Consider the following 57,488-nt stretch of genomic DNA (forward strand, 5'->3'; position numbering starts at 1 on the left):
GGTGAACGCGCGCATCTTCGACATCTCCTCGACGAAACGCACACCGGCGTTGACGAAGAAGGAGATCCGCGCGACCACCTTGGCCATGTCGGCCTGCTCGACCTGCCCGGAGTCCCGGACGGCGTCGAGGACCGCGATGGCGGTGCACAACGCGTACGCGACCTCTTGCGTCGGCGTCGCGCCGGCTTCCTGCGAGTGGTAGCTGCAGATGTTGATCGGGTTCCACTTCGGCACGTGGTGCACGGTCCACGCGATCATGTCGGTGATCAGGCGGAGGCTCGGGCCCGGCGGGAAGATGTAGGTGCCGCGGGAGAGATATTCCTTGATGATGTCGTTCTGCGTGGTGCCGGTGAGTTTGGCCAGCACCTCGTCCACGTCGCGACCCTCGGCTTCGGCCTGCTCGCGCGCCACGGAGACGTAGAGCGCCAACAGCCACATGGCGGGCGCGTTGATCGTCATCGACGTGTTGGCCTCGGCGAGCGGGATGCCGTCGAAGAGCCGCCGCATGTCACCAAGGTGCGAAATCGGGACACCGACCTTGCCGACCTCACCCTTGGACAGCTGGTGATCCGGGTCGTAGCCGGTCTGCGTCGGCAGGTCGAAGGCGACGGAAAGGCCCGTCTGGCCTTTGGCGAGGTTGCGCCGGTAGAGCTCGTTGGACGCGGCCGCGGACGAGTGGCCCGCGTAGGTCCGCATCACCCAGGGGCGGTCCCGTTCACGGTCCGTGGGATAGGGCACGGTGCACCTCCGGCGCTGGACGACCGCCTGAGTGTACCGGCCGGTAACATCGCTCGCCGAGTTGAATCGGACACAGTCGGGTCATTTCCCGACGGTCGGCTCCTGGCGCTGTCGTGCCTCGTCAACGGCTTTAGCGAGCTTTTCCCGCACCTTCGCCACCTCGCTGACACCCACAAGGATGACCGGTGGCTTGCGGTCCTTACCGGAGCCCGCGCCGAAGTTCGCCGACGCCCACACCAGCACGCCGAGCCTGCCGAACGTGATCGTCCCGGTCTTGCCGGGCCCCGGCGTGACGACGGGATCCGCCAGTTCGGCCAGTGCCGCGGACTCCTCCCTGCGGCGCATCAGTGAGCTGGTCACGATGACCCGGCCGTCCGTCACGGCGTAGGTGGTCGAGGCGAGCCTGAGGTACCTGATGAGCGGCCTGCCGACGAGATGGAACACGCCGGCGACGGTGAGCGCGACCCACGCGACCGTGTGGAACGCCGTTTCGTGGTTGTAGAAGAAGAACACCGTGACGGCGCCAAGCCAGAGCAGGCCGAAGGGGACGTTGAAGTAGTCACCGGGGTTGAAGAGGGGCCTTCGCACCGGAGTCCCGGCCCAGATGACCCGTTCACCCGGAAGGAGGTCGATCTGCCCCTCATGCATGGCATCGCACACTACCCGTCCGGGAGGCGGGCGACAGTGTCCGTTCGTCGGGTACATCCAGGCCGAACGGGCCTATCGGCCGCCTTGCCGCGCCGTGGCGATCAGGTCGTGGACGCGGCGCGCGTCCTCGATGCCGACCAGCTCCGGCAGCGCCGACCCGGCGTCACGGTTCCTCGCACCGCCCAGGAAACCGGGAGAAAAGCCATCGTCGAAGGTGATGGTGCCGGTTCCTCCCGCGTGCTCCGCCAGTCGCGGCGGTCCCAGGTCACTCAGGGACCGCGACAGGACGTCGGCCCCCTTGCGCCGGACCACGACGCGTCGATCGGTCACGACGAACGAACTCGTCCGCGCCTGGAGGTACCGCTTGATCCCCTGGCCGATCCAAAGCAGCAGGATCACCGCAGGTACCACGTAGACGATCCTCGACACGGGATTCCGCGGCGCCGGGTAGAGCAGGAAGCCGATGAACAACAACCCCGGCACGACGGCCAGATCACTCGTCGCGACGATCGGGACGCGCCGCGGCGCGCCTTCCCAGATCAGGCGTTCGTCGGGCAATAGCCCCGTATCCCCCAGTGACATGAGCGGACGATAAGCCCGCTTCTTCTCGCTGAACAGGGCTTCGCCGGAATCGTGACTGTGACCGAAATCCACGAGACTCGCCGGCGTCCGGCATCTAGCGTGGGCAACCGTGACATGGAGTTCGTACAGCAGCTATCTGCTCATCGTCGTCCTGATCGTGCTCGCACCGGGGCCGGACACGATGGTGATGCTCAAGAACTCGCTGTCCGGCGGCACCCGCGGCGGGCTGCTGGCGACGGCCGGGATCTTCGTGGCCAACTCCGTCCAGGGCTCCGCCGCCGCACTCGGCCTCGGCGTCGTCATCGCGCAGTCGCAGCCGGTGTTCGTGACGCTCAAGTGGGTCGGGGCCGCCTACCTGGTCTTCCTCGGTTTCCAGGCGCTGCGCGGTGCGTGGCGGGGCGACTACTCCGGCGTCGCGGCGGTGAAGCAGCAGCGGGCGAGCGGATTCCGGCGCTTCCGCGAGGGCTTCCTGTCCAACATCACCAACCCGAAGGTCCTGGTGCTGTACCTGTCGGTGCTGCCGCAGTTCCTCGACCCCGTGACGACCTCGGCGTGGGACGCGTTGCTGCTCGCCTACACCGTCGCGGTGCTGGGCGCGATCTGGCTGATGACGCTGCTGTTCTTCGTGCACCGCGTGCGGACCTGGTTGGAACGACGCAAGGTCCGCCGCGCGCTCGACGGCGTCACCGGTACCGCGCTGGTCGGTTTCGGTGCCGCGCTCGTGCTCGAGTAACCCCTTCGACCGTTTACGCGATACTCCATATGTCGCAATGGCGCGACCCAGGGAGGCTTCGATGAACAAGAAGACCTACGGCGTTTTCGCCGGAGCAGCCTTCTCCCTCGTTCTTCTCGGTGCTGGCCCCGCCGACGCCGGCGAACGCGGCAACGGCGGCGCTCCTCCCGGCCATGCCCAGGACACCACCAAACCGCAGCCGCCGTCCAAAGCGGACTTCTCCGGGCGCGGCGCCAACAAGCACGGGCCCTACGACTCCACGCGGGACGGTTCGCCGTCCCGCAATGGCAACGGCGGCGGCGAAGCGGCCGGGAAGCCCTGCGCGGGTTGCGTCGGCAAGGCGGACAACAAGAACCCGCCCGGACAGCTGCCCGGCGGCTCCGACGCCAACGCCGGTTACGAATGCGACCGCAACCACGGCGTCGGGCGCGGCAACCCCGCGCACACGGCTTGCGTGCCGGATCGGACACCGCCCGCCACGAATCCGCCGGTCGAGACTCCCCCGCCCGGGTTACCGCGGGGCGAGGTCATGGCGCCCGCGGTCGTGCCGGTGGCGGCTCACGCCGCGGCCGCCGCACCCCGCGCCGACGTCGCCAACGCGAGCTCCCCTTCGCTGGCCAAGACCGGTTTCGATCTCGAATCCGCGCTGCTGGCCGGGCTGGGTCTGCTGACAGCGGGCGGTGCCGTGGTCTTCGCCGGAACCCGGCGGCGCAGGGATACGTGACCTACCGGTCTGATCAGGCCCGGTCGGGTTCGCCCGAAACGCGGTCGATCCGCGCGCCGAGCCGGTTCAGGTTCTCCACGAAATGCGGATAGCCGCGGTCGATGTGGAAGACGTCCCAGACCTCGGTGACGCCGTCCGCGCACAGCCCGGCCAGCACCAGCCCGGCGCCGGCGCGGATGTCCGCCGCCCACACCGGCGCGCTGGAGAGCTTCTCCACGCCGCGGACGACGGCGTGGTGCCCGTCGGTGCGCGCGTCGCCGGAGAGCCGCATCATCTCTTCGATGAACCGGAACCGGGCCTCGTAGATGTTCTCGGTGATCATCGAGGTGCCTTCGGACACCGCCGACAGCGCCACCGCGAACGGCTGCAGGTCGGTCGCGAAGCCGGGGTACGGCAGCGTCACCCAGTCGACGGCCTTCGGGCGCTCGGTCTGGACGATGCGGAAACCCTTGCCGTCGAACGTCTCGACCTCGGCACCCGCCAGGCGGAGCTTGTCCAGGACCAGGTCGAGGTAGTGCGGGTTGACCCCGCGGACGGTCAGGTCGCCCCGGGTCATCGCGGCGGCGAACGCCCAGGTCGCGCCCACGATCCGGTCGCCGATCACACGATGCTCGGTGGGGTGCAGCTTCTCGACGCCCTCGACGGTGAGGGTCGAGGTGCCGGCACCTTCGACCTTCGCACCCATTTCGATCAGCATCGTGCAGATGTCGACGATCTCGGGCTCGCGCGCGGCGTTGTCGATGACCGTGGTGCCCTCGGCGAGCACGGCGGCCATCAGGATGTTCTCGGTGGCGCCGACGCTCGGGAAGTCCAGCCAGATCTGCGCGCCGCGCAGGCCGTCGGCCTTCGCCACGACGCAGCCGTGCTCGATGGTGCTGGTGGCGCCCAGCTTGCGCAGGCCGTTCTGGTGCATGTCCAGCGGCCGGGAGCCGATCGCGTCGCCGCCCGGCAGCGCCACGACGGCCTGCTTGAGCCGTCCGACCAGCGGGCCCAGCACGCACACCGACGCGCGCAGCTTGCCCATCGCGGCCGAATCGGCCCGATGCGACAACTCGGCCGGAGTGGTGATCTTGGCCGTGTCGCCGTCGATGACGACGTCGCAGCCGACACTGCGCAGGACGTCTCCCATCAGCGGGACGTCCAGGATCTGGGGGCAGTTCGTGATGGTCGTCGTACCCTCGGCCAGCAGGGCCGCGGCCATCAGTTTCAGGACGCTGTTCTTCGCCCCGACCACGTCGACCTCGCCGACCAGCCGTGCTCCGCCGTGCACGTCGAAGTGCTCACTCATGGGCGCCAATCATGCCCTCTCGCCCGGATTTGCCTTACGCCGGGCCGGGTAGAGTCGGCTTCATGGTCGTTCGCATCAACCGCGTCTACACGAAGGTCGGCGACAACGGCACCACGGCACTCGGCGACGGCTCGCGCGTGCCGAAGACGTCGCCGCGGCTGGCCGCGTACGCCGACGTCGACGAAGCCAACTCCGTCATCGGGCTCGCGCTCGCGATGGGCGGTCTCTCCGGGGAAATCACCGATGTCCTGCGTGGGATACAGAACGATCTCTTCGACGTCGGCGCGGATCTGTGCGCGCCGATCGTGGAAAACCCGCCGTACGAGCCGCTGCGCATCACCGAGCGGTACATCGAGCGGCTGGAAGGCTGGTGCGACGAGTTCAACGAGCGCGTGCCGAAGCTGACGTCGTTCATCCTGCCGGGTGGTACCCCGGGGGCAGCGTTCCTGCACCAGGCCCGCACGGTCGCGCGCCGGGCCGAGCGCTCCGGCTGGGCGCTGTACGAGGCCGAACAGGCCACGACCAATCAGCTGGCGATCAAGTACCTGAACCGGCTTTCGGATCTGCTGTTCATCCTGTCGCGGCTGGCGAATCCGGACGGCGACATCCTTTGGCAGCCCGGCGGCGCCTCCTGACGACGCAATTCGGCACCTGATTGCGATCGTTGCGTGTGCAAGTACCGCAAGCAGGTGCCGAATCGTGTGACGGGGTGGAGTTCAGCCCTGTTCCCGTGTCGCCCAATAGCGCTCGAGGTCGACGTCGGGCGTACCGTCTTTGCCCGGGTCGATCGCCTTCATCGTGATCGTGTCCTCCATGGACACGGACTCGGGAAGGTGGCTCCAGCGGTTCGCGTCCTCGCTCTGAGTCATACGCCGAGAATAGACGGGGATCACGTCCGGAGCCCGGTAGAAATGCCGGTCGGTGACGATCTCATGTTCGCTTCGCTTCCCCAACCGCAACTAGAGGACTAATTGCGGCGGAGAGGTCACAGTGCCCAGGAAGCCCGAAGCGCGGCAAGAGCGTCGTGGAAGCCCGGGAAGGTCTTCTTCACGCACCCCGGGTCGTCCAACGTGATCCCCGGCGTACGCAGCCCCGTGACGCTGAACGCCATCGCGATCCGATGATCCCGACGGCACTTCACGAGCGCTCCCGAAGGCGAAGCGGGCTGGATCTCGATCCAGTCCCGCCCGGTCTCCACCGGAACACCCATCGCGCGCAGGTTCTCCTCGCACGCCGCGAGCCGGTCGCATTCCTTGATCCGCGTGTTGTAGACGTCCTCGATCCGCACCGGCCCGTCCGCGAACGGCGCGATGGCCGCGAGTGTCGGCACGGTGTCGGAGATGTCGCGCATGTTCACCGTGACGCCGCGCAGCCCGCCGGTCCCGGTCACGGTCACCGCGTCCGCGCCCACCTCGACGTCCGCGCCCATCTGCCGCAGGACCTCGACGAACCCCAAATCGCCTTGCAGGGCCCCGGTGCCGAGACCCGGGATCGTCACCGAACGCCCGGTCAACGCCGCCGCGGCGAAGAAGTAGCTCGACGTCGAAGCGTCGGGCTCGATCTCGTAGTGGCAAGCCCGGTACGGCGTGGGCGGCACGATGAACGTGTCACCCTCCCGGACGACCTCGACGCCGAAGCGCCGCATCATCGCGATGGTGATCTCGACGTAGGGCACCGAGACGAGGTCGGTGACGGTGATCCGCAGTCCCTCCGTGGTCAGCGGGCCGACCAGCAGCAACGCGGTCAGGAACTGCGACGACAGGCCGGCGTCCAGCGTCAGGTCCCCGCCCTTGATCCCGGCGGCCCGCACCACCAGCGGGTGGTGGCCCGGCGTGCCTTCGAAGGTGAGGTCGACGCCCAGTTCCAGCAGCGCGTCGGTGAGCGGCCCCAGCGGACGGGCGCGCATCTGCTCGGAAGCGTCGAACCGGAAGGTGCCGTGACCGGCGGCGGCCAGTGCCGGGAGAAAACGGGCGGTGGTGGCGCCGTCGCGGCAGAAGACGTCGGCGCTGTCGACGGCGGGGCCCTCAGGCCTGCCGTCGATCGTCCACTCGTCGGAGGAACGGGAAACCTCATAGCCGAGCTTGAGCAGGCCCTCGGCGAAGCCCTCGGAGTCATCCGAACGCAGCGGCCTGCTCAACACGGTCGTGCCGTGGGCGGCGGCCGCGAGGAACAGGCCTCGGGCGGTGATCGACTTCGAACCGGGGATGTCGACGATGGTCACGGCGCGAGCATACGACGTGCCCGAATGGCGAACTCACGTGATCAGACGGAGAAGACCCGTGATCAGACGGAGAACACGCGTGATCAGGAGGCGCGCGGGAGGCGGCGGCCGGGTGGGGCCGACTCGAGCCAGGAGAGGAAGCCGGTGAGGGCACCGGGGCCCATCGCGATCTCGATCGCCTCCTGCGTGGCGGACTCACACCGCAGGACGATCGAGCCGTCGGGGACGGCGTACGCCTCCGTGCCGGAGGGATCGCGCCGGTCCGCGATCTCCATACTCGCCCGTTGGAACACCCGGTCCGGGCCGGTCCGCAGGCTCCACACCCGGAACCAGACGAACTCGTCACCTTCGTAGCGGCCCAGCCCCAGATGCCAGCTGGACCGCGCCTCGTCCGGACGCCACCGCAGCGCGACGCTCACGCCACCACCGCGGCGCATCCGGACCCACCGCAACGAATACCAGGCCGCGACGACGGCCAGGATGGTCAGGGCCCCGAGAACACCCACGGCGATTTCCACGGCCCGGCCCCTGTCCTTCGCCCGGTCAGACTGACTGACCGGCCGCGCGAAGCTGGGCGGTCGCCCTAGCCCGCTCTTGCTCGTCTTCGCCGCTCAACGCCTTCTTGGCCGCATCGACGTCGATCTCGTGCGAAAGTTCCGCGCTCTCGGCGAGGATGCTCACGCCGGTCGCGGTGACCGACAGGAACCCGCCGTGCACCGCGGCGGTCACGGTCTCGCCGTCCGTCGTCGTCACCTTCACGACGCCACCCTCGACGAGCTGGCCCAAAACCGGCTCGTGACCGGCCATGATGCCGATCTCGCCCTCGGTGGTCTGGGCCACCACGAACGTGGCGGTACCGGACCAGAGACGGCGCTCGACGGCTACCAGCTCGACAGAAATCTCAGCCACGTAGCTTCCCTTCACCTCAGGTGCTGGCACCGAGTGTAATGGTCGAAGTTCCCTGTATGCGAACGACGGGACCAGCGTCCACAGTAGACACTGATCCCGCCGCTCATCGGAACATCACTTCTTGGTGATTTCCTTGTACTTCTTCTCGAGGTCTTCGAGGCCACCGATACCCAGGAACGCCTGCTCCGGGTAGTGGTCGAAGTCGCCCTTGGTGATGCGGTCGAAGGACTCGATGGTCTCCGACAGCGGCACGGTCGAACCCGGGATCTGCGTGAACGCCTCGGCGACCAGCATGTTCTGCGACAGGAACCGCTCGATGCGGCGCGCGCGCTGAACGGTGAGCTTGTCCTCTTCCGAGAGCTCGTCCATACCGAGGATCGCGATGATGTCCTGCAGTTCCTTGTACTTCTGCAGGATCCGGATGACCTCGGAGGCGACGCGGTAGTGGTCCTCACCGACGATGGCCGGGTCGAGGATCGTCGACGTCGACGCCAGCGGGTCCACCGCCGGGAAGATGCCCTTCTGGAAGACACCACGCGAAAGCTCGGTGGTGGCGTCCAGGTGGGCGAACGTCGCGGCCGGGGCCGGGTCGGTGTAGTCGTCCGCGGGGACGTAGATCGCCTGCATCGAGGTGATCGAACGACCACGGGTCGAGGTGATCCGCTCCTGGAGCTGACCCATCTCGTCGGCCAGCGTCGGCTGGTAACCCACGGCCGAAGGCATCCGGCCCAGCAGGGTCGACACCTCGGAACCGGCCTGGGTGAACCGGAAGATGTTGTCGATGAAGAGCAGCACGTCCTGGTTCTGCACATCGCGGAAGTACTCCGCCATGGTCAGCGCGGACAGCGCGACCCGCATACGGGTGCCCGGCGGCTCGTCCATCTGACCGAAGACGAGGGCGGTGTCGTTGATGACGCCGTCCTCGGACATCTCCAGGAAGAGGTCGTTGCCCTCACGGGTGCGCTCGCCGACACCGGCGAACACCGAGGTACCACCGAAGTTCCGGGCGACACGGGTGATCATCTCCTTGATGAGCACCGTCTTGCCGACGCCGGCACCGCCGAACAGGCCGATCTTGCCGCCCTCGACGTACGGGGTCAGCAGGTCAACGACCTTGAGGCCGGTCTCCAGCATCTTCGTCTTGCCTTCGAGCTGGTCGAAGGAAGGCGGGTTGCGGTGGATGCCCCAGCGCTCGAGGTCGTCGCCGTAGCCTGGCTCGTCGAGGCACTCGCCGAGCGCGTTGTAGACGTGGCCCTTGACCTTGTCGCCGACCGGGACCGTGATGGGGCCGCCGGTGTCGGTGACCTCGGCACCACGCACCAGGCCGTCCTGCGGCTGGAGCGAAATGGTGCGGACGAGGTTGTCACCGAGGTGGCTGGCGACCTCGAGGGTCACCGTCTTGCGCAGCTGCTCGAACTCGATCTCGACCTTGAGCGCGTTGAACTGGTCTGGCACGGAACCGCGCGGGAACTCGACGTCGACGACCGGCCCGGTCACCGACACGATGCGCCCCTTGGCACGCGGGGTTTCAGTACTGGTCATCAATCATCACTTCCTGCTGCGGTGAGCGCGTTCGCGCCACCGACGATTTCGGAGATCTCCTGGGTGATCTGCGCCTGACGGGCCTGGTTCATCTCCCGCGTGAGCGTGCCCACCAGATCGTTCGCGTTGTCCGACGCCGCCTTCATCGCGGTACGGCGGGCCGCGAGTTCGGATGCCGCCGACTCGAGCATCGCCGCGAAGATCCGCGTGTTGATGTACTTCGGCAGCAACGCGGAGAGCAGCTTTTCGGCGTTGGGCTCGAACTCGTAGCTCGGGAGCAGGCCTTCGGGCTTCTCCTCTTCGTCTTCGGTGTACTCGACCTCGAGCGGCGCGACGCGCTTGGCGACCGGACGCTGGGTGAGCATCGAGACGAACTCGGTGTAGACGACGTGGATCTCGTCGACACCGAGGATGCCGTCGGCGTTGCCTGCCTCGTCGTCGGCGCCGTTCAGGAACGACTCGACGATGAGCTCACCGGCACCCGAGGCGTTGACGTAACCGGGCTGGTCGGAGAACCCCGTCCAGCTTTCGGTCACCTCGCGGCCACGGAACCGGTAGTAGCTCAGGCCTTTGTTGCCGGTCACGTAAAGCACCGGCTCCTTGCCCTGCTTGCGCAGCAGCGTGAGGAGTTCCTCGGTCGCCTTCAGCACGTTGGAGTTGTACCCACCGCACTGACCCTTGTCGCTGGTGATCACGAGGACCGCCGCGCGCTTCGGGTCGGCGCGCTCGACCAGCAAGGGGTGGTCGAGGTTGGACGAGGCGCTGGCCAACGCGGAGAGCACGTTCGTGATCTCGTCCGCGTAGGGCCGCGACGCCGCGACCTTCGCCCGCGCCTTGGTGATGCGCGCGGTGGCGATGAGCTCCATCGCCTTGGTGATCTTGCCGATCGACTTGGTCGCCTTGATACGCGACCGGAGTTCTCGGAGTTGTGCGGCCATGAGCTATCAGCTCACTTCTTCGGTGCGGGCTTGTTGACCTTGACGGTCTCCTGCCCGACCTTCTCGGCGTCCATCGCGTCGGAGACCTCGGTCAGGCTCTTGCCCTCGGCGGTGGTGAACTCCTTCTTGAACTCGTTCACCGCGTCGACCAGACCGGAAGCGGTCTCGTCGGAGAACTTGCCCGACTCGCGGATGTCCTTGAGGAGCTCTCCGTGCTTACGACGCGCGGAGTCGACGAACTCGTCACGGAAGCGGCGCACGTCCTCGGTCGGGACCGAGTCGAAGTGCCCGTTGGTACCGAGGTACACCGTGACGACCTGCTCCTCGACCGGGATCGGCGAGTACTGCGGCTGCTTGAGCACCTCGTACAGGCGGACGCCACGCTCGAGCTGCGCCTTCGACGCGTCGTCGAGGTCCGAGGCGAAGGCCGCGAAGGCCTCCAGCTCGCGGTACTGCGACAGGTCGATACGGAGCGAACCCGAAACCTGCTTCATCGCCTTCACCTGCGCGGCACCACCCACGCGGGAAACCGAGATACCCACGTCGATGGCCGGGCGCTGACCGGCGTTGAAGAGGTCCGACTGGAAGAAGCACTGACCGTCGGTGATCGAAATGACGTTCGTCGGGATGTAAGCCGACACGTCGTTCGCCTTGGTCTCGATGATCGGGAGACCGGTCAGCGAGCCCGCGCCCAGCTCGTCCGAGAGCTTGGCGCACCGCTCGAGGAGACGGGAGTGCAAGTAGAAGACGTCGCCGGGGAAGGCTTCACGGCCCGGCGGGCGACGCAGCAGCAGCGAGATCGCGCGGTAGGCGTCGGCCTGCTTGGTCAGGTCGTCGAACACGATGAGGACGTGCTTGCCCTCGTACATCCAGTGCTGGCCGATGGCCGAGCCGGTGTACGGCGCGATCCACTTGAAACCGGCGGAGTCCGACGCGGGGGCCGCGACGATGGTGGTGTACTCCATCGCACCGGCGTCCTCGAGGGACTTCTTCACGGCGGCGATCGTGGAGCCCTTCTGGCCGACCGCGACGTAGATGCAGCGAACCTGCTTCTTCGGGTCGCCGGTCTCCCAGTTGGCCTTCTGGTTGATGATCGTGTCCACCGCGACGGCCGTCTTACCGGTCTTGCGGTCACCGATGATCAGCTGACGCTGGCCACGGCCGATCGGGGTCATCGCGTCGATCGCGGTGATACCGGTCTGCAGCGGCTCGGCCACCGGCTGGCGCTCGACCACCGAAGCGGCCTTGACCTCCAGCGGACGACGCTCGGTGGTCTCGATTTCGCCGAGGCCGTCGATCGGGGCACCCAGCGGGTTCACCACGCGGCCGAGGTAGCCCTCGCCGACCGGGACCGAGAGGACCTGGCCGGTGCGCTTGACCTGCTGGCCTTCGACGACGGTCTCGAAGTCACCGAGGATCGCGGCACCGATGGAGCGCGCGTCAAGGTTCAGCGCGACACCGAGGACCCCGCCGGGGAACTCGAGCAGCTCGTTGGCCATGGCCGAGGGAAGGCCCTCTACGTGGGCGATACCGTCACCGGCGTCGATGACGACGCCAACCTCTTCCCGGCTCACGTCCGGGGCGTAACTCGAGACGTAGTTCTCGATCGCGCTACGGATCTCATCCGAGGAGATCGTCAGCTCCGCCATTTCAATCCCGCTCTCGCTTCGTTCGTGCCAGTGTGCAAAGTCGTTGATGTGGGTCAGCCAGCCAACCGGCGACGCAGGGCGTCGATGCGCCCCGCGGTGCTGCCGTCGATGACCTCGTCGCCGACGCGGACGACGAGTCCGCCGCCCAGTGACGGGTCGACCTCGACGTGCAGCGCGAGCTGCCGCCCGTAAAGGGCGTTGAGCTTCTCGCTCAGCCGAGCCTGCTGCTCGTCGGACAGCGCGCTCGCGCTGGTCACCTGGGCGACCGAGCGTTCACGGCGTTCCGCGGCCAGCTGGACCAGCCGCTCGAGGGCGTTGGCGACCCCGCGGCCCTTGGCGCGCAGGACGACCTGCTCGACGAGGGTCTCGGTGACCACGTCCACCTTGTCGGCGAACAGATTGCGGACGAGGGTCCGCTTCGCCTCGGCGGGGGCGGCCAGGTCGGACAGTGCCCGTTCGAGCTCCGGGGCGCCCGCAACGATACGGGTGACCCGGAACAGCTGGTCTTCGACAGCGTCGATGTTCCCGGACTTCTCCGCACTGGTGAGCAGCGCCGAGCGGCCGAGGGCCTCGAGCCCGTCGGTCAGTTCGCGCGGGCTCGACCAGCGGCTGCCCGCCACGGAGTCGAGCACCTGCAGGGCCGGTTCGGAAACCTTGCCCGCGAGGATCCCGCGGGCGAGGCCGATCCGGGCTTCGGACGTGGACGAACCGTCGGCGACGGCCCGGCGCAGGCCGATCTCCCGGTCCAGCAGGGCGACGACCGAAAGCAACTCGTCGCCGACCGTCGCCGGGTCCGTACCCGCGGCGGCCAGAACCTCGCCGAGACGATTCTCGGCGAGGTCGAGCGCTTCACGGCTCGCAGCATGCAGCGTCATTCTGGTCTACTTCCCCGCTCCGTTGGAGGCACCCGCGGTCTCCAGCTCGGCAAGGAACCGGTCCACGGTGCCGTGGCGGCGCGCGTCGTCCGCGAGCGACTCGCCGACGATGCGGCTGGCCAGCTCGATGGAGTTACGGCCGAGTTCGGCGCGCAGCTCGGCGATGATCTGCGCCTTCTGGGCCTGCAGCTGAGCCTGGCCCTGGGCGACGATGCGCTGGGACTCGGACTCCGCCTCGGTACGAAGCTCCGCCTTGATCTGCTCGGCTTCGAGCCGGGCGTCGTCGCGGATCTTCGCGGCCTCGGAACGGGCTTCCGCCAGCTGCGCCTTGTACTGCGCAAGGTTTTCTTCGGCTTCGGCCTGCGCCTTCTCGGCCCGCTCGATGCCACCCTCGATCAGCTTGGTGCGCTCCTCGTATGCCGTCTCGAAACGAGGGACGACGTACTTCTTCAGAACGAACAGCAGCAGAAGGAAGGCGATGAAACCGAGGATGAGCTCGGGAACGTGCGGCACGATCGGGTTGGGCACCTCTTCGGCGGCCAACACCAATTCGGTCTTCAGCACAACGTCTCCTTAAGCGATGAGCGGAACTCAGCCCTAGGCGGAGGCGAGGAAGTAGATGACGATACCGATCAGCGCCAGCACCTCGGTCAGAACGAAGGTCGAGAAGGCGATGCTCTGCAGCTTGCCCTGGGCCTCCGGCTGACGGGCGGTGCCGTTGATGACGGCGGCGAAGATGAGACCCACACCGATACCGGGGCCGATCGCGCCGAGGCCGTAACCGATGGCGGCGAGACCCTTGTTGATGCTGACGGCCTCGGCAGCCTGCTGCGCAAGAACGATGTTGCTCACGTGCGTTTCCCTTCAAACTCGGTCCGCGCGACTCACGCGGATCGGGGGCTTTTGGTGTTCTCTCAGTGCTCCGACGCCAGTGCGGCGCCGATGTACCCTGCGGACAGCAGTGCGAAAATGAATGCCTGCAGGACCTGGATGAATGCCTCCAGGAAGGTCATCGCGATGGCGAACAGGAACGCCACCGGCGACGCGATTTTCACGAGGCCTTCGCCTTCGGTCAGCAGGAAGCTCCCACCGAGCGTGAAGACCATGATGATCAGGTGCCCGGCGAACATCGCCGCGAAGACTCGGATCGCCAGCGTGGCCGGCGCGATGAAGAACTTCTGCGCGAACTCGATGGTCGAGTACAGCGGCAGAACGAATCCGGGAATACCCGCCGGGGCCAGTTCCTTCTTCAGGTAGCCCTTGAAACCGTGGCGCTTGAATCCGACGTAGTGATACACCGGGTAAACGACAAGGAACGCGAGTGCGACCGGGAAGCCGATTCGCGCCATGGTGGGGAACTGGAAGAACGGGATGATCCCGAAGAGGTTGTTCACCAGCACGAAGCTGAAGAGACCGAGCACGAGCGGGATGAACGGCTTGAAGTCGGCAGAGCCGATCTGCTCCCGCGCGATGTTGTTGCGGCCGAAGTTGTAAATCGATTCGGCGATGAACTGTCCCTTACCCGGGACGACCTTCAACCGGCGCGACGACACCATGAAGTAGGTGACGAGGATGATCAGGGAGATGACCACCAGCAGCATCGGCTTGGTGAAGCTCAACCAATAGCCGGAACCGAACAACGGCGGTAGGTTGAAGTCTTTGACGCCAGGCGGCGCGAACTCCGCACCCTCGGCTAGTACCAGCGCGCCCACTGGGCTCCTTCCGGTTCTCCCGGCCGGCGTTCACTCCGCCGGGGGAATCGTCACGATCTGGACTTAACGTACCCGACACGTATCGGGCCGTCGGAGGCGGCCACCCCACGATGTGCTGAACACGGCTTCACGTTCCGCACACGAGGATTCTCGATGCAGTGCTCCCGGGAGACAGACGCCTACCAGCGGGTACGAAGGGACGATTCAACACCGTCGCCACACTGCTGTTCGGGGTTCGTCATCGGGAGCCGGCAGCCGAGGCCGCCGCCCATATGCGGACCATATCAGCAGGTTCGGACGCGCCGTACAGGCGTACTACATTGCCCCTGATCGGCCGAGGACCTAGGTCCCGCCCCAGGTCAGGACCTGAGTCCCGAAATCAGTGGGAGGCGGGGATGATCGTCGGGATCTTGGTCTTGCGGAACGCCGCGAACTCCACCGCGGCGGCCACGAGAATCGCGACGATCATGGTGACGCCGAGCGCCATCGGGTGGATCGAGTCCACTCCACGAAGCACGCTCAGCGCCGCGAAGAGAAGGATGAGCTTGAGCACGTAGCCACCGAGAGCGATCACCATCACGAACATCGGGTCCATGCCCGCGCTGAAGCGCATGAGGCCCAGCGTCGCGACGGCGGACACGAGGGCGAGCACGCCACCGATGGCCGAGCCGAGCAGACCCGGCTGCCCTTTGAGGATGGTGAACACCACTATGCAGATCAGCACCGCCGGCGGGACAAGCTTCAGGGAAGCCTTCATCATCGCGTTGGCCGCTTGCAGAACCACCTTGGCGTGGGGGTTCTCCTCCGCCTCGACGGTCTTCTCGGTCTCGCTCACAGAAAACTCCCTGGTCGTCTCAGCCGTCCAGTGTAGGGCCGCGTCTTTCCCCTCGTTCAAGCAGTCCGGTTCCGCGACCGCAGCCGCGGGATGACCGACACCAGGGTCGCCAGCAGGAACCCGAATCCGACAATCCAGAAAACCGCGGCATCGTCGAACAAGGTCACCGAAACGGCGCCGAACGCGAGCAGGCCCGCCCACAAGTAGATGAGCAGCACCGCGCGACGCTGTGAGTGGCCGATCTCCAGCAGGCGGTGGTGCAGGTGCATCTTGTCCGCGGCGAACGGGCTCTCGCCTCGCCGGGTGCGGCGGATGACCGCCATGATCAGGTCGAGCAGCGGCACGAACAGCACCGCGGCGACCACGACGAGCGGCGACAGCAGCGCGAGCGCGTCCTTACCGCTGAACTGCGGGTACGGCACGCGGCCCGACGCGGACGTCGTCGCGCCGGCCAGCATGAGCCCGATCATCATCGAACCCGAGTCGCCCATGAAGATCTTCGCGGGCTGGAAGTTGTACGGCAGGAAACCCAGACAGGCCCCGGCGAGCGTGGCCGCGATGAGCGCGGGCGGGTACGCGCCGACGTCACCGCCCGAGGAGTCGAGCAAGCCGAGGGAGAACGAGCAGGTCGCCGCGGCGGCGATGAAACCGAGGCCGCCGGCGAGCCCGTCGAGGCCGTCGACGAAGTTCATCGCGTTGACCATGACGACCACCAGCACGACGGTCAGCAGCGCGCCCTGGTTCTTGTCCAGCACGAGCACCTGGCCGAAGGATCCGTCGCCGCCTCCCCACGGCACCCAGAACGACACCCACTGCACGCCGAAGATCACCAGGATCCCGGCGCACATGACCTGGCCCGCCAGCTTCGTCCAGGCGTCCAGCTCGAACCGGTCGTCGAGCGCGCCGATCAGGGAGATCACACCCGCGGCGAGCAGGACGCCCAGCGAGTCGAAGGAGAAGTCGAAGCCGCGGCTCAGCGCGGGCAGCTGGTGCGCGAGCCCCATCGCGGCGGCGACGCCGAGGAAGATGCCGATGCCGCCCATCCGCGGGATCGGGGTGACGTGGACGTCGCGGGCCCGCGGGTTCGCGATCGCGCCGATCCGGATGGCGAACCGCCGCACGACTCCGGTGAGCAGGAAGGTAACGGCCGCCGCGGTGAGGGCGACGAGGATGTACTCCCGGATCGGGAGGCCTTGCGTAGGAGGCATGATGCGTTACGCCGCCGAGGTCCAAGTCACTCGAACACGCTACCGCGCCAGAGGGATACGGCGGCGCACGGTCCTAGGCGAGTGACTCCGCGGGCACTCCCAGTACTTCCGCGATCGCGGCGCGGCTGACCGCGCCCTCCCGCAGGACGACCGGGTCGTCGCCGGTGAGATCGACCATCGAGGACGGCACGGGGTCGCCCGTGGACCCGCCGTCGAGGTAGACCGCGACGCTGTCGCCCAGTTGGTCGACGGCCTCCTGTGCGGTGGAGGCGGGCGGCTGACCGGAGACGTTGGCGCTGGAGACCGCCATCGGGCCGACATCACGCAGCAGTTCCAGCGCGACCGGGTGCAGCGGCATCCGGAGCATCACCGTTCCGCGTGACTGGCCCAGGTCCCATTGCAGGCTCGGCGCGTGCGGCAGGACGATGGAGAGATCGCCGGGCCAGAAGGCCTCGATGAGCGCGCGGGCCGCCGGCGGCGTGCCGAGCACCAGCCCGTCCACAGTGGACCAGGAGCCGACGAGGACACCGACCGGCATGTCCGGGCCGCGGTTCTTGGCCCGCAGAAGGGACTGGACGGCGCCGCTGTCGAAGGCGTCCGCGCCGATGCCGTAGACCGTGTCGGTCGGAAGGACGACGAGACGGCTGGAGCGGACCGCGCTCGCCGCCGCGGCGAGCCCGTCGGCCCGGGATTCACGCTTGCTGCAGTCGTACACCGCGCTCATGGCAGATGAGCGTAGTCCTGTAGCTGAAGGGAGCTTTCCCCGCATGGCATGCGGGGAAAGCTCCCTTCAGCGCGTGAGATGCGGGGAAAGTCCCCTTCAGCCCCGCTAGAAGGCGAACGCGGTGCAGAACGACGTCGCCGTCTTGGCCGGATCGGCGATCGACGTCGCGGTCAGCTTGATCTGCGCGACGTGGTCACCGCCCCCGGCCCGTTTGGCGTGCGCCGTCGCCGACGACCGTCCGCCGAACGGGACGGTGGACAGCTCGTTCGGCAGCCGGACCTCCCAGCCCTTCGCGGTGGTGGACGCGCTCAGGCGGTAGGTGTCGGTGTCGTACGGCGCGGCCGCACCCTTCGCGTTGCCCGTGTTGAGAACCGGGAACGAGCAGCTCGCGAGCCCCTGCTTGGCGAACGCCGGGATCGACGGCCACAGCGAGACGCCCCTGGCCTGCGAGCCCGCGCCGTCGAGCGAGGCCACCGTGACGACGTAGGACAGCACGCCCTTGCGGTCGCGCTCGACGTCCGAGACCAGGAACTTCAGCCGGTTCGCCTCGTCGGTGTACTCGTACTTGCTCGCCGAACCGGTGCCCGCCTTGAAGGCGGCGTCGTTGAGCTGGCGGTAGTCGCCGATGGGGATCGGGACTCCGGTGCCGTCCGGCTTCTTGTAGTCGGTCATGCCGATATCGGCCGGATGCGCGTCGACGATCCATTCGAACGGCGCGTTGTCCTGGTTCTTCGTCTTCGCGATGAGGACGCCGGAATCGGGGGCGAAGGAATCGCTGCCCATCCGGTCTACGACCTCGACGGTGTAATTGTTGTAGCCGCCGCCGTCGCAGAACGGATCCTTCGAACGATCACATTTCGGCGAAAGGTCCCCGCCGGTGAGCGCGATGTTGATCCCGCTGTAGGCGCCCTGTCCTGGCAGGACCGAACGCGCCGTGATCCGCGTCGAAACCGGACCGTTCTTGGCGAGGGAGTTCCGGTCGAGTTTCAGCACGTCTTCGGGGTCGATGATGTCGAGCTTCATCTTGGTGCGCAGCATGTGATGTGACCCCATCGAGCCGCCCTGCGTCGCCGGGATCTGCCAGCGGGTGTGCGGTCCGCCGGGGCCGTTGAAGCTGCCGCGCGACATCATCTCCCACGGGCCGGTGTAGGTCCTGGACGGCGGAGTGCCGAACGGGTTGTTGTAGTTGTCGCCGATACCGAGAATGTGGCTCAATTCGTGCGCGTAAACCGCTTGGCCCGAGCTTTCGGCCTGGGTCGAGGAACCGGTGACCGCGTTCGGCCAGATGCTCGCCGCGGATTTCCACGACGTCCACGGAACATAGCGGGTGGACGCGGCGTTCGGCATTCCCGCGACACCGGGGCCGAATTCGTCGGGCACGTTCTCGCGCTCGCCGAATTTCATCACGCCGAATTCCTGCCAGGTCGCGCTCTCGTCCTGGCCTGCGGAAAGATAGAAGATGAAGTCGAACTGCTTGGCGACGTCACCCACGTCCGCCCGCCAGGCCGCGCCCGCGTCGGCACGCAGGTCACGCTTGCAGTTCGCGCCCGGCGGACACGCGTCGGGCTGGAACTCCATGCCGTATTCGAAGGACTTGCCTGGCAGCCGGTACGGCCCGAAGGCGGTCAGGTCGACGCCCATCCTGCCGCCGGAGTCCTCCATCCAGTACTCGTTGATGGTGTGCCCCTGGTTGAGCGCCTGGGGCTTGTTGAGGAAGTCCTGGTAGAATTTCGCCACGTTCGCGCGGGGGATGTTGCTTGCGGCGGGCCCGGGGTTGCCGAACACCGTCGAATGCGTCGGCTGCGTGACGGCGAACTCCTGGTCCGGGTAGTCCGCGAGCACCACGGCGCCCTTGAATGTCCGTTTGGTCGGCTTCAGTGCGGGATCGGCCCAGTTGGTGCCGGGCGGTTTGCGGTAGTCGTCCCACGTCATGTGGTCCTGGTTCTCCCAGGTCGACCCGTCGATGGGGGCGGGCCAGCCCTTCACCGGCACCGCGGCGGACGCGGGCTGGGCGACCAAACCGGGCAACAAAGCGACGGTGGCGAGGACAGCGAGTGTTCTGAGTGGGGCTCGTCGGAGAGACGATCGCATCGGGGTACACCTCCCAGTCGGACCGCCGATGAGGCGGCCGTGATCGACGGTAGGAGGTGGGCTTTGCCCTGGGCACCGCCGGAAGTCGTGAGTCCTGCTAACTATCCGGCCGTACCCGCCGCAATTCGGCACCTGGTTGCGGTCGTTGCACGCGCAAGTACCGCAACCAGGTGCCGAATCGCGGCGGAAACCTCAGGAGACGCGCAGGGCGGTGACGAAGCGGGGGCGGCCGGCGAGGTCGAGGTGACCCCGGACGTCGGTCAGCACCCGGCGCGCCCGGACCAGCGCCGGGACGGCGGAGCCGTGCGTGTCGTCGTGCTCGATCGCCATCCCGCCGGTGGGCCGCAGCAGCCGCGCGGCGGCGGCGATCGCGTGCCGGATCACCGCCAGCCCGCTCTCCTCCGCGAACACCGCCCGCGCCGGGTCGTGCTCGGCGACCTCGGCCGGCACCGGCGTGCCTTCCGGCACGTACGGCGGGTTGCACAGGACCAGGTCGACGAGCCCGTCGAGTTCGGCGAACATCGTGCTGTCGGCGACGTCGCCGGAGTACAGCCGGATGGGGGTGTCCCCCGCGTCGGCATGGACGTCGGCGTTGTGCCGGGCCCAGGCGAGCGCCTGCGCGTCGATGTCGACGGCGTAGACGACGGCGTCCGGCCGCGCGTGCTGCACGGCCAGCGCCAGCGCGGCGGAGCCGGTGCAGAGGTCGACCACCACCGGGTACTCGCGCCCGTGCAGCAGTTTGAGGCCCCATTCCAGGAGCAGTTCGGTCTCCGGGCGCGGGACGAACACCCCGGCGCCGACGTTGACCGTGATGTCGCCGAGCGCGGCCCAGCCGGTGAGGTACTGCAACGGGATCCGTTTGGCCCGCTGGCTCACGAGCTGGCCGATCGCGTCGATGACGGGCGGGTCCACCAGTGGCACCATCGGCAGGCGGCCGCGTTCGACGCCGAGGACATGGGAGGCGATGATCTCCGCGTCCGAGCGCGGGGACGCCACCCCGGCCTCGGTGAGGATGCGGGTCGCTTCCATGATGGCGAGGCGCAACGGCTGCCGGTTCACTGGTGTTCCTTCACAGAGTCAAGCCTGACACACGAGGCACGCGTGCCGGGGTCGATACACGCGGGCCCAGGGTATCGATTCCTTTCAGCGCACCCGCCACGAGAGTGACGACAACGTCAGCGCCGCTTCGGCCACTCGCCGCGCGAGGTCGGTCTGAAGGCTCCTCGTCGCCGAAGCGATCCACTCGTCGACGTTCTGTACGCCGATATCGCGATATTCGACGGCCTGGAGCAGCATCTCGAGCTTGTCCGCGTCGCGTGCGTAGAGCGCCTCCGGGCTCTCCGCGGTTTCGTACTCGTCGACGGCGTCGCGCACCGAGTCACGCGCGGCGCCGGGAAGGGCCGACGTCTGTGCGGAGGTGATCGCCCGAGGGTCCGGTTTCTCGACGAAACCCTTGATCGTGTGCGGCAGGTCCCCGGTCCGCGTCTCCTGCGTGTCGTGCCAGAGCGCGAGGTACGCCGCCCGCGCCGGGTCGGCGCCGCCCTCGGCCGCCAGCAGGCCCGCCAGCTGCGCGACCCGCGTGGTGTGCTCGGCGACCGATTCGGGATCACGGACCCCGGCCTGCCACCATCCGGCTCGCCGGATCCGTTTGAGCACACCCAGTTCGAATCCGAACCTGGCCAGGGCTTCCACGCTGCTCCCCCTACGCGTCGACGACGAGATATCCGGCCAGTGTCCCGCGACGCTGCCTGAGCGTGTTAGAGAGGGCATGACCTGATCACCCTCCGGAATCTTCTAAGGTGACGCGGGTGAAGATCCGGGAAATCCGAGTGACCTTGGGCGTCTTTTTCGCCGCGCTCGGGGTACTACTCGTCCGTTTCCTGGTGCCGCGTCCGATCGGCATGGCGGACAACGGCGACGGCTGGCGCATTCTGTGCCAGCTCGGCGCCCGCGAGCTGAACCGGCCTTCGGAGTACTTCGTCCGCTTTTCCTATGGCCCGGCCCCTGCCTGCAACAGCGAATACATCTCCAGCCAGAGCTGGATCGACAAGATCGCCAGCGAGATCGGGCAGCTGCTCGGCTCGTCCGCGATCCTGAACCTGCTGGTACTGGGCGTGCTGGGCTGTCTGCTGGTCGCGGGCGGGATCGCCGCGATCGTGGCGGGCCTGCGTCTCTCGGTCCGCGACAGCTGCATCGCCACGGCCGCCCTGCTGCTGGTCGCCGCGGACTCGGCCTTCTTCGGATACTTCGCCTCCGTGCTGAGCGAGGGCGCCGCGTTCGTCGGGATGCTCCTGCTCGCCGGCGGGCTCCTGCTGATGCACCGCACCGGGCCGTGGCGCTACACCGGCGCCGCGGTCACCGTGCTCGGCGCGATGGTCGGGATCAACGCGAAGTCGCAGACGCTGCTGCTGGTCCCGCTGTTCGCGCTCGCACTGCTGTTCGTCCGCCCGGCGGGCACCCGCGGCCTCGCCCGGTGGGCGCTGCCGCTGGCCGTGCTCGCCGTCGTCGGCACCGGTACCGCCCTGGTGCAGGGCGCGGGCGACTCGGCCAACGCGGAGTACCGCGAGGCCAACATGTACCACGTCGTGTTCAACGGGATCGTCGACGGGAAACACGACACCACCGGAGACCTCGCCGCACTGGGCCTCCCGCCCGAGTTCGCCAAGTACATCGGCACGGGCTGGTGGAGCGCGAACGCGGCCTGGCGCGATCCCGAGTACGCCCAGTACCGCGACAAGATCAGCCGCCGCAACGTCGCCCAGTACTACCTCGACCACCCGGGGCGCGTGGTCCAGATGCTGCACCGGTCCGCGCAGGAGACGCTGACCGCGCGGGTTCCGAACCTCGGCAGCTTCGGCGAACACGCCGGGCAGCCGCCGCTCGCCAAGGAGTACCGCGTCCCGGTGCTGTCCGGGATCACCGGCTGGATCGCGCCGCTGGGGCTGTTCGCCCTGCTGCCGATCTGGCTGCTCATCGGCTGGGCCGGGCTCCGCGCCTTCCGGAACCGCACCGGACGCCGCGACGTCGGCATCGTGGTGCTCATGTTCCTGCTCTTCGCGATGGGCCAGCTCCTGGTCTCCGGCCTCGCGGAAGGCATCGAGAACGTCAAGCACCAGCAGCTGACGATCTACCCGACCCTGCTCGCCGCCGCCTTCGCCGCGCTCTCGTTCCTGCCGCGGCGTAAGGAAGAACTCGCGGCGGCCGAAGAACTCGAGCCGGAGAAGGCGTCCATCTCCGGCTGATTTTTCATCCGCAGGTTTGTGCCTTCTCTGGGTTGCGGTCGTAGCGCAGTCCGCTTCGGCCGACCGAGTGGATCAGGTTCTCCCAGAATCGTTCGAAGGTCAGCGGCGCGCGGACGGAGTCGAGCATCTCCCTGTTGTTCGGGCAGCCCAGTGTTTTCCGGATCGCGTCGAGGTCGTCCTGCTGGTGCTGCCCTCGCGCCGCCAAGGCTTCCGTCGTCCCTTCGGCGAGGCCGGCGACCTCCCAGTTGGAACCGGCGAACTTGCTGTGCCCGATCCGCCGCCCCGGGATGGTGGTGCTGTGTGCCGCGACAGGATTAGCGAGTCCGATCGGGTCGTGAACCCACACATCGAGCGGAAGCAACATGCCAGGACCACCGATGTTGAAGTAGGTGAGCACGTCGCGGCCGTTCGCCGAGGGATACGCGACCCAACCCGTCGCCGGCTCATACACATGGATGGACGGGGACTGCTGTGCGGTCAACTGCTTACGCGCGTCGTCGGTCATCTCCACGAACAACCGGAAATCCCGCGCCAAGATCGGATGCTCGGTCCCGCTGGCCGCCACATAGGCGGCTCGCTCGTCGGCGATGACCTCTTGCTCGTCGATCGGTTCCTCGAGTCCGGCATACGGAGTCCGCAACCAGCCGCCCGCGACCACGGCCCAGACCACGACCGCGACGACGGGACCAAGGGTCAGCTTGGTGACCCGGATCGCCATCACCGGAAGCAATAGGCAGAACGTCGCGGGAAGCAACATCCTCCCGTGCATGAAGTCGCCGCCAACGCGGATGACGTATGCCGCCAACATGACGGCACCAGCCAGCGGCACAGCCACCAGCACCACGACCCGGCGATTCATGGACTTCCGCCAGAGCAGAGCGAACCCGGCGAGCAGGCACGCGGCGACCGGAATCCACAGAAGGTAGGGATCGGTGAAATCGCCGAAATATGCCCATCCGCTGTCCCACAGTGCCTCAGAAGCTTCCTTCACCAGCGCCGTGTTCGGAGTGATCAGGCCGTAGTAGCCCATCCGGAACACCTGATACAGCACCGGAAGGGCGGCCGCAGCGGCGAGAAGACCCAGCGTGGGCCGCCAACCTCGCCAGGTGAGCACCAGCAACCCGACCATCGCCGCCAAGCTGAACAAAGCGAGGTCCGGGCGAACGAGCGGACCCAGTCCGATGACCACCGCGGTCGACCACAGAGGACCGAACGGCTGCTCGGTACCACGTCGCACGAGGAGCCACCAGGTCCCGCCGAGCCACAGGCTGATCAGCCCGGTCTCCAGGCCGGAGGTGGCGAAGTCACGAAAGGGCGGCAGTGCCAGGACGACGAGCGCACCCGCCGGAAGCACGAAAGTGGACGCGGCAGGCCCGGCCAGCCGCCGGGCGCCGTCGAGCGCCAGCAGCAAGCCACCCGCCGAGAACACCAACCCGACGATCACCGCGATCCACTCGAGGCTGGCTCCGGGGATCCAGCCGACCAGCACGAGCACCGCCGTCCACAGCGTGCTGGTGTTCGCCTCAACCCGCTCACCGACGTTGAAGACCGGACCATTGCCCGCCAGGATCTGCCGGACCGTCCGCAGCACGATCAGCCCGTCATCGCTCATCCAGCGCCGCTGCCAGGCAAGGAGCACAAACCCCAGGACAGTGGCCGCGATGGCGACCCAATTCCACGCGCGGACGCGGCCGCGAACGCCAACTCCGCCGGGTCTGTCCGACACGGCCTCGGATTCCGCAGTAATCGTGGTCAACTCATTCTCCAGGCAAGTGAAAAGACGATCAATCACCCAGAGTCTGCGACGCGACAACACTGTCCGTGACTGGGCAAGACCCGTAAACGATCTTGCTTCACTCTATCGTGTACCCGAAAAAGGACCGGCGCCGGGCAGGGGCAATGGATGCCCCGTCCGGCGCCGGCCGGATGATCAGAACCCGAGAGCAAAGGCCCTTGGCACGGTCACCTCTTCACCGAAGGCGAAATCGCCATGCCACAGAGCGGAAGCACCCACGAACTTCGCTCCATCGGACGCCCCGACATACACGTCCGCTCTCGTGCCGCGCGTGTAAGTGACAATGTCTGCCTTGCCGTCACCGGTGAAGTCACCGATCGCGGGCAACTCGGTCCCATAGGCGAAGTTGTCGTGCCACTTCACGGCATTTCCGACAAACTTCACACCGTTCGAAATCGCCACATAGACGTCGGCCGCCGTCCCACGCGTGAAGACCGCGATGTCGTCCTTGCCATCGCCGTCGAAATCGCCCGACGCTGGGATCTCGTCACCGAACGCGAAATCGGCGTGCCACTGCAGGGAGTCACCGACGAACTTGCCACCGTCCGAGAACGCCACGAAGACGTCGCCCGTCGTACCACGAGTGAAGGTGGCGATGTCGTCCTTGCCGTCACCGTCGAAATCACCCACCACGGGAACCTCGGCGCCACCAGCGAACCGGCCATGCCACTTAACACCATTGCCCACGAACTTCTTGCCGTCCGACAAGGCCACATAGACCGAAGCCGACGTCCCACGCGTGAAGACCGCGATGTCATCCTTGCCGTCACCGTCGAAGTCACCGACCGCGGGAATCTCCTCGCCGAACGCGAAATCGCCGTGCCACTGCTGGGAGTCACCGACGAACTTGCCACCGTCGGACAGCGCCACATACACATCGCCCAGCGTTCCGCGGGTGAAGGTTGCGATGTCCGTCTTGCCGTCCCCGTCGAAGTCACCGGCCAGCGGCACCTCGTTGTTCATCGCGAACCTGTCGTGCCACTTGACCGAATTGCCCACGAACTTGGCGCCATCGGACACGGCCGCGAAGACGTCCGCCGTGCTGGTACGGGTGAAGACCGCGACGTCGTCCTTCCCGTCACCGGAAAAATCACTCACCGTCGGAACCGGCGTGGTCGCCGACACCACACTGGACACCAGCTCCGTATTGTTAGGCAGCGTCGTGACGACCCGGTAGTACCAGGTCTTCTTGGCGGGCAGCGACTTGTGCGTAAAGCTGGTCCCCGTCGTCGAGCCGATGCGACGAGCTTCAGCCACCGGAACCGTGGAGTCCTCCCCCGCATAGACCCGGTACGTCAACTGCCCCTGCCCCGAAACCGGAGCCCACTTGACCGTGATCGCGTGGTCGACCGCCTTGGCCGTCGCGACAAATGTCTGCTGCCGAATCCACTCAGCGAGATCGTCGGTGCGTGTAGCCGTCGTGCCCTGCTGCGTCTCGGACACGGCGAGACACCCGTGTTGCCACGAAGTGCTCACCACACCGGCCAGCTCCGCGCGGCCGGAAACCTCCCGGAACACCGCTCCCCCGGCGTCTCCCTTGCAGGCGTCCGCGCCGTTGTCACCGGTGAGCGGGAACTCTGCCGCGGTCGGAGTACCGACGGCGAACAACGCCGAGTGCAGCTTGTCGGGCACCCACTCGGTCGCCGTGCGGCCATAGCCCGCCAGCCGCAGCTTTTCGCCACTAGCGGCGGTGGCGCCCACGGAAACCGGCGTGATGTCGGTGATCGTCATGTCGAGCCTCGCGAGCATCACGGCCCGACTGGGGTGGACCACCAGGTTCGTCACCTTGGCTACCCGGCCGGCAGTACCAGCGAGATTGGTCCGGCCCACAGTGACCGTGGTCGGCTTGACCGGTACACCGCCCTGCGGATTGCCGGCGAAACAAGACGCCGATGTGATGATCCATTCGGACGCCACCAAGGCCCCGCTACAGGCCGCACCCTCCGCGTTGATCTTGGCGACGAAGGCGTAGCTCCCGTCCGCGGCCGGAGTTCCACCGGTGACGGCGTTCGCGGTCGCAGCGGTCAGCAGACCCCCTACGAGCAAAGTAACGGTGAGCGCGCCGAACCCCGCGACTCTCGAGCGATACATCAAGACTTTCCCCTCAGATCATGATAACGAGCGAGTCAGCCGACTACGTCGAGCTGCAGAAGCGTGGTGGGCTGGTTTCCAGGACCCGCGCCGACACCGACGGGAGTGTTGCCGCTCGGATTGACATCGACGACCGTGCGCAGGCCCGCGTCCGTCGTAAGCTCAGCCTTCGCCTTGTGTCCCGCGCCGGACACCAGGCCGTCACCCCGGATCTCGAACACGGCGGGGATCTTCAACTTCAGCTGTCCGGTGACCCCGAGGACCTTGAAGCAGATCAGGCCGTTCTGGCCTACGGATTCCGTCGTGCGAACGCGCATCAGGCCGATATTTCCTTCGGCCGGAGTCGCGCAATCGGCGAACACGATGTGTCCGTCGCCGGAAATCAGTACTACCCCATATGTCGTAAAAATTTCGTCCGCGCCAGGATAGGCGAAATTCTCGACCAACGAAGTTTGCGCGTCAGTCACCCCTTGCGCCTCGGAACGACTCGACTGCCCGGCAGTGACACCGCCAATCAGAGCAATCGTCACAGCCCCCAGGGCCAACAACACGTTCCTGAAATTCATAAGACATTCCCCCATCTCCACAGGTTGTCACGCTCTACGACCGCCAGGTCTATCGACTAGAGGACTGAACCATTACCGAACGGCAATGTGACTCTAATCACATTTTACTGGAATCTCGCTCTGTGTAGCGTTGGAGATACTCGCTCAAATTCAGTGCGACACAAATATTCCCATGGCGCGGAAACGCGTTCAGCGAGTCACGCCGCAAGTCAACCTGGGGAGAGCTCACGGTGCGGATTTCAGCAAAACGTCACAGCAGACCAAAATTCTTATTCTCGACACTTGTCAGCGCAATACTTGTCGGTTCTCTGACCATTGTTCCGCCCGCGACGGCGACCCCTGAACCGGCAGCCGAAGAAAACGTGGGCGAGCGTGCTCAGGTCGTGGCCCTGTGGCGTGCCGCCGGGCCGACGGTCCAAGCAGCCGCCGCACGAGTCCTTGCCGGAACCGACTCGGAGATCCACGCGTTTCTGACCACCGAGTTATCACGGGCAATGAAGCTCGATGAGCGCATCAGCGTCAATCGTATGCTCGCCGCGGGCGGAACCACCACCAAAGCCGCAGCCCAGCTGGCCTTGGATTCGACCAGCGCGGAAGCGCTGACGACATTCCTGAAAACCGGCTGGCAGACGCCGTCGGCCGTGGACCTGCGCATACGCGTGAACCAGATGTTCGCCGCAGGCGGCCCTGAGGTGCGCAAGGCTGCGCAGGCCGCATTGGACGCCGACACCACCGAGGCGTTGCGGAAGTTCGTGGAAGAAGGCTGGAAGCGGCCGCACGAGAACGACCTCCGGATCCGAGTGAACCAATTCCTCACCGGCGGCGGCACGGAAGTGAAGAAGATCGCTCAACGTTCCTTGGATGTCGGAACGGTCGATGCCTACAACCAATTCCTCGATCATGATCGAGCCATAGCCGAATCACGCGACGAAGAAGCGGCCAGCATCGAGCAACTAGCCAATGCCGCCAAAGACGCGGGCGAACTGGCGACAAGAGAGACTCAAGCCGCGAAAGACGCCTCCGCTCGCGCAGTAAAGGAGGCCGAGCTCGCGAAGGCCGCCGCTCAGGCAGCGGCGGTGGCCAGCGCGAACGCCCAAGGCAATGCCGAGCTGGCCGCCTCTGCTGCGACGCAGGCCGCCGAGGCCGCCAACAACGCCGCGATCGCGGCGAAGGAAGCCATCCGGGCCGCGAACACCGCGAGCTCCGCCGCTCGGATAGCGGCAGGGGCCGCTTCTCGCGCGGCTGCGGCTGCGCTCAAGGCCGGCGACGCTGCCTCGAAGGCATACTCCGCGGCGGCGTCGGCAATCACCGGTGCGGTCGACGCCGGGGATGCCAGCCGCGCAGCACAAACGGCACGTGGAGCAGCGGTCGGCGCCGAGAAAGCGGCCGAAGCGGCTGGACACGCGGGTATCGCCGCCAACAACGCGAAGGTGGCGGCGGATTCCGCCAGCGCGGCAGGCAGTAATGCCGCAGACGCGGCACGGGCGGCGGTAGACGCGGGCAACAATGCCGCCAAGGCCGGCGCGAACGCGGCGAAAGCGCGAAAGGCGGCCGCTGACGCCCAGGCCGCCGCCGCTCGTGCCGACCGTGCGGCGCGTGCGTCCAGTGCCTTCGCGGCAGCCGCCGCAGCAGCGGCGTTCACGGCTCGCGACGCGGCCAACCGGGCCGCATCGGACGCCAGGGCGGCGGCTGACGCGGCGGACGACGCGGCCGCTCACGCGGGTAATGCCACTGACGCGGCCCGGCAGGCCACCAACCATGCGAACGCGGCTACGCAAGCGGCACAAGCCTCCGTCGCGGCGGCCAACCGGGCGAAGGATGTTTACGAAGCCGCACGAACCGCCGATGCGGAACGTCTGGCCGTCGAGACGGACCAGAATGTCACTACAGCTCTGTCGGTGAGCACGGCGATCGACCGGCTCAACGTGATCAACCGCTGGAATGCCACTCAGGCGGAGCTGCGCACCGCGGAGACGAACCGGCTGATCGCCGAGGCGACAGCGGAAAACGCCGATCCCGTGGTCGCTGTTCCCAAAGCTCGCAAGGTCGCCATGGCCTTGGTGTCCACCGGTGGTGGCTCATGGACGAAGACGGCGGCGGGCGACGCCTTGGCCGGTGATGACGCCATCGCGATGGAGTTCGTTCGGGCAGGTATCGCCGTCGCTGCGGGACAAGATGACAGGACGACACTCCGAAACTTGATCCTCACCGGGACCGAGGGGTTCAAGACCGCCGCGGAAGCGGCGCTCGCGGGCAGCGATTCGGCTGTACAGGCGTTCTTGCGCAGCCAGGACTACCCCGGTCGCGACAACGACGACCGGATCGCGGTGAACCGTGTCCTCGCCACCGCTCGGCAAAGTGGCAGTGCCACGCTCCAGGCCGCGGCGCAAAAGGCTCTCGACACCGGCACCGGCCAGGCGTTGCGCGGGTTCCTGAAAACAGGTCAATTCAGTGCTTCGAGCAGTGACGAACGGATCAAGGCGAACCAGATCCTGGCTTCACCTGGCAGCGGCCCGGAGTTGAAGGCGGCCGCGCAGGTAGCGCTGGACGGTTCCGCGGGCATGCTGCAACAGTTCCTGGCGGTCGGTCAGTACACCGCGGCGCAACGGGACCAGGACAGCGCCACCCACAACGCCGCGATGGCGGGTCACCTGGCTCGGGCGGCACAGTTCGCGACAACCGCGACACAGAGTGCGAACGAGGCGCAAGCGACCGCCGCGACAGCACGCGGAGCTGCCGCCGAGGCGGCAGGCTATGCGCAGCAGGCGAAGACCGATGCGGCTCAAGCTTCGGTCTACGCTCAAAACGCCGCGAAGTCGGCTCGTGATGCCGAAGCATCCGCTACGCAGGCCGCCCAGTCGGCCGCGGCCGCTCGCAATGCGGCGACCTCGGCCAAGGAATCAGCACAAGACGCCTCGCGCTCCGCGGCCTGGGCAACAGCCTCCGAGCGTCAAGCGGCCAGTTTCGCCGCTGAGGCGTTCAGGTTCGCGTATGTCGCGTTCAACGCCGCCTTGGACGCAGGGAAGAGTGCCCGCGACGCGGCGACAGCGGCCAGCGACGCCGTTGACAGCGCCATCAAGAAGGTGAACGAAGCCAGGGGAAAGGCAGCCTTCGAGCAGGGCATGAACTGCCAGCAGTACAAGGCGATGTCGCAGAAGTTGTACGACGACTGCATAAATCTGATCACGGCGTCCGATTTCGACAAGCGGACGCTGATGCTCGCAAACGGCGCCGAATGCGAGCGTCTCTACAAGAAGGGGACCGAGAAGCACCAGGGGTGCCTGCTCAATGTCCTCAGCCCCAGCTTCGCCGCGGATCAAGCTCTCGCGATCCTGCAGCCCGTTCTCGACGAATCGGCGAAGTTCCTCTTCATGGTCGCGAGCATCGAAGCCGCAGGACTTTGCGCGCTCATGGAACCATGCGGGCTTTTGGCGTTGTCCATTGTTCCCGAAGGAACAGCGTTCACGTCGTGGTTGACCGCCGCCGGGGCCGGGGCCCTCACCGCTTCGCGCGTCGGGGCCATGCTTGAGAGGTCGAGTGTGGAGACGCAGGCAACGCAAGCGCGTCTCGCCGAGGCACTGGCCGGCCTCTTGAAGATCTGCAAGAAGAACAGTTTCACTGCTGACACCCCGATCCTCCTCTCCGGCATGTCCAGAAAGCCGATCAAGGACATCCGCGTCGGCGACAGGGTACTGGCCACCGATCCGACCTCCGGCAGATCGGCGATCAAGCCGGTCACTCAGTTGATCAATGGCCAGGGCTTGAAACACCTGGTCGAAATCCGACTCGCCGGCTCCGCGGACGGAGCGGTGCTCCGAGCCACCGATGAGCATCCGTTCTGGAACGAGGACACCCGCTCGTGGGTTGTCGCGAAAGACCTTCGCCCCGGCACGCACCTGCGGAACTCGTCAGGGGATTCGGAGCGGGTGGCTTCGGTCCGAAACTACGACGAAACGATTCAGGTCTTCAATTTCACCGTCGCCGACCTGCACACCTACTACGTGGCAGCCGGGGCAAAATCCGTACTGGCCCACAACACCGGCTGCACGGACATCGCCCTGGGGCGCGACCACACGGTCGATGGGATTTCGTCACTGGAACTTTTCGGTTGGGAAATAGGCGCGACCACCTACAAGCACTGGCCAAGGTCGAAAATGTGGTTCGAACACATCAAAGACGCCATCGCAGATGGCATAACCAGAATCCACTTCAATCTCGACGGCATTCCAGATCCCGTCAAATTCGCAAACGGAGGCATCGGCCGAGACCCGCTCACCGACTATGGACATCTCACCGCCTGGGAGCTCAACGAGATCAGGAATGCGACACAAGCCTGGAACAGAGTAATTTTCTACTGCAAGGGAAAGGTAGTGGTCAATCCGTTCAACACCGGAGGCCAGCCGACAAAGACATGCTCTTGAACCGCGGGTAGACTGCTCACCACACGCAACCGGGAGGCGGTGTCCAATCTCTTCAGACAAGCAACCAGTCGACCTGAACTGGTCCAGCGATCGCGCGTTCAGCCTGTGGCAGTACACGCTCAGTCACTCGCAATTGTTCTTCCACGGTTACAGTGACAGTGGCGACGACGTCATTCAGGTCTTGTTCGACGGTGTCGAGAGAATTGAATCGGATCGTCACTACATGTCACCGTTCGGGTTTACTTTCGTCGAAGAGCACGGAAGATACCCTGAGGTTCTTCACTTCCCTCGCCTCCTGGTCAAGTTGATCGGCGCTAATTCCGAAGGATTCGTGGCAGCATCCGGAATTCGCGTCACCAGGAATTCACGAGAAGGCGAAGAACTCGAGTTATTGTACTTCACATCGAAAGCCGAGGAAGATCAACGTTCTTCCTGAATAGGCGCCACGTGCGCGTGGTGGATCACTGCGATCCACCACGCGCACGGCGAACGTGAACACGCCCGGCCCGATCGGCCAACCGCTCCTGGCGCCCGTAAGCTGGGCGCATCCGTCGTCGCCGAAGGGCTCGCGAAACAGCCATGGATCTCCGAGAAACGGAAGCCGTCACGCGGATATCCGCGAATATCGAGACGGACGATTTCGCGGCGGCCATCGAGCTGGGCGAGCGGCTGATCGGCGAGTTCGAGGCCACCGAGCTGGAGATCTGCCGGGCAGACCCGGAGGGTGGCTGGAAGGGTTACTCGGTCTCCGTCGGCTATCGCACACCACCGGCGGACGACGAGGAGCCTGCCGAAACCCTGCAGCGTGCCGCAGTACCGGCGCTTTTCCACTTCGGGCTGAACGCGGAGTTCTTCGTGATTCGCGGCACGCCGGAGACCTGCCAGTACGGTAGCTACGACGCCAACGACACCCAGGCTGACGGCTACACGCTCTATTCGCTCATGACGACCTTCGGCGGCACCGACCCGCGCGAGCCGGCGCACGTTCCCCGGCATGATTTCACACCGCGGGCGGAAACCGACGTCATCTCGCGGGTGCACCTTTACGTTCCCACCGGCGACCTGCAGACCGCCGTACGTCTGTGCGGGGCGACCGCGACGGACCTTTCGGCGTCGCTGATCAGGATCAGCACGGACGCGGGGCCCTGCGAAGCGGTGCTGCTGTCGGCATTCCCGGCAGGCGCCGGAGAGACCGGCCAGGAAGCGCTCAGCCGGGTCGAGAACGAGGTGACCGGCCGGCTTTCCGACGTGGGCATGTCAGTCCGGGCCATCCACACCGGACTGGAAGACGACCCGTTCACCACGGAACCCGGTTAGCGGGCCTTCCCTTTGCCAGCGAGATACGCCAACCGGTTCCGCGTCGGTGCGCCGCTGAGCGGTGAACGGCTGCTGGTCCACGAACTGACCGAGTCTCGTCTGAGGCCGGGCGAAGAAGCGTTCTCCAGCAAGACATCCAGCACCCACGGGTCCAGTTCCGGGGCACGCCCTCGAACGCGCGGTCCCGAGCAGCGTGAGATCGCGGTACTCGAAACGTTCCACCAGAACTACGGATACGACGGATCGGTGGCATCGAGGATGATGTCGTCCGGCATCGGCCGTCAGCCGGCGTGGGCGGAGAGACGCTCTTCGCGGTCCGCGGTGATGAGCGCGTCCAGCACGCCGTCGAGGTCGCCGTCGAGGACCTGGTCCAGGTTGTACGCCTTGTAGTTCACCCGGTGGTCGGCGATGCGGTTCTCGGCGAAGTTGTAGGTGCGGACACGCTCGGAGCGGTCGACTGTCCGGACCTGCGAACGACGCGCGTCCGACGCCTTCGCGGCGGCCTCTTCCTCGGCGATCGCCTGAAGGCGGGCCTGAAGCACCTGCAAGGCGCGGGCTCGGTTCTGGATCTGCGACTTCTCGTTCTGGCACGAGACGACCACACCGGTCGGAAGGTGCGTGATGCGCACGGCCGAGTCGGTCGTGTTCACGCTCTGGCCGCCGGGGCCGGACGAACGATAGACGTCGATCCGCAGGTCGTTCGGGTCGATCTCGACCTCGACGTCCTCCGGTTCGGGGTAGATGAGCACGCCGGACGCGGAGGTGTGGATGCGGCCCTGCGATTCGGTGGCGGGCACGCGCTGCACGCGGTGCACCCCGCCCTCGAACTTCAACCGCGCCCAGACGCCGTCGACAGCGGCCGAACGGCTCTTGATGGACACGGTGACGTCCTTGAATCCGCCGAGGTCCGAGTCGACCGAGTCGAGCACCTCGGCCTTCCAGCCGTGACGTTCGGCGTAGCGCAGGTACATCCGCAGCAGGTCGCCGGCGAACAGCGCCGACTCCTCGCCGCCTTCACCCGACTTGATCTCCATGACCACGTCGGAACCGTCGTACGGGTCGCGCGGCAGGAGCAGCTCGGTGAGTTTGGCCTCGAGCACGGGGATCTTGGCGGAGATCTCCTCGGCCTCGGCCGCGAAGGTCGCGTCCTCCGATACCAATTCCTTCGCCGTTTCAAGGTCGTCGCGGGCGGTGTCGAGCTCTCGGACGGTCTTGACGACCGGGCTCAGCTCCGCATAACGGCGGCCGAGCTTGCGCGCGCGCGTCTGATCGGCGTGCACGGACGGGTCGGCCAGCTGCTCTTCCAGCTGGGCGTGCTCTTCGAGCAGACCCTTCAGCGAACTCGAATCCACCACTCCACCTCTCAACGGCCCGGGCAAAAACCATGAAAAACGGCGCCTACCCGGACATGCGGGTAGGCGCCGTTGATCAAGCTACTTGGCGTCTTCGGCCTTCTTGCGCTTGCCGTAGCGAGCCTCGAAGCGCGCGACGCGGCCGCCGGTGTCCATGAGCTTCTGCTTGCCGGTGTAGAACGGGTGGCAGTTGGAGCAGATCTCGACGTGGAGGTTGCCGGAGGTCTTGGTGCTGCGCGTGGTGAATTCGTTGCCACAGTCACAGTTCACGTGCGTGACGACGTACTCGGGGTGAATACCGCTTTTCATGGTGTCCTCTCTCGTTGGCCCCGGGTCCCCGAGCGGGGTGAACCGGTGCCGGACTTCAGCGGATGATTTTGCCAGATGCGCTGGCAGTGGGGTTAACGCACCCCTCCCCCGGCGTATTCCAACACGTTGAGTAATCAACTATCGACGCCGAGTTGTACGAAATTTGTACTCGATCACGAGATCGTCCTGCTGTTGGATATTACTCAACAGGAGGTTTGCATCATGCGCACCATCCTCGCCAAGGTGGCGAAGCCCGCGTCCGTCGCGGCGCTGGCCATCGCGGCCTTCGCCATGGCTCCGGTCGCCGGAGCCGCTCCGGCCGCCCCCGAAGCGGGCGCCACCATCACCGCCGCCGACATCAATCCCGCGGCGGGCACGTTCACCACGGTGCCCGAGGGTGACCTCGCGATCCAGGGCGCCGGTGACGGCACGCCCGCCGGTGCCGTCCAGTGGTTCAAGAACAAAGCCGGCTCGACCGCGTACCAGGGCCTCTGCGAGAAGGCCGTCGAGAACGCGTACGGGACCACTGGCGTCTGGGCCTCGGCCAACGCGCACTGGAACGGCGCGAGCCCGAAGCACACGACCGGGACGCCGCCGAAGGGCTCCTTCGTGTACTGGAACATCAGCCAGTGGGGCCACGTCGGCATCGCCGACGGCTCCGGCGGGATCTACGCCTCCAGCATCGGCGGCAAGATCGGCCACGCGTCGAGCGTGCACTACTTCAACAACTACCGCGGCTGGACTCCTGCCGCCGTTCCGCACCGCTGAGCACCTGGTCTCGTGAATGGTGAGGACCGGTTCTAACCCGGCCGAAGCGGGACTCAGGCGTTGAGCGCGGCCGCCATCCAGGGGGTGTCGCGAAAGCCACTTTCGGGACGTCAGATGTCCCGAAAGTGGCTTTCGCGACACGGCGCCACCGGGCAGTCGCGAGAAGACCTTCACGGATCGAACCCGCGATTACACGCATCCGGAGGTTCTTGTTCCGGGCTGGTCGTGTCCCGTGACTGGACGGACGACACGCGTGATCCGATGGACGACACGGCGAGGCAGGGGTTCCGCCGCGTGTTGTCCGTCCAGGCACGTGCGTTGTCCCTCTGGACACGCGAAACCGCCATCCGCGCACCGGCGGCACTAACCGTCCTCACCACTCACGAGGTTCAGCCAACGCCTTGTCGCGCGCGGCGAGGTCAGCCGCACCACCGGCACTCCGGGATCCGCGTCCCAGCCGCGGAGGATCCGCCGTTTGCGGGCGAAGGACCGGAAGTGCCACACGATGATCGAGTCGCCAGAGAGCAGTCCCCGCAGCGTTTCGACGTTGCCGTTACAGATTGGGCGACGGGTGACACAACGCACCACCGTCCGGCGCACCAGACGGCTCAGCGAAACCCAGCACGGATAGTCCAGCGCCACGATCAGCTCGGCCCTCGGCAGTGCGATGTCACGCCATTTGGCGAACATGCCGTCGATGATCCATCGGTCTTCGGCGACCAGTCGCGCGATCCGGCGCCGCTGCTCCTCATCGGCCACGGCGATCCAGCCCGGTTCCCAGGCGAGGTCGTCGTCCACCGAATGCCACGGCAGCCCCGTGCGCTCGGCGAGGCGCCTTGCCAGGGTCGTCTTTCCCGAACCGGTGACGCCGTAGACGACGATCCGCCCTGGTAGCGAGCCCATAACGTCCCTTCCCGGGCTGCGATGAAGTCTCCGCCGCATGAAGTACGGGAAGGCCCCCTTCCTTGCGCCTGGCGCAAGGAAGGGGGCCTTCCCGTACTTCGAGACCGAGAGATCAGTCGTCGTCGTTCGAGCCGAGGGCCGTCTTCGAGACCTGCATGAGGAACTCGAGGTTGGTCTTCGTCTTGCGCAGACGCGAGATCAGCAGGTCGATGGCCTGCTGCGAGTCCAGCGCGTGCAGCACCCGGTGCAGCTTGTGGATGACCGCGAGCTCGTCCGGCGAAAGCAGCAGATCTTCCTTGCGGGTACCGGACGGAGCGATGTCCACCGCGGGGAACACGCGCCGCTCGGCGATCTTCCGGTCGAGCTTGAGGTCCGCGTTCGCGGTGCCCTTGAACTCCTCGAAGATGACGGTGTCACCGGTGGATCCGGTCTCGACCATCGTCGTGGCGAAGATCGTCAGCGAGCCGCCGTTCTCGATGTTGCGCGCCGCGCCGAGGAAACGCTTCGGCGGGAACAGCGCGGTCGAGTCGACACCACCCGAGAGGATCCGGCCGGAAGCCGGGGCCGCCAGGTTGTACGCACGACCCAGACGAGTGATCGAGTCGAGCAGCACGACGACGTCGTGGCCCATCTCGACCAGGCGCTTCGCCCGCTCGATGGCCAGTTCCGCGACCGAGGTGTGGTCGGACGGCGGCCGGTCGAAGGTCGAGGCGATGACCTCACCCTTCACCGAACGCTGCATGTCGGTGACCTCTTCCGGACGCTCGTCGACGAGGACGACCATCAGGTGACACTCGGGGTTGTTCGTGGAGATCGCGTTCGCGATGTCCTGCATGATCGTGGTCTTACCCGCCTTCGGCGGAGACACGATCAGGGCACGCTGCCCCTTGCCGACCGGCATCACCAGGTCGATGACGCGGGTGGTGAGCTTGTGCGACTCGGTCTCGAGGCGCAGCCGCTCGTTCGGGTACAGCGGGGTCAGCTTGGTGAACTCGGGACGACGCTTCGCCTCGTCCGGCTCCAGGCCGTTGATCGAGTCGACGCGCACCAGCGGGTTGAACTTCTGCCGCTGCTGCTCGCCGTCGCGCGGCTGGCGCACGACACCGGTGATGGCGTCACCGCGGCGCAGGCCGTACCTGCGGACCAGCGAAAGCGAGACGTACACGTCGTTCGGTCCGGCGAGGTAGCCCGAGGTACGCACGAACGCGTAGTTGTCGAGCACGTCCAGGATGCCCGCGACGGGCAGCAGGACGTCGTCCTCGCGGATCTCGGTGTCGGGCGAACCGGCCTGTTCACGGCCACCGCCGGCACCCCGGCGACGACGGTCGCGGAAACGACGGCCGCGACGGCCGCCTTCCTCGTCGTCGTCACCCTGCGGGCCCTGGCCCTGACGCTGGCTGTTGTCCTGGCCACCGCCCTGCTGGTTGCGCTGGCGGTTGTCCTGGCCGCGGTTGTCGCGGTTGCCATCACGGTTGCCGTCGCGGTTGCCCTGGCGGTTGCCGCCCTGCTCACCACGATCGCCGCGCTCACCACGATCGCCGCGCTCGTTGCGGTCGCCACGTTCGTTGCGGTCGCCGCGCTCACGCTGCTCACCGCGGTCACGCTGCTGGCCACCCTGCTCGGGCGAACCCGCGGCGCGGTTGGAGCCGCGGCGACGACGGCCGCGGCCGCCCTCTTCCTGCTGCGACTGGCCGTCCTGCTGGTTCTCCTGCTGCGCGGGCCGCTCGGCGGCGGGCGCGGAGCCGTTCTCCGAGACCTTTTCGGCCTTCTCGGCGCGCGGGGCTTCGGCCGGGGCGGCTTCCGCCTTCGGCGCTTCGGTCTTCGGGGCCTCCTGCTTCGGGGCCGCCGTCTTGGGCACGTCGGCCTTGGGAGCCTTCCGTGGCGCATCGATCCCCTCGAGCGGAAGCGTTTCGCTCGCCGCGGCGGGGGACTTGCGCTTGGTCTTGCCCTGACGCTCGCGGATGGCCGCGATCAGGTCGCCCTTACGCATACCGGTGGTCTCGCCGATGCCAAGGTCCCCAGCGATCGAGCGCAGTTCGGCGACGGTCTTGCCGGTCAATCCGCCGACCGTGCGCTTGGGAGCGACGACGCCGTTCGACTCGGCGGCGCCACCTTCGACGTCGCTCAAAAGATCGGTGTTGCTCACAAATGTCCTTCCTGACCGATCCACGCCTCCAGGTGGATCAGCGGACCGCCGTTCGCGTCCGATTGCGAAACGGCGTATCTGTCCCCCGATACGGGCGATCAGCTCCTCGGCCGTGTTGAACACAGCTAGAAGGCCTCCAGCACAGGGGTTTGCCTCCTCCAAACGGAGGAAGCGGAATTCGGCACCGCCGGAACCGGGAACCCGCCTGCGTCCCTCCGCCACTCCCGCTTGCCAGGCGGTGTGCGGAACTGGCGGATCAACGAAGGATGCGGGCCAAGGATGACACTGGTCACCTGGACCGGCACCGGGTGCGGAAACGCACGGTGATCGAACGCCCCCGAGCGTAGACCGCGCCACCGCCGGGTGCAACAACCACCCCCCGCGTGGCGGGGCGTGGGGCGTCGCATGTGACCGAGGCTTTACTGAGCCGCAACCTGAACGCCGCCCGGATCGATCGGCAGCTCGGTGACGTCGAAGGATGTAACGTCGACACCCGTCGGGAGTATTCCGTCGGTGGTCAGCGCCAGCACGGTCGGACCGGCCCCGGAAATGGCCGCGGCCACCCCTTCGGCCCTCAGCGCGCGCACCAGTTCGCTGCTCGCCGGATACCCGAGCGCCCGGTAATGCTGATGGAGCCGATCTTCGGTAGCGGAGAGCAACAGGTCGGGGCGCGCGGTGAGCGCGTGCACCGCGAGCGCCGCACGGCCAGCTGTGAACGCCGCGTCGACGTGCGGGACCTGGGCGGGGAGCAGGCCGCGGGTCGCGTCGGTCGAGGACCGCTGCGCCGAGATCGCGACCACGGGCCGGATGTCGTGATGCGGCTGGAGACGTTCGGCGCGGAACCGCATCCCCTCGTTCCAAGCGACCACGAAGCCGCCCAGCAGGCTCGCCGCCGCGTTGTCGGCGTGCCCTTCGAACTCGGCCGCCAGTTGCAGCGCGTCGTCGTCCAGGGCCTTCTCAGCCAGCGCGTACGCCGCTGCGACGCCGGTCACGACGGCCGCCGCGGACGAGCCGAGGCCGCGGGCGTGCGGGATGGCGTTGAAGCAACGCAGGTGCAGACCGGGCGGCCGGAGGCCGAGGTGCTCGCAGCCGCGCCGGAAAGCCCGCACGACCAGGTGCGATTCGTCGACGGGGACGTCGTCCACGCCGCCCGCGCCGGCGTCGATCACCTCGATCTTGAGTCCCGCGTCGGTGATCTGGAGTTCGACCCGGTCGTAGAGCGCCAGCGCCAGTCCCAACGTGTCGAACCCCGGTCCGAGGTTCGCCGAAGACGCCGGGACCTTGACCTTGAGCAGCGTCATCGCAGGTCCAGCGCGGCGGCGACGGCGGTCGGGTCGACGGCGAGCGGCTCGACCTCGACGTTGCCCTCCAGCGCCGTGGCCGGGTCCTTCAGGCCGTGTCCGGTGACGGTGCACACAACGGTCGAGCCCTTCGGCAGGCGTCCGTCGGCGGCCGTGGCGAGCAGGCCGGCGACGCTGGTCGCCGAAGCGGGCTCGACGAACACGCCTTCCTTGCGGGCGAGCAGCCGGTACGCCTCGAGGATCTTCGCGTCGGTGATGGCCTCGAACAGCCCGGCGGAGGCGTTCTTCGCCTTCATCGCGCCGTCCCAGGACGCGGGGCTGCCGATGCGGATCGCGGTCGCGATGGTGTCCGGATCGGCCACCGGCTCGCCGTGCACGAGCGGCGCGGCACCGGCCGCCTGGAAACCGAACATCCGCGGGGTGTTCTTCACCACACCGTCACCGGCGTACTCGGAATATCCCGCCCAGTAAGCGGTGATGTTGCCCGCGTTGCCGACCGGCAGGCAGTGGATGTCCGGTGCCTTGCCGAGTACGTCGCAGATCTCGAACGCGGCCGACTTCTGGCCGGCGATGCGCACCGGGTTGACCGAGTTGACCAAGGTCACCGGGTAGTCGATCGCGGTCTTCTGCGCCAGTTCGAGGCAGTCGTCGAAGTTGCCGTCCACCTGGAGGATCCGCGCGCCGTGCTGCACGGCCTGGGCGAGTTTGCCCATCGCGATCTTGCCCTGGGGCACCAGCACCGCGCAGGTGAGCCCGGCACGGGCCGCGTAGGCGGCGGCCGACGCCGACGTGTTGCCGGTGGACGCGCAGATGACCGCCTTGAGCCCGCTGGCGAGCGCGTGCGTGATGGCGACGGTCATCCCGCGGTCCTTGAACGACCCGGTCGGGTTCACGCCTTCGACCTTGAGGTAGACCTCGCAGCCGGTGAGTTCCGACAGGTGCGCCGCGGGCAACAACGGGGTGTTGCCCTCGCCGAGGGTGATCACCTTCGCGCCGGAAGGGACCGGGATCCGGTCGGGGTAGGCCTGGATGATTCCTGGCCATGGTTGGGGAATCACTGGTCTTCGCCTTCCACACGCATCACACTGACGACCTGGTTCACCACGTCGAGTTTCGCAATGTCGTCCACAGTGGACCGCAAAGCGGCGTCCGGCGCCAGGTGGGTGACCACGACCAGGCTGGCCGTGTCGTTGGCGTCGCGCTGCCGCACCGCGGCGATGCTGACACCGTGCCCGGCGAACGCCTGGGCCACCTGGGCGAGCACGCCCGCTCGATCGGCCACGTCGAGACTGACGTGGTATCGCGTCGGCGTCTGGCCCATCGGCCTGACCGGGAGCGCGGCGTGCGCGGATTCGCGCGGGCCACGGCCGCCGACGACCCGGTTTCGAGCCACCGCGACGAGGTCGCCGAGCACGGCACTCGCGGTCGGCGCGCCACCGGCGCCCTGACCGTAGAACATCAGCTCACCGGCGGCGTCGGCCTCGACGTAGACGGCGTTGTACGCACCGCTGACCCCGGCGAGCTGGTGCCCGCGCGGGATCATCACCGGATGCACGCGCGCCGAAACGGATTCGGCGCCGTCGTCGGAGGTGACGCGTTCGCAGATGGCGAGCAGTTTCACCGTGCGGCCCAGCACTTTCGCCGCGGCGAGGTCCGACGCGGTGACGTCGGCGATGCCCTCACGGTGCACGTCGGAGGCCGTGACCCGGGTGTGGAACGCGAGCGAGGCGAGGATCGCGGCCTTGGACGCGGCGTCGTAGCCGTCGACGTCGGCCGTCGGATCCGCCTCGGCGTATCCGAGCCTGCTGGCCTCTTCGAGCGTTTCCGCGTAGCCCGCACCGGTCTGGTCCATCGCGGAGAGGATGAAGTTGGTGGTGCCGTTGACGATGCCCATCACGCGGGTGATGCGGTCGCCTGCCATCGATTCGCGCAGCGGGCGCAGCAACGGGATCGCCCCGGCGACGGCCGCCTCGAAGTACAGGTCCACGCCGGACGCGTCCGCGGCCTCGAACAGCTCCGCGGAATGCTCCGCCATCAGCGCCTTATTGGCCGTGACAACGGATTTCCCGGCCTTCAGCGCGTCGAGCAGCCACTGCCGCACCGGCTCGATCCCGCCGACGAGTTCGACGACCACGTCGACGTCGTCGGAGGTGACGAGCTTCGTCACGTCGGAGGTCACCAGTTCCGGCGGCAGCTCGGGGTGTTTGTCGGGGCGCCGCACCGCGATGCCCGCCAGCTCCACCCTGGCGCCGGCCCTGGCGGCGAACTCCTCGGCCTGCTCGGTGAGCAGCCGGACGACCTCACCGCCGACCGTCCCGCAGCCGAGCAGAGCGACCCTGATCACGCGTCCGTCCACAGTAGACACTTGCTAGACCTCCAGGCGCAGCATGTCGTCCGTCGTCTCCCGCCGCAGCAGCACGCGGGCGCTGCCGTTGCGCACGGCCACCACCGCGGGCCGCGGCTGCCGGTTGTACCCGCTGGCCATCGAGTAGCAATACGCCCCGGTGGCCGCCACGGCGAGCAGGTCGCCGGGAGCAAGAGTGTCGGGGAGCCAGCAGTCCCGGACGACGATGTCGCCGGACTCACAGTGTTTTCCCACGACCCGGGACAGCGCGGCGGTGGCCTGGCCGTCCCCGTCGTCGTCGGCGGAGCGGGAAACGAGACGGCAGTCGTACACCGCGTCGTAGAGCGCGGTGCGGATGTTGTCGCTCATCCCGCCGTCGACGCTGACGTAACGCCGGGCGGCCTTGTCACCGAGCGAGACGTCCTTGATGGTGCCGACCTCGTACAACGTGATCGTGCCGGGGCCCGCGATGGCGCGGCCGGGCTCACCGGCGATCTTCGGCACCGGAAGGCCCGCGTACTCGCATTCCTTGCGGACCATTTCGCGGATCTGCGTGATCATCTGCGCAGGCGGCGGCGGGTTGTCCTTGTCGGTGTAAGCGATACCGAAACCGCCGCCCAGGTCGACGATGGACATCTGATCGAGCAGGTCGGTGCCATGCTCCTTGGCCAGTTCGGCCAACAGGCCGACCACACGGCGGGCGGCGACCTCGAAGCCGTCGGCGTCGAAGATCTGCGAACCGATGTGGCTGTGCAGACCGACCAGCTTGAGCGACGGCGCGTTGAGCACGCGGCGCACGGCCTCCGCCGCGTCACCGGAAGCCAGCGAGAAACCGAACTTCTGGTCCTCGTGCGCGGTCGCGATGAATTCGTGGGTATGCGCCTCGACGCCGACGGTGACCCGGATCAGCACGTTCTGCGTGACGTCGTGCCGGGCGGCGACGTCGGCCAGCCGCGCGATCTCGTAATAGGAGTCGACCACCACGGTGCCGACACCGGCCTCCACGGCCGCTTCGAGTTCGGCGAGCGATTTGTTGTTGCCGTGGAAGGTGATCCGCTCGGCCGGGAAGTTCGCGCGCTGCGCGACGGCGAGTTCGCCACCGCTGCACACGTCCAGGCTCAGCCCCTGCTCGGCCACCCAGCGGGCGATCTCGATGGACAGGAACGCCTTGGACGCGTAGTGCACGAGCGCCGGGTCGTCGAACGCCTCGGCGTAATCGGCACAGCGCGACTTGAAGTCGGCCTCGTCGACGACGAACAGCGGCGTGCCGTACTGCTCGGCGAGTTCGCGGACGTCGACGCCCGCGATGCGCACGACGCCGTCCCCGCCGCGGAAGGTGTTGCGGGGCCAGACTTTCGGGTACAGCCGGTCGAGTTCCGCGGGACTCGACGGCGGGAAACCGGAGGCGTCGGCGTGGGGGTAGACGTCGGCGTGGCGGGGGCCCGCGGGGTGAGCCATCGATTACATCCGTTCCGGAGCAGAGACACCGAGCACGGTGAGGCCGTTCGCCAGCACCTGGCGAGTGGCCTCACAGAGCGCGAGCCGGGAAAACGTGAGCGGGGTGGTCTCCTCGTCGCCCTTCGGCAGAACCCGGCCGACGGCGTTCCACTTGTGGTAGGCGCCGGCGAGTTCTTCGAGGTACCTGGCGACGCGGTGCGGTTCGCGCAGCTGCGCCGCCCGGCGGAGGACGGTGGGGAATTCGCCGAGTGTGCGGATCAGGTCACCCTCGGCGGGCAGCGTAAGCAAACCGAAGTCGACATCGCCATCGGTTTTGAGGCCGAGGTCGGAAGCGTTGCGCTGCAACGAGGCCAGCCGCGCGTGGGCGTACTGGACGTAGTAGACCGGGTTGTCGTTGGAGTGCTTGCGCAGCAGGTCGAGGTCGATGTCCAGGGTGGAATCGACCGAGTAGCGGATCAGCTCGTAGCGGGCCGCGTCGACACCGACGGTGCCGACGAGGTCCTCCATTGTGATCACGGTGCCCGCGCGTTTGCTCATCCGGACCGGTTTGCCGTCGGCGACCAGGTTGACCATCTGGCCGATCAGCACCTCGACCACGGCCGGGTCGTCACCGAACGCGGCCGCGGCGGCCTTCAGCCGGGCGATGTAGCCGTGGTGGTCCGCGCCGAGCATGTAGATGCAGAGGTCGAAACCACGCTTGCGCTTGTCCTGGAAGTACGCGAGGTCACCGGCGATGTAGGCCGGGTTGCCGTCCTTCTTGATGACGACGCGGTCCTTGTCGTCGCCGTGCTCCTTGGACTTCAACCACCAGGCGCCGTCCTCGAAGTACAGGTTCCCGGAGTCCTTCAACCGCTGGACCGACGACGCGACGGCGCCGGACTCGTGCAGCGAGTTCTCGTGGAAGTAGACGTCGAAATCGGTGCCGAAATCGTGCAGGCTCTGCTTGATCTCGGTGAACATCAGCTGGATGCCGACCCGGCGGAAGGTCTCGGCACGCTCGTCGTCCGGCAGCGACAACGCGCTCGGCTCCTGGCGGATGACCTCGGCGGCGATGTCGTTGATGTAGCCGCCCGCGTAGCCGTCCTCGGGGGCGGGCTCGCCCTTGGCGGCCGCGATCAGGGACCGGACGAAGCGGTCGATCTGCGCGCCATGGTCGTTGAAGTAGTACTCGCGGGTGACCAGGCCGCCCTGCGCGGACAGCACCCGGCCCAGCGCGTCGCCGACCGCGGCCCAGCGGGTGCCGCCGAGGTGGATCGGGCCGGTCGGGTTCGCCGAGACGAACTCGAGATTGATCTTGACCCCGGCCAGCTCGTCGCCGAGGCCGTACTTCTCGCCGGCGTCGAGGACCTGCTGGACGATCTGGCCCTGCGCGTCGGCGGCGAGCCGCAGGTTGAGAAAGCCCGGCCCGGCGACCTCGGCCGAATCGATGCCGTCGGCAGCGGCGAGGGCCTCGGCCAGCGCGTCGGCGAAGTCGCGGGGCTTCATCCCCGCCTTCTTGGCCACCTGCAACGCCAGGTTGGTCGCGTAATCGCCGTGCTCGGGGTTGCGGGGACGTTCGATCGTCACCTTCTCCGGCAGCACGGAATCGTCGAGACCGCGCGCGGTGAGAACCTGCACGGCTGAGTTACGGACCAGGTCGGCGAGAGCTGCGGGAGTCACTCGCGGAATTCTAGGTGTCAGCTGGTCCGGGCTTCGCAGCGACCGCCGGAAGGTGTGAGCCAAGCCGGTGATCATCCGATGCGTTCACGGTGATCAGACGCGCGGTCTCTACACTGGCCCGCGCAGGGACCACCCCCCTTCGGAGAACGCAGGAGCCATGGCTAACGGGACAACCAGAAAAAAGGGCGCGTCGTCGAAGAACGCCATGAAGGCGGCCCGCAGTTCCGTCGTGTCCAAGAAGGGCACGCCCTGGGGCACGATCATCGCGGTCGTCGCGATCGTCGTCCTGGCTGCCTCGGTGGTCACCTACTACATGGTCGCCTCGGCGCCGAAGCGCGAGCAGAAGACCCGTGAAGAGGCCGCGGCCGCCTTCGCGCCTTCGCAGCAGGACCCGGATCCCTCCAAGCGGATCCCCGGGGTCGTCACCGCGACCTATTCCGCGGGCGCGCACGTCAGGGCGACCGAGCGGGTGGCCTACGACAAGACCCCGCCCTACGGCGGCCCGCACGACGACAGCTGGGCCTCCTGCAGCGGCGTCGTATATCCGAACGCGATCCGCACCGAGAAGCTCGTCCACGGCCTCGAGCACGGCGCCGTCTGGATCGCCTACAATCCGGAGCAGGTGAGCGGGACCGCGCTGGACCTGCTCAAGGTCCGCGTCGAAGGCAAGCCGTACACCGTGATGTCGCCCTACCCCGGGCTCGACAAGCCGATCTCGCTCCAGTCGTGGGGCCACCAGCTGAAGCTGGACAACGCCGACGACACGCGGATCGACCAGTTCATCGCGGCGCTGCGCAGCAACCCGAACGGCGTCTACCCGGAAATCGGTGCCTCCTGCGACTCCTCGATCGCCCCGGAGGACGAGCCGCCGTTCGACCCGACTCCGCCCGGACCTGACGCCAAGCCCATGGACTACAAGGGCACCGCGGGCACCGCGCAGGACCAGCTCGGTTCGCAGTCCCAGGTCCCGCCGTCGCCGTCCGCGCCCGCCTCGAAGTGAGCCAGGTGGACTCCGACCTCGACCATGTCGGGGAGGCCGGGACGGAAACCCCGTCCTCCCCGACCCGTCGGTGGCTGGTGGTGGGGGCCGCGCTCGTCGTCGTCCTCATCCTCGGCGTCGGGCTGGGCGCGTTCCTGTCCCGGCTGATCGACAACGAACCGCCAGCCGTCACGCCTGCCCGCGATTCGGTCGAGGTCGGGTTCGCCCAGGACATGTCGGTGCATCACCTCCAAGCGGTCACCATGGCGAACTGGGCCCGCGACCACTCGACCGACGCACAGGTCGAGCAGCTCGCGTTCGACATCCAGAGCACGCAGACCGAGCAGATCGGCAGGATGAAGGGCTGGCTCATGCTCTGGGACCAGCCGGAGCAGGCGACCGGCGCCTCCATGGCCTGGATGACCGAACCGATGTCCGGCCATTCCGGGCACGGGCAGACGGCGCGGACACCGTCCGACGGCGCCCTCATGCCCGGTATGGCCACCACCGCCGAACTGACCAAACTGCGCTCGCTGCAAGGCAAGGAACTGGATGTCTTCTTCCTGCAGCTGATGCTCCGGCACCACCAGGGTGGGACAGCGATGGCGGAGTACGCGCAGCAGCATTCCGGCCTGCCCGCGTTGAAAGCCTTGGTCACGAGCATCCTGGCCTCACAGGGCCCGGAAGCGGACCTGATGCAGCGCATGCTTTCGTCCCGCGGCGCCCAGCCGCTGCCGCCCCCCTGACCTTCTCCGCGAGCGGTAGGCACGGTTACGCGCCTGGTCGCCAGAGGTACATGAAGGCCCCCTTCCTTGCGCTAGGCGCAAGGAAGGGGGCCTTCATGTACTTGGGTAGGTGTGAAGGTCGAGTTTCTTCGGCTGAGCCGGGGGAAGGGGGCCTTCACGCGCCCTCGTTGTGGCTGGTGGGGCTAGGCGGCATTGGGGGCACTGACCGCGGGCGTTCTCGTGTCCTGAAGCGGCGATAGCTGGACGTGGATCGTGAGTGGCAAGTCGGACTATCTGGCCGGAAGCCAACGATGTTGCGCCGGTTGGCGGGTAGTGAAGGACTCTTTCCCTACCTTCAGGGCAGGGTCCCGGCAAAGTCGCAGAGCTGCTGATCAGTGCTGCTCTTGGTGATCCGGGCTTGGCATCGCTGGTGCTCGCAAGGGTCGAGCGGGGAGGATTCCGGACGTTGAACGTCCGGATTCTTCCCCGCTCAGGGGGCTCCGCAACCGGTGTGCCCGCTGACGGTGAAGGAATGGGGACACTCAACGTCCCCATTCCTTCACCGTCAGCCTCACGCAGGCGGCGAATAGCCGCCTGAACTGCAAGATCTCGACTTTGCCGGGACCTTGACCTTCAGGGTAGGCAAGGAGGCCTTCACCTCATCGGCCGATACGGCCGGTAATAAACACCAGTAGCGTCGAACTGCACCGCTTGGGGGCAGCGCACAGGGGCTCAGCATTCCGGGAAACACATTCACGCATACGGCGAAATGTTTCCACTCGTCACTGAAATCATGCTGGGTCACTTTATGGCGCCCTGTTCCAGGAAACCAAGAAGCGCGCGAAGCAGGCGATCGTCGGGGTCGCGCTGGCCCTGGCCGCGCCGGACACCGTGCTCACCGACTGCTTCGTCACCACCGCGTACGACTATCCGAACCGCAATATCGTGGTGTGGGTCGGCCAGGGACAGGGCCTTTTCCTGACCCAGTCCTCCGACTACTGGCGCAAGGGCAACGGCGCGCCCTCCTGACCCGGTCTCACGACGCGGGACCTACCAGGAGAGTTCCTGGCAGCGTCGCGCGCACTGGGGCACTTCTATCTGCAATGTCGCGTGTTCGATGGAGTAGCGGTCCGCCAGAAGGTTCTGCGCCTCGGTCAGCACCGCGGCCTGCTCGACGCTCGGCGCGATGGTGAGGTGCGCCGAAGCGACCTCCATACCCGAAGTCAGCGTCCAGACGTGCAGGTCGTGGACGTCCTCGACGCCCTTCAGCGCACCCAGTTCGGTCTGGATCCCGGCGACGTCGACCCCCTTCGGCGCGTGCTGGAACAGGATCCGCAGCGCGCGGCGGGCGAGGGCGTAAGTGCGAGGCAGGACGAACAGTCCGATCGCGACACCGATGATCGGGTCGGCGTAGCGCCAGCCGAACAGAAGTGTGATCGCGCCGCTCAGCAACACGCCGACGGAGCCGATCAGGTCGGCGAGGACTTCGAGGTACGCGCCCCGGACGTTGATGCTCTCCTCGGCGCCCTTGCGCAGGACGAGGAAGGAGACGATGTTCGCGACCAGGCCCGCGGCCGCCGCCAGCAGCACGGGCAGGCCGGGCACCGCGGGCGGGTCGCTGATCCGCCCGATGGCCTCGACCAGGACGTAACCAGCGACGCCGAACAGCAGGATGGCGTTGCCCAGCGCCGCGAGCACCTCGGCCCGGTAGAACCCGAACGTGCGGGTAAGCGTCGGGCCGCTGCGCCTGGCCAGCATGATCGCCGCCAGCGCCATCCCGACACCTAGGACGTCGGTGAACATGTGCGCGGCGTCGGAGATCAGCGCGAGCGAACCCGTGGCGAACCCGACGATGAACTCCATGACCATGAAGCCGGCGCCGATGACCAGGGCGATCGTCAGGCTCTTGAGGTAGCGGCCTGACGCGCTCGACGGCGACGCCGTCCCATGCCCGTGCCCGTGACCCATTGCTCCGCCTCTCGTGAAGTCGACAGGCCGAATATATTGTCACATGCGCATATGTGCAATACAGGTGAGCCTAAGTTCACCATGTCTTAAGCCACACAAGGAAGCCATCCCCCAGGAGGGCCTTCCCGAAACCTGAAACCGACACGCACCGCTACCGAAGCGACCGGAAGAACCCCCGCAACTGGCCGACGAAGACCTCGGGCTGCTCGAACGCGGCGAAGTGACCGCCCTTGGCCAACACCTCGTACCAGCGAAGATCGGTGTAGCGCAGCTCCGCCCAGCGCCGGGACGGCCGGACGATCTCGTGCGGGAAGATCGAGATACCCGAAGGAACCTCAATCGCGGAGCCGTCCCGCTCCTTGTTCTCCCAGTAGATCCGCGCCGACGAGGCCGCCGTCTCGGTGAACCAGTAGACAGAGATCGCGTCGAGCATCTGCCGCCAGGACAGCGCGCTCTCGGGCGAGCCGTCGTTGTCGGTCCACTCCCGGAACTTCTCGGCGATCCACGTCGCCTGCGCCACCGGCGAATCGGTGAGCCCGTAGCCGACCGTCTGCGGGCGGGTGCCCTGCTGCCGCGAGTACGCGGACCCGACCGTGTGGAACCGGGTCAGATCGCCGAGAGCCGCCTTCTCCTCCGCCGTCGGCTCACCCAGCTTCGCCTCGTCGTACGGGACGCTCGCCATGTTCACGTGGACGGCGATCAACCGCTCCGGTGCGACCTTGGCGAGCGCGTTCGTCACCCCGGCACCCCAGTCGCCACCCTGCGCGGCGTAGCGCTCGTAGCCGAGCAGGCCCATCAGCTCGTCCCAAGCCCGCGCGATGCGCTCGACGTTCCATCCCGTCGACGACGGCTTGTCGCTCCAGCCGAATCCCGGCAGCGACGGCGCGACGACGTGGAACGCGTCTGCGGGGTCACCCCCGTGCGCGGCGGGATCGGCCAGCGGGCCGAGCACGTCGAGGAACTCGGCGACCGACCCCGGCCAGCCGTGCGTGAGCACGAGCGGGGTCGCGTCCGGCTCCGGCGAACGGACGTGCAGGAAGTGGATGCCAAGACCGTCCACAATGGTCTTGAATCCCGGGAAAGCGTTGACCCGTGCGGCCAAACCGAAGTCGTAGTCCTCGGCCCAGTACCGGCACAGCTCCCGCGCGAACTCCAGCGGGACACCCTGCGTCCAATCGTCCACAGTGGCCGGTTCGGGCCAGCGGGTGGCGCGCAGCCGGGCTCGCAGGTCGGCGATGGCGGACTCGGGGATCCGCACCTCGAACGGCTCGATCACGACGTCCTCCCCATTTCGTTGGTGTCACCAACGCTACGCTGTCCCGATGAGTACCGCACCCGTCCGGCTTCGCAGCAAGGCCAGCTGGCTGGTCAACCAGGCCGCCACCGTGGCCCACCGGCTCGCGATGGACGAGTTCGCCCGCAGCGGCGCCCGCCGGTACCACTACGGGATCCTGGCGGCCATCGACGAGAACGGCCCGTCGAGCCAGGCGACCTTGAGCCGATCCACCGGTATCGACCGCAGCGACGTCGTCGCCGTCATCAACGAACTCGCCGACGCGGGCCACGTCGAGCGCGCCCCCGACCCCGCCGACGGCAGGCGCAACCTGATCACCCTCACCAGCACCGGCGTCCAGCGGCTCCAGCACCTCGAAGACCAGGTCAGGGCGACCCAAGACGTCTTCCTCGCACCACTGGAACCCGCCGAACGAGAGCAGCTGACCCGGCTCCTCGCCCGCCTCGTGGACCATCACCACGGTTAACGACCACCGCCCGCGAGGACGCCGGACGGGATGCGCTAAACTTTCCGAAGTCGCTCAGGCGGCTACGCCCTCGTAGCTCAGGGGATAGAGCACTGCCCTCCGGAGGCAGGTGTCGCAGGTTCGAATCCTGCCGAGGGCACCACAAGGATGGGAACGGGAGAGTTGTCAGACATGACAGTCTCCTCGTTCTTATTTTCTCGTTTGTGCTGGTCGAGTCGTGTCTCACGGTCAAACGGCAAGATGACGGCCTCATGAGCAGCCTGCCGTGCGGCCGGGACTGTTGGTCCTAGCAGCGTGACCGTGCACTTGATCTGGTTAACGTCCTTGCAGTAGCGCAACTCAAGCCGTAAGGCTTCGAAGAGTCGTCGCGCGACATCCTCGGGTAGCTCTTCGATCCGAGCTTCGCCCACAGGCAGGGCGTCAAGCAGATCGGGGTTGGGCGCCTGCCGGTTCTCCTCTTCGACCTCGGCAAGCTGCGCTTCGAGTTGAGATTTGCGTTCATGAAGCCCGTTGCGCTCGTCGTTGATCTCGCTGACAAAGTCCTTGGTCGGGTTGTCGACCAACGCGAAGCTGCGGACGAGGTTCTTGATCATACGAGTGGTGTCGTCGATCTCGCGGAGCAAGGCATCAATGCGCTGTTGCCGTTCCTGCTGGGCGGCGAGGCCGAGTTCGCGGGCCGTGTCGCCCAGCAAGCTGCGACGGTAGGAACCGAAGATGTGGGCGGACAGGAACTCATTGAGTCTGGTGACGATGCCGTCTTCGCGAATCCAGAAGCTCCCTGCGGCAGGATGTCCTTTAGGGACATACCCCTTCTTCGGTGCACAGACATAGTAAGCGTGGCCGCGACGGGTCTTGCCGTTCATACGTCGGCCGCAGGCGTCGCAGAACAGGTAGGTGCGCAACAAGTAGCTACGCTTGGTCTGCGGGTGTTTTACGTTGGTATTGCTGGTACTGCGGGAGCCGAAGCGGTGTCCACTGATGTCCTGAGCTTGCAACCAATCTTCCAGTGTGACGAGCGATTCATGGACAGGCTGCGCGGACCAGATCCATTCTTTGATGGGGTTGGCGCGGTTACTACGAGACTTGCGCCCCTTGCGGTTCCACACCATGTGTCCGGTGCACTTGGGGTTAGTTAAGACGTCGCGCACATTGGAGTAGGTCCAGCGGCCGACGGCACGTTTTGGGTCGACAGGGACGGGCGGCGGGTAGGTGGCGGGGTCGAGATTGAGGCGGTCCGCGATCGCCTGGTAGCCAAGGCGTTCGTTGATCCTCCACGCGTAGGCCTTGCGGACGGCAGGCGCCTGCACGGGATCGACTTCGAGGAAGGTCTTCTTCACGCCCTTGGCACGCTTAGCGGGAACCGGGTGCGGGACGTGACGAGCGCGGTAGCCGTAGCAGGCTTTGCCGATGTTGTAGCCAGCTTCGGTGTGGACCGCATAGCCGTCCCAGGACTTCTCCAGCATGTCAACGACGTAGTACTCAGACAGCGTCTGCTTCACACGCCGCGTGAGTAGCTGGGTGGCGCGTTTAGGTTTGCGCCCATCGACCGTTTCGAGCTGAAACGGCTCGTCGGAGGCCAGCAGGCGCACCCCGGCGCGTTCTAGGCGGTGCTCGATGGTGGTGCCGTAGTACATGTGCCGGGCGGTGCGCTCGATCGACTCGCAGATAACGTAGTCGAATCGTCGGTCGGAGCGTTCGGCCTCGGCGAGCAGGTCTTGGATGCCGCCATCACGCGGGATCGGGATGTCGAACTGCTCATGGGCGTGGCCACTCCCACGGGCGTCGAGGTCCATGCGACCGGACTCGACGTCATAGAAGTGCGCGACGATCAGGCCGTCTTCGGGAAGCGAGCGTTGCGACGAGCCCAACTGGCGCGGCAAAGACAGAGTCGGGTCCTGCATGTCCCGAGTGGACACACGTCCCAGCCATGCGAACCGAAGCAACGTCGGCCGTGACGCCAGGCCGACCGATTCACCGCCCGCCGCTTGACCGTACGAGCTTCGCGCTGGTCCTACGCTGCGTTGTCCAGCCCACGCGCGGACCTGTTCCGGGCCTGCCATTGCGTCACCTCCCACAACACTCGTGCCTGCTCCGCGGCAAGCCGTTGCCCTTCGATGCCTTCCACAGTAAGGATTTTGACGACCAGTTCCGGCGGTTCGTCAGGAATCAGCAAGCCGCTGGTGTCGTCGCGACGTTCCGTTTCCCCTGCCACCGCTCACACTCCTCGGCCGGGGCTGAAACAGTCGCTGGCGATGACGCGGCGGCAGACGAGCGCAGCCAGTGGGCGTTCCACGCTCATCAACTCCAAAGCCTGGGCCCGCGGTTCAGTGGCACAGGCGATCGGGGCGGAGTGTGGTTCAGCTGTGTGTTCGCGGGGCAAGGCGACATCGGGGGCGCCGGAGAGGCGCTGCATTTTCTCGCAGCTGATGCGTCGACGGCAGTAGAACGCCGGCCGGATTTGCTGAGGCACGGTGTCGGACCGGTGGCCGGTAACCTCGGTCGCTGACTGGCCGGACATGTGGTCGTGCCTCCTTCTGGTTGTTCCTCCCGCCACGCACAGCACCTCGGGTGCGACAGAACCAGCTGGTCAGCGGCTTGCCCGGGTGTCGCGGGCCTGGAATCGTAGCGCCGATTGGCGAAAAGCGGAGGCCCCGAACGAGTGGGCCTCCGAAGCTCTGCCGCCACGGGCGGACGAGGTCTGCAAGGCGGTAGGCGACCTGTCCGTCCAGGAACGTCCCCGGAGTGAGGTGGGGCGGGCTGGCGACTGCAAGGTCAATGTCTTTGTCCGGCTAGGAGAACGGCGAGCGTCTCCCTGGATGATGGCGGTGTCGATGGACACGGAACGGCTGCCGGCGTTTGGGTCTCTCACGCTGCAGGATTGCGTCCAGCGATCCGCCGTATCGCGATGTCGTGGTAGGCGGGGTTGGTGTCGATGCCGGTGAAGCGGCGGCCGAGTTCGCGGGCGGCGACACCGGTGGTGCCGCTGCCGCTGAACGGGTCGAGAACGTGGCCTCCCAGCGGGCATCCGGCGGCGATGCATCGGCGCGGGAGCTCCAGCGGAGACGGCGCGGGATGGCCGGCGCGGGAGCGGTCGGGGGGAATAGTCCACACGTTGCCAGGGTTGCGTCCGCGCTGGCCGTGCACGGGGGTGCGAGGCCAGGTTCCGCGGGCGGTATTCGGCTTGTTGCCGCCGTGATGAGCTCGGCGGGACAGTGCGCGGTCGCCCGTGTAGGGCTGCCGGATCGGGTCAAGGTCGAAGTAGTAGTCCGGCTGCGTGACGAACAGGAAGATCATCTCGTGATGGGTGGCGAGCCGGTCGCGGATCGGCGTGGGCGTGGCGTGCGGCTTGTGCCAGACGATCGCCGACCGCAGTATCCACCCGTCGCCTTGGAGCGCGAAGGCGAGGCGCCAGGGCATGCCCAGCAGGTTCTTGTGCGGCACATCCGCTCGTGGCCGATAGTGCGGCTGTCCGACCTGGCCGGGTGTGGTGCACCAGAAGCCGTCAGAGTTGGTGGAATAGCTGTCGCCGAGGTTGATCCACACGGTCGCCCGCGGGGTGAGCACTCGGCGCGCCGCAGCGAACACCGCACGCACTGTGTCGATGTACTCGTCCGCAGTCGGTTCCAGGCCGATCTGCGGATGCTCGCGTACTGCTCCGCAGTCTCGGCACTGGCGCCGATCGCTGCTGCCATCCGCAAATGCGGTTCCGGCGCTGGCCGGGCGGTGGCGGCACCCCGGTCGCCCGCCGGTCCAGGTGTCAGGGGCGTAGTCACGCAAGCGCCAGTAGGGCGGGCTGGTGACGAGACAGTCCACCGAGTCGTCGGGCAGCTCCGCGATCCCGGATTTCGCATCAGCGATGAAGAGGGCAACACCGTCATACCGACGATGAGTCGCGATGGACGCGTTCACGCAGCCCTCCCCTGTTCGTCCGCGGCGAGGCCGAGGCGCCGGAGGCCGATGTCGTGGAACTCCGGGTTGAGGTCGATGCCGACGTAGGACCGGCCGAGCTGTCGTGCGGCCATGCCGGTGGTGGCGGCGCCGCTGAACGGGTCGAGCACGACGCCGCCCTCCGGGCATCCGGCGGCGATGCACCGCAACGGGATGTCGATCGGGAAGGCTGCGAAATGCGCTTCGCGGAGGGGGCGGGTGGTGATGGACCACACGTCGCCGGGGTTCTTGCCACGCTGGTGCGCGGCGGAGTGCCGCGCCCCGGTCGGCCGCATCGCATCGCCGTGCGTTTTCCCGGTGAACGGGCTGGCATCGTGATATTTGCCGTACACGCTGTGTCCGCGGCGGCGTGCGGTCGCGTCGATCCCGCCGTGGCGGCCCTTGTTCGCGCCGCCGATCACGATGCCCTCCCCGACCGCCTCGGGACGGGTAAGTGGTTCGCGGATCGGGTCGAGGTCGAAGAAGTACTTCTGCTGTTTGGTGAGCAGGAACAGCATCTCGTACCGGTTCGAGACCCGGTCGCGTACGGATTCGGGCATGGCGTTGGGTTTGTGCCACACGACCGCGTTGCGCAGAATCCAGCCATCGGCCTGCAGCGCGAACGCGACCCGCCAGGGCATGCCGACGAGGTTCTTCTGCGGCAGGCTCCGTGTGCGCGCCACCCCGGCCTGGCGCACCGATTCCCGCAATGGTGCCGCCGCGCTGCGGCCGGACAGGGTGCTCGTCCGCATCGGGTCCCCGGTGCGGCCGGGCGGTTCGGCGGAGTAGGAGTCGCCCAGGTTCAGCCACACGGTGCCGGTGTCGGCCAGGACGCGGTGCAGCTGCGCGAAGACCGCCCGGAGCCGGTCGACGTAGTCCTGTGGGGTCGCCTCCAGGCCGTGCTGGTCGTCCTCGCGGCGGGCGCCGCACCGGCGGCATCGCTGCGGCGCGCCACCGCGGTGCGCCGCCGACGCGGGATAGACGTGACCGGGATGTTTGGACTGGGGAATGTTGCCGCCGCGTCCGGCTGCGGCCAGGTGCGCGCAGTCGGGATCGCCGCCGACCCAGGTTCCGGTCCCGTAGTCCCGCAGCCCCCAGTACGGCGGACTGGTGACCACGCAGTCCACCGACTTCTCCGCCAGGTCGGCGAGGGTGGCGGTGGCGTCGCCGGTGTAGAGCGTGACCGCGTCGTCGCGGTAGTACACGGTGTTGGTCGGATGCTGGGTCATGCCGCCTCCCGGCCCTGGTCGGTGAGTCCGGTGGTGTCGGTGTCCGGGGTCGGTGAGACCCAGCGGGCTCGGCGGTTGTAGGCCGTCCAGAACAGGGCGGGTTCGACCAGCGCCCGGTGGCTGCGCTGCCGCGACCACGTCCAGCGTTCCGGAGCCTGATCCACTCCGCGCAGCGTGCGATCACGCACGACGTAGCCGAGGTAGACGGGGTTGGCCAGGATGGTGCGCACCACCGCGCGGCTCCACGCGCGTGCCCGGCCGGACAAAGGATCGACCGGGTGGGGATGCTGTTGTTCGGTCAGGCGCCGGGCGATAGCGCGGTCGCTGAGGTTTTCGTGCACCGACCAGGCGAAGATCAGCGACACGACCGGCGCACGCAGCGCGTCAACGATCAGCCGGTGCCGCCACCCCGCACGAGCGGACTCCGGCTCCACCCAGTGATGTTCCAGGGCGTAGCCGTACGGTGCGGGGCCCAGCCACCAGCCGTCGCGGGTGCGCTGCCACAGCGCCAGCCTCGACCGCCTGTTCAGCTCCACCTGATAGAGGTAGACGCCCAGATCGGCAGACTCGCGCCGGTCGTCGTCCTCGTACGGAGCCAGCGGGTATCCGGTGAGGGCTTCGCGCAGCCGCCGCCATCCGGTGGGTGACTCGGGCCTGCGCGTGCGATAGCTGACGAACGGATAGAGCAGAGGATTGATGCGACGTGCGGCCCGACGCGGGCGGCGACCCGGTTGCGGGGTGGTGTCCATGAGAATCGCTCCTTCGGCAAGGTGGGTTGAGGTCGCGAGCCGGGGTAGATCGGCTCACGTCGCTGCGCCATGGGCGGGGCGCCGGCGGGTCCTACGTGAAGCGGCGCGCACTCACGCGGCGGCCGAATCGGGCCGTGTTCCGCGCCCCCGGCCGTGTGGTCGCGGCGGTGCGGGCAGCGCAGGGAGGGACTGGTTCAGGGCCGGATCGGCGGCGTCGGGATCGGCCCGGAGCACCAGCGCGGTGTGGTGTGCGGGCAGCGCGACCGGATGCCCGAGAGCACGTTCGGCGCGAGCGGCGACGCGGCGCTGAGCCAGCGACGAGCCGGTGTAAGTGCGGCCTCGTCGCACCGTCGCGGTCAGCGCCACACACCGCGCGACCGGTGCCAGCCCAGCCGCGCTGGCGACCTCCGCGATCCCGGTGGGAACGTCGAGCAGGTCGTGGCGAACGGGGTGGCGCTGCGGGGCACTGGTGATGACCACGTGCCCGCCGGGACGCAGCAGCGGCCCGTACTGCGTAAGCAGGGTTCGCAACCGCTCCAGCGCACCATCCAGGTCGCTGGCCGGACTGGGCCGCAGGGTCGTCAGGAGGAGATCGATCCGCCCGGTCAACCCGGCCGTGGCAGCGGCAACCGCGGTGCCGGGGCGTCGGTCGAGGATGAGGACCATGCCGTCGACGAACACCCCGCGCGCCTTCGTGGCGGTCACGTTGGTGCGCGCCAAGCGCCACCACCGGCGCTGCCCGGTCAACCCGATTGCGTGCCGCCCGGCCCGCAGCGCTTCGACGATCGTGGTGCCCGCTCCGCAGTCGGGATCGAGCACGACGTCACCGGGTCGGGTCAGCGCCGCGACGGCGTAGCGGGCGATCGCCGGGGCCATCAAAGCGGGGTCGGCGCCGGTGGCGTCGTGGTAGCCGCCCTCGTTCAACTGGTCCGTCAGACTGTCGGTCCCGGTCGGCCACACCGACGCCACAATCGGACCTTCTGGCCGCTCCCCCGCCGGGTGGGGGAGCGGCGTGCCGGTGCGCTCAGACATCCGAGGTCTCCTTCCCGTCGAGGACGCCGC

54 protein-coding genes, 1 tRNA gene and 1 pseudogene (2 of these 56 running past the window's edge) are annotated in these 57,488 nt (G+C 67.2%); 13 read left to right on the top strand and 43 right to left on the bottom strand.

Annotation, left to right across the window (positions count from 1 at the left end):
- From ACLARN_RS25030 to ACLARN_RS25040, 3 genes are all read right to left on the bottom strand, one after another.
- Positions 1–738 carry the start of a protein meaA gene (locus ACLARN_RS25030; RefSeq protein ID WP_409493885.1) on the bottom strand. Its footprint begins 1,284 nt before the window's first position, so only the first 738 of its 2,022 coding nucleotides appear in the window; its start codon is at positions 736–738; its stop codon lies off the left edge, out of view.
- An 81-nt stretch (positions 739–819) separates the two neighbouring features.
- The gene (locus ACLARN_RS25035; protein ID WP_409493886.1) at positions 820–1,386 is read right to left on the bottom strand and encodes a hypothetical protein; all 567 of its coding nucleotides are present in this window, start codon (positions 1,384–1,386) and stop codon (positions 820–822) included.
- A gap of 72 nt (positions 1,387–1,458) precedes the next feature.
- A complete protein-coding gene (locus tag ACLARN_RS25040) occupies positions 1,459–1,968 on the bottom strand; it encodes a hypothetical protein (protein WP_409493887.1) in 510 nt (169 codons plus the stop codon).
- A gap of 109 nt (positions 1,969–2,077) precedes the next feature.
- Here ACLARN_RS25040 and ACLARN_RS25045 point away from each other — a divergent pair, with 109 nt between their 5' ends.
- Together ACLARN_RS25045 and ACLARN_RS25050 are read left to right on the top strand one after the other, a co-directional pair.
- Positions 2,078–2,701, top strand: a complete 624-nt coding sequence (locus ACLARN_RS25045) for a LysE family translocator (protein ID WP_409493888.1) — start codon at positions 2,078–2,080, stop codon at positions 2,699–2,701.
- A 61-nt stretch (positions 2,702–2,762) separates the two neighbouring features.
- Positions 2,763–3,425 carry an LPXTG cell wall anchor domain-containing protein gene (locus tag ACLARN_RS25050; RefSeq protein ID WP_409493889.1) on the top strand — a complete coding sequence of 221 codons (663 nt, stop codon included), beginning with the start codon at positions 2,763–2,765 and terminating at the stop codon, positions 3,423–3,425.
- A 13-nt stretch (positions 3,426–3,438) separates the two neighbouring features.
- Here the strand turns inward: ACLARN_RS25050 and murA are convergent, their stop codons facing one another.
- Positions 3,439–4,713 carry a UDP-N-acetylglucosamine 1-carboxyvinyltransferase gene (murA, locus tag ACLARN_RS25055; protein WP_409493890.1) on the bottom strand — a complete coding sequence of 425 codons (1,275 nt, stop codon included), beginning with the start codon at positions 4,711–4,713 and terminating at the stop codon, positions 3,439–3,441.
- A gap of 62 nt (positions 4,714–4,775) precedes the next feature.
- Between murA and ACLARN_RS25060 the strand changes: the two genes are divergently transcribed.
- Positions 4,776–5,348: a cob(I)yrinic acid a,c-diamide adenosyltransferase gene (locus ACLARN_RS25060; protein ID WP_409493891.1), complete on the top strand. Its 573-nt coding sequence runs from the start codon at positions 4,776–4,778 to the stop codon at positions 5,346–5,348.
- Positions 5,349–5,429: 81 nt separating this feature from the next.
- Here the strand turns inward: ACLARN_RS25060 and ACLARN_RS25065 are convergent, their stop codons facing one another.
- The 17 genes from ACLARN_RS25065 to ACLARN_RS25145 all read right to left on the bottom strand — a co-directional run bounded on the left by ACLARN_RS25065 (position 5,430) and on the right by ACLARN_RS25145 (position 21,109).
- Positions 5,430–5,582 carry a hypothetical protein gene (locus tag ACLARN_RS25065; protein ID WP_409493892.1) on the bottom strand — a complete coding sequence of 51 codons (153 nt, stop codon included), beginning with the start codon at positions 5,580–5,582 and terminating at the stop codon, positions 5,430–5,432.
- Positions 5,583–5,698: 116 nt separating this feature from the next.
- On the bottom strand, positions 5,699–6,934 hold the full coding sequence (gene aroA / locus ACLARN_RS25070) for a 3-phosphoshikimate 1-carboxyvinyltransferase (protein WP_409493893.1): 1,236 nt from the start codon (positions 6,932–6,934) through the stop codon (positions 5,699–5,701).
- A gap of 83 nt (positions 6,935–7,017) precedes the next feature.
- Entirely contained in the window at positions 7,018–7,452 is a 435-nt protein-coding gene (locus ACLARN_RS25075; RefSeq protein WP_076162420.1) for a DUF2550 domain-containing protein, read from the bottom strand.
- Between the two features lie 25 nt (positions 7,453–7,477).
- Positions 7,478–7,843, bottom strand: coding sequence for a F0F1 ATP synthase subunit epsilon (locus ACLARN_RS25080; RefSeq protein ID WP_007028324.1), 366 nt, complete (start codon positions 7,841–7,843; stop codon positions 7,478–7,480).
- 114 nt (positions 7,844–7,957) lie between these two features.
- A complete protein-coding gene (gene atpD / locus ACLARN_RS25085) occupies positions 7,958–9,385 on the bottom strand; it encodes a F0F1 ATP synthase subunit beta (protein ID WP_076162418.1) in 1,428 nt (475 codons plus the stop codon).
- Positions 9,385–10,323, bottom strand: coding sequence for a F0F1 ATP synthase subunit gamma (locus tag ACLARN_RS25090; RefSeq protein ID WP_409493894.1), 939 nt, complete (start codon positions 10,321–10,323; stop codon positions 9,385–9,387). Before ACLARN_RS25090 ends, atpD begins: the two co-directional genes overlap by 1 nt.
- Before the next feature lie 11 nt (positions 10,324–10,334).
- The gene (gene atpA, locus ACLARN_RS25095) at positions 10,335–11,972 is read right to left on the bottom strand and encodes a F0F1 ATP synthase subunit alpha (RefSeq protein ID WP_409493895.1); all 1,638 of its coding nucleotides are present in this window, start codon (positions 11,970–11,972) and stop codon (positions 10,335–10,337) included.
- Between the two features lie 53 nt (positions 11,973–12,025).
- The gene (locus ACLARN_RS25100; RefSeq protein ID WP_409493896.1) at positions 12,026–12,847 is read right to left on the bottom strand and encodes a F0F1 ATP synthase subunit delta; all 822 of its coding nucleotides are present in this window, start codon (positions 12,845–12,847) and stop codon (positions 12,026–12,028) included.
- A gap of 6 nt (positions 12,848–12,853) precedes the next feature.
- A complete protein-coding gene (locus ACLARN_RS25105; RefSeq protein WP_409493897.1) occupies positions 12,854–13,411 on the bottom strand; it encodes a F0F1 ATP synthase subunit B in 558 nt (185 codons plus the stop codon).
- 33 nt (positions 13,412–13,444) lie between these two features.
- On the bottom strand, positions 13,445–13,699 hold the full coding sequence (locus tag ACLARN_RS25110) for an ATP synthase C chain (protein ID WP_005150354.1): 255 nt from the start codon (positions 13,697–13,699) through the stop codon (positions 13,445–13,447).
- Positions 13,700–13,761: 62 nt separating this feature from the next.
- On the bottom strand, positions 13,762–14,559 hold the full coding sequence (gene atpB / locus ACLARN_RS25115; RefSeq protein WP_409493898.1) for a F0F1 ATP synthase subunit A: 798 nt from the start codon (positions 14,557–14,559) through the stop codon (positions 13,762–13,764).
- 379 nt (positions 14,560–14,938) lie between these two features.
- Entirely contained in the window at positions 14,939–15,394 is a 456-nt protein-coding gene (locus tag ACLARN_RS25120; RefSeq protein WP_076162406.1) for a hypothetical protein, read from the bottom strand.
- A gap of 56 nt (positions 15,395–15,450) precedes the next feature.
- Positions 15,451–16,602 carry a glycosyltransferase family 4 protein gene (locus tag ACLARN_RS25125; RefSeq protein ID WP_409493899.1) on the bottom strand — a complete coding sequence of 384 codons (1,152 nt, stop codon included), beginning with the start codon at positions 16,600–16,602 and terminating at the stop codon, positions 15,451–15,453.
- A 73-nt stretch (positions 16,603–16,675) separates the two neighbouring features.
- Positions 16,676–17,326 carry an L-threonylcarbamoyladenylate synthase gene (locus ACLARN_RS25130; protein WP_409493900.1) on the bottom strand — a complete coding sequence of 217 codons (651 nt, stop codon included), beginning with the start codon at positions 17,324–17,326 and terminating at the stop codon, positions 16,676–16,678.
- 105 nt (positions 17,327–17,431) lie between these two features.
- Complete coding sequence (locus ACLARN_RS25135; RefSeq protein ID WP_409493901.1) at positions 17,432–19,417, bottom strand: M6 family metalloprotease domain-containing protein; 1,986 nt, start codon at positions 19,415–19,417, stop codon at positions 17,432–17,434.
- A 192-nt stretch (positions 19,418–19,609) separates the two neighbouring features.
- Complete coding sequence (gene prmC / locus ACLARN_RS25140) at positions 19,610–20,476, bottom strand: peptide chain release factor N(5)-glutamine methyltransferase (RefSeq protein ID WP_409493902.1); 867 nt, start codon at positions 20,474–20,476, stop codon at positions 19,610–19,612.
- A gap of 84 nt (positions 20,477–20,560) precedes the next feature.
- Entirely contained in the window at positions 20,561–21,109 is a 549-nt protein-coding gene (locus tag ACLARN_RS25145; RefSeq protein ID WP_409493903.1) for an HD domain-containing protein, read from the bottom strand.
- A gap of 116 nt (positions 21,110–21,225) precedes the next feature.
- On the opposite strand from ACLARN_RS25145, the gene ACLARN_RS25150 reads away from it, so the two are divergent.
- Positions 21,226–22,659 (top strand): hypothetical protein, encoded by a 1,434-nt coding sequence (locus ACLARN_RS25150; protein WP_409493904.1) that lies wholly within the window; start codon positions 21,226–21,228, stop codon positions 22,657–22,659.
- A gap of 4 nt (positions 22,660–22,663) precedes the next feature.
- On the opposite strand, the gene ACLARN_RS25155 is transcribed toward ACLARN_RS25150, so the two are convergent.
- The 3 genes from ACLARN_RS25155 to ACLARN_RS25165 form a co-directional block, all read right to left on the bottom strand.
- On the bottom strand, positions 22,664–24,271 hold the full coding sequence (locus tag ACLARN_RS25155; RefSeq protein ID WP_409493905.1) for an arabinofuranosyltransferase: 1,608 nt from the start codon (positions 24,269–24,271) through the stop codon (positions 22,664–22,666).
- A 318-nt stretch (positions 24,272–24,589) separates the two neighbouring features.
- Entirely contained in the window at positions 24,590–26,545 is a 1,956-nt protein-coding gene (locus tag ACLARN_RS25160; RefSeq protein WP_409493906.1) for an FG-GAP-like repeat-containing protein, read from the bottom strand.
- A 35-nt stretch (positions 26,546–26,580) separates the two neighbouring features.
- A complete protein-coding gene (locus ACLARN_RS25165; protein ID WP_409493907.1) occupies positions 26,581–27,111 on the bottom strand; it encodes a hypothetical protein in 531 nt (176 codons plus the stop codon).
- 230 nt (positions 27,112–27,341) lie between these two features.
- Between ACLARN_RS25165 and ACLARN_RS25170 the strand changes: the two genes are divergently transcribed.
- Positions 27,342–31,532, top strand: coding sequence for a polymorphic toxin-type HINT domain-containing protein (locus tag ACLARN_RS25170; protein WP_409493908.1), 4,191 nt, complete (start codon positions 27,342–27,344; stop codon positions 31,530–31,532).
- A 52-nt stretch (positions 31,533–31,584) separates the two neighbouring features.
- On the opposite strand, the gene ACLARN_RS25175 is transcribed toward ACLARN_RS25170, so the two are convergent.
- Positions 31,585–31,752: a hypothetical protein gene (locus ACLARN_RS25175; protein ID WP_409493909.1), complete on the bottom strand. Its 168-nt coding sequence runs from the start codon at positions 31,750–31,752 to the stop codon at positions 31,585–31,587.
- A 359-nt stretch (positions 31,753–32,111) separates the two neighbouring features.
- Here ACLARN_RS25175 and ACLARN_RS25180 point away from each other — a divergent pair, with 359 nt between their 5' ends.
- Positions 32,112–32,849, top strand: coding sequence for a hypothetical protein (locus tag ACLARN_RS25180; RefSeq protein ID WP_409493910.1), 738 nt, complete (start codon positions 32,112–32,114; stop codon positions 32,847–32,849).
- A 281-nt stretch (positions 32,850–33,130) separates the two neighbouring features.
- Here the strand turns inward: ACLARN_RS25180 and prfA are convergent, their stop codons facing one another.
- A complete protein-coding gene (gene prfA / locus ACLARN_RS25185; RefSeq protein ID WP_409493911.1) occupies positions 33,131–34,201 on the bottom strand; it encodes a peptide chain release factor 1 in 1,071 nt (356 codons plus the stop codon).
- 81 nt (positions 34,202–34,282) lie between these two features.
- Positions 34,283–34,510, bottom strand: a complete 228-nt coding sequence (gene rpmE / locus ACLARN_RS25190; protein ID WP_007028345.1) for a 50S ribosomal protein L31 — start codon at positions 34,508–34,510, stop codon at positions 34,283–34,285.
- 222 nt (positions 34,511–34,732) lie between these two features.
- Between rpmE and ACLARN_RS25195 the strand changes: the two genes are divergently transcribed.
- The gene (locus ACLARN_RS25195; RefSeq protein WP_409493912.1) at positions 34,733–35,278 is read left to right on the top strand and encodes a CHAP domain-containing protein; all 546 of its coding nucleotides are present in this window, start codon (positions 34,733–34,735) and stop codon (positions 35,276–35,278) included.
- A 363-nt stretch (positions 35,279–35,641) separates the two neighbouring features.
- Here ACLARN_RS25195 and ACLARN_RS25200 read toward each other — a convergent pair whose 3' ends face one another.
- The 7 genes from ACLARN_RS25200 to argS all read right to left on the bottom strand — a co-directional run bounded on the left by ACLARN_RS25200 (position 35,642) and on the right by argS (position 45,089).
- Positions 35,642–36,181: an AAA family ATPase gene (locus tag ACLARN_RS25200; RefSeq protein ID WP_409493913.1), complete on the bottom strand. Its 540-nt coding sequence runs from the start codon at positions 36,179–36,181 to the stop codon at positions 35,642–35,644.
- 112 nt (positions 36,182–36,293) lie between these two features.
- A complete protein-coding gene (rho, locus tag ACLARN_RS25205; protein ID WP_409493914.1) occupies positions 36,294–38,327 on the bottom strand; it encodes a transcription termination factor Rho in 2,034 nt (677 codons plus the stop codon).
- A gap of 419 nt (positions 38,328–38,746) precedes the next feature.
- The gene (gene thrB / locus ACLARN_RS25210; protein ID WP_409493915.1) at positions 38,747–39,628 is read right to left on the bottom strand and encodes a homoserine kinase; all 882 of its coding nucleotides are present in this window, start codon (positions 39,626–39,628) and stop codon (positions 38,747–38,749) included.
- Positions 39,625–40,686 carry a threonine synthase gene (thrC, locus tag ACLARN_RS25215; RefSeq protein ID WP_409493916.1) on the bottom strand — a complete coding sequence of 354 codons (1,062 nt, stop codon included), beginning with the start codon at positions 40,684–40,686 and terminating at the stop codon, positions 39,625–39,627. Before thrC ends, thrB begins: the two co-directional genes overlap by 4 nt.
- Positions 40,683–41,993 carry a homoserine dehydrogenase gene (locus ACLARN_RS25220; RefSeq protein WP_409493917.1) on the bottom strand — a complete coding sequence of 437 codons (1,311 nt, stop codon included), beginning with the start codon at positions 41,991–41,993 and terminating at the stop codon, positions 40,683–40,685. Before ACLARN_RS25220 ends, thrC begins: the two co-directional genes overlap by 4 nt.
- A 3-nt stretch (positions 41,994–41,996) precedes the next feature.
- Positions 41,997–43,430: a diaminopimelate decarboxylase gene (gene lysA, locus ACLARN_RS25225; RefSeq protein ID WP_409493918.1), complete on the bottom strand. Its 1,434-nt coding sequence runs from the start codon at positions 43,428–43,430 to the stop codon at positions 41,997–41,999.
- A 3-nt stretch (positions 43,431–43,433) separates the two neighbouring features.
- On the bottom strand, positions 43,434–45,089 hold the full coding sequence (gene argS, locus ACLARN_RS25230; protein ID WP_409493919.1) for an arginine--tRNA ligase: 1,656 nt from the start codon (positions 45,087–45,089) through the stop codon (positions 43,434–43,436).
- 205 nt (positions 45,090–45,294) lie between these two features.
- On the opposite strand from argS, the gene ACLARN_RS25235 reads away from it, so the two are divergent.
- The 3 genes from ACLARN_RS25235 to ACLARN_RS25245 all read left to right on the top strand — a co-directional run bounded on the left by ACLARN_RS25235 (position 45,295) and on the right by ACLARN_RS25245 (position 47,822).
- The gene (locus ACLARN_RS25235) at positions 45,295–46,089 is read left to right on the top strand and encodes a DUF3105 domain-containing protein (RefSeq protein ID WP_409493943.1); all 795 of its coding nucleotides are present in this window, start codon (positions 45,295–45,297) and stop codon (positions 46,087–46,089) included.
- 5 nt (positions 46,090–46,094) lie between these two features.
- The gene (locus tag ACLARN_RS25240; RefSeq protein WP_409493920.1) at positions 46,095–46,814 is read left to right on the top strand and encodes a DUF305 domain-containing protein; all 720 of its coding nucleotides are present in this window, start codon (positions 46,095–46,097) and stop codon (positions 46,812–46,814) included.
- 870 nt (positions 46,815–47,684) lie between these two features.
- The gene (locus tag ACLARN_RS25245) at positions 47,685–47,822 is read left to right on the top strand and encodes a hypothetical protein (protein ID WP_409493921.1); all 138 of its coding nucleotides are present in this window, start codon (positions 47,685–47,687) and stop codon (positions 47,820–47,822) included.
- Between the two features lie 21 nt (positions 47,823–47,843).
- Here ACLARN_RS25245 and ACLARN_RS25250 read toward each other — a convergent pair whose 3' ends face one another.
- Together ACLARN_RS25250 and ACLARN_RS25255 are read right to left on the bottom strand one after the other, a co-directional pair.
- Positions 47,844–48,761 (bottom strand): cation diffusion facilitator family transporter, encoded by a 918-nt coding sequence (locus tag ACLARN_RS25250; protein ID WP_409493922.1) that lies wholly within the window; start codon positions 48,759–48,761, stop codon positions 47,844–47,846.
- A 151-nt stretch (positions 48,762–48,912) separates the two neighbouring features.
- A complete protein-coding gene (locus tag ACLARN_RS25255) occupies positions 48,913–50,037 on the bottom strand; it encodes an epoxide hydrolase family protein (RefSeq protein WP_409493923.1) in 1,125 nt (374 codons plus the stop codon).
- 46 nt (positions 50,038–50,083) lie between these two features.
- Between ACLARN_RS25255 and ACLARN_RS25260 the strand changes: the two genes are divergently transcribed.
- The 3 genes from ACLARN_RS25260 (at position 50,084) to ACLARN_RS25270 (ending at position 51,657) form a co-directional block, all read left to right on the top strand.
- Positions 50,084–50,521: a MarR family winged helix-turn-helix transcriptional regulator gene (locus tag ACLARN_RS25260; RefSeq protein ID WP_409493924.1), complete on the top strand. Its 438-nt coding sequence runs from the start codon at positions 50,084–50,086 to the stop codon at positions 50,519–50,521.
- A 66-nt stretch (positions 50,522–50,587) separates the two neighbouring features.
- Positions 50,588–50,663, top strand: a tRNA-Arg gene (locus tag ACLARN_RS25265).
- A gap of 358 nt (positions 50,664–51,021) precedes the next feature.
- Positions 51,022–51,657, top strand: coding sequence for a hypothetical protein (locus ACLARN_RS25270; protein WP_409493925.1), 636 nt, complete (start codon positions 51,022–51,024; stop codon positions 51,655–51,657).
- On the opposite strand, the pseudogene ACLARN_RS25275 reads toward ACLARN_RS25270, so the two are convergent.
- The 7 genes and pseudogenes from ACLARN_RS25275 to ACLARN_RS25305 form a co-directional block, all read right to left on the bottom strand.
- Positions 51,559–52,581 (bottom strand): annotated as a pseudogene (locus tag ACLARN_RS25275) (recombinase family protein); the annotation flags it as partial. The gene ACLARN_RS25270 and the pseudogene ACLARN_RS25275 sit on opposite strands and share 99 nt — an antisense overlap.
- Positions 52,533–52,733 (bottom strand): hypothetical protein, encoded by a 201-nt coding sequence (locus ACLARN_RS25280; protein WP_409493926.1) that lies wholly within the window; start codon positions 52,731–52,733, stop codon positions 52,533–52,535. The gene ACLARN_RS25280 and the pseudogene ACLARN_RS25275, both read right to left, overlap by 49 nt.
- Before the next feature lie 653 nt (positions 52,734–53,386).
- A complete protein-coding gene (locus ACLARN_RS25285; RefSeq protein ID WP_409493927.1) occupies positions 53,387–54,430 on the bottom strand; it encodes a DNA-methyltransferase in 1,044 nt (347 codons plus the stop codon).
- The gene (locus ACLARN_RS25290; RefSeq protein ID WP_409493928.1) at positions 54,427–55,677 is read right to left on the bottom strand and encodes a DNA-methyltransferase; all 1,251 of its coding nucleotides are present in this window, start codon (positions 55,675–55,677) and stop codon (positions 54,427–54,429) included. The genes ACLARN_RS25285 and ACLARN_RS25290 overlap by 4 nt, the downstream gene beginning before the upstream one ends.
- A complete protein-coding gene (locus ACLARN_RS25295; protein ID WP_409493929.1) occupies positions 55,674–56,426 on the bottom strand; it encodes a recombinase family protein in 753 nt (250 codons plus the stop codon). The genes ACLARN_RS25290 and ACLARN_RS25295 overlap by 4 nt, the downstream gene beginning before the upstream one ends.
- Before the next feature lie 111 nt (positions 56,427–56,537).
- Complete coding sequence (locus ACLARN_RS25300; protein WP_409493930.1) at positions 56,538–57,458, bottom strand: DNA methyltransferase; 921 nt, start codon at positions 57,456–57,458, stop codon at positions 56,538–56,540.
- On the bottom strand, positions 57,451–57,488 hold the final stretch of the coding sequence (locus ACLARN_RS25305; RefSeq protein ID WP_409493931.1) for a hypothetical protein. Its footprint extends 778 nt past the window's final position; 38 of the gene's 816 nt are visible here — the last part of the coding sequence; the start codon falls outside the window, past its right edge; its stop codon occupies positions 57,451–57,453. The genes ACLARN_RS25300 and ACLARN_RS25305 overlap by 8 nt, the downstream gene beginning before the upstream one ends.

Source organism: Amycolatopsis sp. cmx-11-12 (assembly GCF_046269425.1).
GTDB lineage: Bacteria > Actinomycetota > Actinomycetes > Mycobacteriales > Pseudonocardiaceae > Amycolatopsis.

Bases quoted from the DNA above. Each gene is read 5' to 3' on its own strand.
- ACLARN_RS25235 (WP_409493943.1), top strand. From the start codon at position 45,295: ATGAAGGCGGCCCGCAGTTCCGTCGTGTCCAAGAAGGGCACGCCCTGG.
- ACLARN_RS25155 (WP_409493905.1), bottom strand. From the start codon at position 24,271: ATGAGCGATGACGGGCTGATCGTGCTGCGGACGGTCCGGCAGATCCTG.
- ACLARN_RS25270 (WP_409493925.1), top strand. From the start codon at position 51,022: ATGAAGCCCGTTGCGCTCGTCGTTGATCTCGCTGACAAAGTCCTTGGT.
- atpA (WP_409493895.1), bottom strand. From the start codon at position 11,972: ATGGCGGAGCTGACGATCTCCTCGGATGAGATCCGTAGCGCGATCGAG.
- ACLARN_RS25165 (WP_409493907.1), bottom strand. From the start codon at position 27,111: ATGAATTTCAGGAACGTGTTGTTGGCCCTGGGGGCTGTGACGATTGCT.
- ACLARN_RS25300 (WP_409493930.1), bottom strand. From the start codon at position 57,458: ATGTCTGAGCGCACCGGCACGCCGCTCCCCCACCCGGCGGGGGAGCGG.
- ACLARN_RS25050 (WP_409493889.1), top strand. From the start codon at position 2,763: ATGAACAAGAAGACCTACGGCGTTTTCGCCGGAGCAGCCTTCTCCCTC.
- thrB (WP_409493915.1), bottom strand. From the start codon at position 39,628: ATGACGCTGCTCAAGGTCAAGGTCCCGGCGTCTTCGGCGAACCTCGGA.
- ACLARN_RS25160 (WP_409493906.1), bottom strand. From the start codon at position 26,545: ATGTATCGCTCGAGAGTCGCGGGGTTCGGCGCGCTCACCGTTACTTTG.
- ACLARN_RS25035 (WP_409493886.1), bottom strand. From the start codon at position 1,386: ATGCATGAGGGGCAGATCGACCTCCTTCCGGGTGAACGGGTCATCTGG.
- ACLARN_RS25200 (WP_409493913.1), bottom strand. From the start codon at position 36,181: ATGGGCTCGCTACCAGGGCGGATCGTCGTCTACGGCGTCACCGGTTCG.
- ACLARN_RS25040 (WP_409493887.1), bottom strand. From the start codon at position 1,968: ATGTCACTGGGGGATACGGGGCTATTGCCCGACGAACGCCTGATCTGG.
- murA (WP_409493890.1), bottom strand. From the start codon at position 4,713: ATGAGTGAGCACTTCGACGTGCACGGCGGAGCACGGCTGGTCGGCGAG.
- ACLARN_RS25090 (WP_409493894.1), bottom strand. From the start codon at position 10,323: ATGGCCGCACAACTCCGAGAACTCCGGTCGCGTATCAAGGCGACCAAG.
- ACLARN_RS25125 (WP_409493899.1), bottom strand. From the start codon at position 16,602: ATGCCTCCTACGCAAGGCCTCCCGATCCGGGAGTACATCCTCGTCGCC.
- ACLARN_RS25290 (WP_409493928.1), bottom strand. From the start codon at position 55,677: ATGACCCAGCATCCGACCAACACCGTGTACTACCGCGACGACGCGGTC.
- ACLARN_RS25135 (WP_409493901.1), bottom strand. From the start codon at position 19,417: ATGCGATCGTCTCTCCGACGAGCCCCACTCAGAACACTCGCTGTCCTC.
- ACLARN_RS25250 (WP_409493922.1), bottom strand. From the start codon at position 48,761: ATGGGTCACGGGCACGGGCATGGGACGGCGTCGCCGTCGAGCGCGTCA.
- ACLARN_RS25100 (WP_409493896.1), bottom strand. From the start codon at position 12,847: ATGACGCTGCATGCTGCGAGCCGTGAAGCGCTCGACCTCGCCGAGAAT.
- ACLARN_RS25130 (WP_409493900.1), bottom strand. From the start codon at position 17,326: ATGAGCGCGGTGTACGACTGCAGCAAGCGTGAATCCCGGGCCGACGGG.
- ACLARN_RS25180 (WP_409493910.1), top strand. From the start codon at position 32,112: ATGGATCTCCGAGAAACGGAAGCCGTCACGCGGATATCCGCGAATATC.
- ACLARN_RS25295 (WP_409493929.1), bottom strand. From the start codon at position 56,426: ATGGACACCACCCCGCAACCGGGTCGCCGCCCGCGTCGGGCCGCACGT.
- ACLARN_RS25195 (WP_409493912.1), top strand. From the start codon at position 34,733: ATGCGCACCATCCTCGCCAAGGTGGCGAAGCCCGCGTCCGTCGCGGCG.
- rpmE (WP_007028345.1), bottom strand. From the start codon at position 34,510: ATGAAAAGCGGTATTCACCCCGAGTACGTCGTCACGCACGTGAACTGT.
- lysA (WP_409493918.1), bottom strand. From the start codon at position 43,430: ATGGCTCACCCCGCGGGCCCCCGCCACGCCGACGTCTACCCCCACGCC.
- atpD (WP_076162418.1), bottom strand. From the start codon at position 9,385: ATGACCAGTACTGAAACCCCGCGTGCCAAGGGGCGCATCGTGTCGGTG.
- ACLARN_RS25065 (WP_409493892.1), bottom strand. From the start codon at position 5,582: ATGACTCAGAGCGAGGACGCGAACCGCTGGAGCCACCTTCCCGAGTCC.
- ACLARN_RS25060 (WP_409493891.1), top strand. From the start codon at position 4,776: ATGGTCGTTCGCATCAACCGCGTCTACACGAAGGTCGGCGACAACGGC.
- ACLARN_RS25260 (WP_409493924.1), top strand. From the start codon at position 50,084: ATGAGTACCGCACCCGTCCGGCTTCGCAGCAAGGCCAGCTGGCTGGTC.